The organism is Streptomyces sp. NBC_00996 (assembly GCF_045162675.1).
Taxonomy (GTDB): Bacteria; Actinomycetota; Actinomycetes; order Streptomycetales; family Streptomycetaceae; genus Streptomyces.
In genome coordinates this window covers 6986302-7043388 of the sequence record NZ_CP108723.1, presented here as the reverse complement: position 1 = coordinate 7043388, position 57087 = coordinate 6986302, and the positions used below count along the sequence as shown (strand labels likewise).

Genomic DNA, 57087 nt, shown 5'->3' with positions numbered 1-57087 from the left:
GACGTACGGAGTGCGGGAGTTGCGGAAGGAGCGTCAGCTCACGAGTGGCGAGCGACGGCTCACGAGTGGCGAGTGCGGGTTCACAAGTGACGAGCGACGGCTCACGAGTGACGTCAGCCGAGTACGGCCAGTACGTCGATCTCGATGAGGAGTCCGGCCGGCAGGCCGACATAGACCGTCGTGCGGGCCGCGGGGGGCGTGGTGAGGCCCTGCTCCTCGAAGTAGGCGTTGTAGATCTGGTTCACCTCGGCGAAGTGGTCGACCTCCGTGAGGTAGACACGGATCATCATCGCGTCGTCCCAGCTCGCACCGCCCTCTTCGAGGATCGCCCGGACGTTGGCGAGGGTCTGGAGGGTCTGCTCGCGCAGAGTCGGGCCGGCGGGCGTCGGGGGCCTGCCCTCCTCGGCCGGCAGGAAGCCGACCTGTCCGGCGACCTGGAGGACGTTCCCCTTCTTCACACCGTGCGAGAACTTGGCCGGCGGTGTGGTGTGGGTCTTGGGGGTGAGGGCGATCTTGTCTGTCATGCGGGGTCCTTAGCTGGGGTCTTTCGAGGGCTTTCCGGAGTAGTCACGGCTGATGGCGTCGGCGGTACGGCGCACCAGCGGGAGCAGCGTGAGGAGTTCGTCGGCGGTGACGACGACGTTGGGCGCGGAGACCGACATGGCGGCGGCGACGCGTCCGTCGGCGCCGCGGATGGGGGCGGCGACGCAGTTGATGGACTCCTCGTGGCCACCGAGGTCGGTGGCCCAGCCCTGTTCGCGTACCGTCGCCAGCTCCTTGAGGAAGGCGGCGGCATGGGGGATCGAACGGGCCGTGTACATGGGGTAGTCGAGCTTCTCCGCGAGGACGCGGCGCTCGGCCTCGGGAAGGTCGGCGAGCAGCAGCTTCGCGACGGCGGCGACGGTGATGGCGACCGGCTTGCCGATCCGCGAGTACATGCGCACCGGGTAGCGGCTCTCCACCTTGTCGATGTAGAGGACCTCGTTCTCCTCGTACACCGCGAGGTGCACGGTGTGCCCGCACTGCTCGTTGAGACGTACGAGGTGGGGGTGGGCGATCTCCCGGATGTCCAGGTTCTCGACGGCCTCCTGGGCGAGGGCGAAGAGGCGGGCGCCCAGGCGGTAGCGCTGGTCGGACTGGCGGTAGACCAGACCGTGCTCGTGGAGCGTGCGCAGGAGGCGGAGCGCCGTGGACTTGTGGACGCCGAGGCGGTCGGCGACCTGCCCGAGGTCGGCGGGCCCCTCGGCGAGCAGCGGCAGGATGCTCAGCGCTCGGTCGACGGTCTGGCTCATGGGGTACGTACCTCCTCCTCGGCCCGATCGACGGCTTGGTCGACGGCTTCGGTCCAGCCGGGGCCGAGTCGAAGTGTCTCCCACGCGCCGTCGTCCAGAGCGGCCAGCCGGTCGGCGTGCTCCCGGCCGGGAGGCGCGGCGAGGTCGCCGGGCACGGTGAGCGCGGCGGCGGCCATGAGGTGACCGTGCCGCAGCCGGTCCTTGGCCGGGAGTCCGCGCAGCGTGGCGGAGAGGAACCCGGCGGCGAAGGCGTCCCCGGCGCCGACGGGGGCGACGACGTCGACGTGGAGGGAGGGGACGAAGGTGACGGTGTCACGGGCGGGTACGGCGGCGGTGGGAGGCCTGCGGGTTGTCGCCCCCTCCTGTCCCGTACCCGGGGGCTCCTCCCTCGGAGCCCCGTATCGCTCTTCGCGCTCGTCCTCGAACTCCCCCGAGTTCTCGGCTTCGCTCGAACAGGGGGGATCCCCATGACGGGCTGGGAGTGACTCCTCGGCCCGCTCGAAGAGCGTTGCCCCGCGTGCCCCCTGCTTGACGACCAGGGCCCGGGGTTCGGGCAGCGCCGCACGGATCGCCGCCGCGCCGCCGGTGATGCCCCACGCGGCCTCGGCCTCGTCCTCGCCGACGAAGACGAGGTCCCCGCCGCAGGCAAGCTCCAGGAGCACGGCGGCCGGGTCCTGGCCGTTCCAGAGGGTCACCCGGTGGTTCACGTCGAACGAGACGAGAGGGCGGCCGGGGCCGGGAGCGGTCAGCGTCCGCAGCAGGGCCAGGCAGTCGTCGGACAGGGCGGCGGTGATGCCGGACAGGTGCAGCACGCGGCCCGAACGGACGGCGGCCAGGTCCACGTTCTCCACCGCCATCGCGGATGCGGCGGATCCGGCCCGGTAGTACGCGACCTCGTGGGCGTCGGTCGCCCGGTCCCCCGCCGTACGGAAGTAGATGCCCGTAGGACGTGCGGCATCCCGCTGTACGGCGCTCACGTCGACTCCGTACGAGCCGACGCGCTCGGTCAGATGCTCTCCGAAGCCGTCGGCACCCACCCGGCTGACCCATCTCGTGGTGTGCCCGGCGCGAGCCAGCACGCACGCCACGTTCGACTCCGCGCCCCCGATCCCCCGCTCGAACGACGGCACGTCGGCGAGGCGTCCCGAGCGGGTGGGCAGGAACGTGACCATGGACTCGCCGAGTGCGACAACATCGACGAGACCGACGAGGCCGACGGCATCGGCGTCGGCGTCGTGGGGCGCGGCACCTGCGGGTCCGTTGGGGGGCACGATGACTGGGGCTCCTCGCTCTGGCGGCCAAAGGCGCTCCGTGCACCGTTGACCCTGCGTTGGCTGGGATGTTAGACAGCAGTAAGCGACATACGCAATGACCGTTGCACACAGTGCAACGCGCCAGCAAGACCCCCGCACCGCACCCGCGGCGCACCGCACCTCACCTCGTCAAAGGAGGCCCCATGGGCGCCGACACCGCCGCAGCACAGCTGGCCGCACTCACGGCGGACCGCGTCGACCACCGCTTCAAGGGCCTCCCCCCGGACGCCGCCGGCCTGACGGTCGGCGAGCTGGCCGCCCAGCGCCGCAACCTCTTCACCGACGGCTTCACCACCCCTGTCCTCGCCCTCTCCGCCGAGCGCCTGACGCACAACCTCGAGCTCATGGAGACGTACGCGGCCCGTCACGGCCTCGCCTTCGCCCCGCACGGCAAGACCTCGATGGCCCCGCAACTGTTCTGGAAGCAGATCGAGCACGGCGCCTGGGGCATCACGCTCGCGGTGCCCCACCAGGTGCGCGTGGCGAGGGACTTCGGGATCGACCGGATCTTCCTCGCGAACGAGCTCGTCGACGCGGCGGCGCTGCGCTGGATCGCCGCCGAGCTGGCCGCGGACGCGGACTTCCGCTTCATCTGTTACGTCGACTCCCTGCGCGGCGTCGAGCTGATGGACGCGGCGCTGCGCGGGACGCCCCGCCCCCTCGACGTCGTCGTGGAACTCGCCGCCGGCGAGGGCGCGCGCACCGGTGTCCGTACGGAGGCGGAGTGCGCTGCGGTCGCCGACGCGGTGGCCGCGACGGGGACGCTCCGTCTGGTCGGCGTGGCGGGCTACGAGGGCGAGGTCCCGCAGGCGGACCCGGAGCACGTGCACGCCTGGCTGCACCGGCTGACCGCGCTGGCGGCGGACTTCGACAAGGCGGGCCGGTTCACGGAGCTCGACGAGATCGTGGTCAGCGCGGGCGGCAGTGCCTGGTTCGACGCGGTGGCCGACGTCTTCGCGCAGATCCCCGAGCTCTCCCTTCCCGTCCTGAAGTTGCTGCGCTCCGGCGCGTACGTCTCGCACGACGACGGGCACTACCGCAAGCTCACCCCCTTCACCCGCATCCCGCAGGAGGGCGCCCTGCACCCCGCCTTCCGCCTCTGGTCCCAGGTCGTGTCCCGTCCCTCCCCCGACCAGGCCTTCACCAACGCGGGCAAGCGGGACGCGGCGTACGACCTGGACCTCCCCTTCGCCCAGGTCGTACGCCGGGACGGCGCCGAGCGCCCCGCCACCGGCATCACGGTCACCGGCCTCTCCGACCAGCACAGCTGGCTCCGTACGACCCCGGAGGCGGACCTCCAGGTCGGCGACTGGCTCGGCCTGGGCCTCTCCCACCCCTGCACGTCCTTCGACAAGTGGCAGCTGATTCCGCTGGTGGACGCGGACGGAACGGTCGTCGACTACGTCCGCACGTTCTTCTAGGAGGCCCCGTGATGGATCTCGTCATCCGCGACGCGGAGGTCGTCGACGGCACCGGTGACCCCTCGTACCGCGCCGACGTGGGCATCGAGGCCGGCAGGATCACCACGGTGGTCAAGGAGGCCGCGGCGGCGGGCTGTCTGCGCCCTGTCGCCCGCCGCGTCCTGGACGCCGAAGGCCTGGTGCTCGCGCCCGGTTTCATCGACATGCACGCGCACAGCGACCTCGCGCTGCTCCGGGACCCGGACCACAGCGCGAAGGCGGCGCAGGGCGTGACCCTGGAGGTCATCGGCCAGGACGGCCTGTCGTACGCGCCGGTGGACGACCGCGCCCTCGCCGAGGTCCGCCGCGCGATCACCGGCTGGAACGGGTACGGCGACGACATCGACTTCGACTGGCGGTCGGTCGGCGAGTATCTGGACCGACTGGACCGCGGTATCGCGGTGAACGCGGCGTATCTCGTCCCGCAGGGCACGGTCCGTATGCTCGCCGCCGGCTGGGAGGACCGGGCGGCCACGCCCCAGGAGCTCGACCGGATGCGGCAGTTGGTCGCCGAGGGGATGGCGCAGGGCGCGGTCGGCATGTCCTCCGGGCTGACGTACACGCCCGGGATGTACGCCAAGGACGCCGAGCTCACCGAGCTGTGCCGGGTGGTCGCCGAGTACGGCGGCTACTACTGCCCGCACCACCGCTCGTACGGGGCGGGCGCCCTGGAGGCGTACGAGGAGATGGTGGCCCTCACCCGTGAGGCCGGCTGCCCGCTCCACCTGGCCCACGCCACCATGAACTTCGGCGTGAACAAGGGGAAGGCCCCGGACCTGCTCGCCCTCCTGGACAAGGCGCTGGCATCGGGCGCGGACATCAGCCTGGACACCTACCCCTACACCCCGGGCTCCACGACGCTCGTCGCCATGCTGCCGAGCTGGGCGAGCGAGGGCGGCCCGGACGCGATCCTCGAGCGACTCGCGGACGAGGACACCGCCGAACGGATCCGGCACCACGTGGAGGTCGTCGGCGCCGACGGCTGCCACGGCGTGCCCATCGAGTGGGACACGATCGAGATCTCGGGAGTGAACGACCCGGCGCTCGCCCCCTACGTCGGCAGGACGGTCCGGCAGTCCGCCGACCGGCGCGGCGAGGCCCCCTGGGTGACCGCCCGCCGTCTCCTGCTCGACGACCGGCTCGGCTCGACGATCCTTCAGCACGTCGGCCACGAGGAGAACGTCCAGGCGATCATGCGGCACCCCATGCACACGGGCGGCTCCGACGGCATCCTGCGGGGCGACAAACCCCACCCGCGCGCGTACGGCACCTTTCCGCACTATCTCGGGCGGTACGTGCGGGAGTTGGGCGTCCTCTCGCTGGAGGAGTGCGTCGCCCATCTCACCGGCCGCCCGGCCACCCGCCTGCGCCTGCCCGACCGCGGGCTGGTGCGCGAGGGATACCGCGCCGACCTGGTCCTGTTCGACCCGGCCACGGTCGCGGCGGGCTCGACCTTCGAGGAGCCCCGCACGCTGCCGACGGGCATCCCGCACGTCCTCATCGACGGCCGCTTCGTGATCGAGGACGGGCGAAGGACGGACGTACTGGCGGGACGGGCGGTCCGCCGTACTCCCCGGTGACCGCCCGCCTCCGCCTTCTTACGGCCTTACGGCCTAACGGCCTAACGGCCTTACGGCCTTACGGCTTGGGCAGGGTGCACCCGGTGCGGCTCAGGTCGAGCTTGTTGTCGAGACCGAAGCAGGGGACGATCTGGTACGTCTCCTCGGCGTAGTTGATGCCCTGGCGGACGGTCACGTTGCCGTTCGCGTCGACCTCGCACGGGTTGTTCTCGGTGCAGCGCTCGCCGTCTTCGTTGCCGGTGTTGTTGACGGCGACGACCTTGCCGGTGGCGTTGTCGATGACCGGCGAGCCCGAGGTGCCGCCGATGGTCTTGCAGGCGGAGGTGTAGCGGACCGAGTCCTTCCAGGTCCAGTCGCCTTCCTTGAGGCGGTAGACGAAGCCGTCGACGTTGCACGCGTAGGTCCGCTTCCAGTAACCGGAGACGACCGTGATGGCGGTACCGGCGACCGGGTGCGTGTCCTGCACCGTGAGCGCGCTGATGCCGTACGAGCTCTTGATCCGCGCGTAGGTGGTGGTGAGCTGGTAGATCGTGACGTCGGTGTCGGTCATCGTGGAGTACGCGACCTTGCTCGCGCGCAGCGTCCCGACCCTCGTGGCCGAGGAGTTGAGCAGACCGAAGCTACGCCTGGACGGCTGGTCGACGATGACCTCGCCGGGCTCCGGGAAGCCGGTCTCCAGGCAGTGGCCGTTGGTGAGCACCAGCGCCGGGTCGTCGTCCTGCGAGCCGGGGAAGCGGATGACGGATCCGGAGCAGTTGCTGAGCGAGACGGTGCCGGCGAAGTTGACGGCCTGGATCGCGGGGGCGGCCGTGGTCTTCGCGGGCGCGGCCGTGGTCTTCGTGGGCGCGCCGTCCGTGGTCACGGGTGCCGCGACCGCGGGTGCCACGCCTGCCCCGGCGATCACCAGGGCGAAGAGCGCGGCGACGAGAGGCTTTCTCATGTGGGGGTCCCCTCTTGCGACTTGGGCGACCGAAGGTTTTCCGGTCACCTGTTGATTTGTCATGCGCATTGTGAGGGGAGAGGGGTTGAGGGGCAAGGAGTTGTTTTTGGCCTAGCGGTCGGCTTGTTCGTATGCGGCGTCGATGTACTGGAAGAGCAGTTGACCGCTCGTGCCTACGTTCGCGCCAAGTTCCTGGGCGCAGCCTTCACGGTTCGGGGTGGTACGGCTGATGAGGAACACCGCGGCGAACTCGATCCGCTCGGGGTGGTCGTCAATCCACAGCACCTGCACTCCGGCGACGTCAGCGCCGGGACGCCCGATGTCGGCGGCCGATCCTGGCCCGGTTGCTCCTTGGGACGGGCCGCTGCGAGCGAGGGGGCGCGCTGTCGCAGCTGTGCCACCGGATCGCCCACCTCCGACAACTCGACCATCAGGACGCGGTTACGGTCGCCGCGCCAACTTCCTTAGCCCGGCGGGCAGATACTCCTCCAACTGGGCGAGTCGGCGTGGCGTCGTCGTCGCCTGAAAGATCTTCTCCTTGACGTCCTCCGCCCCCTAAGGGGGGTGGATTCCTAGCCCTTGAGGGCTGGGGTTTTCTGCTTCACTGACGACCGCCCGGCAGGAGTACTCCTTTGGGGTCTAACACCGTCTCCACAGACTGTCACCGCCCGTCCGGCGGCCAGAAGGTTCGCTGCGGCGTTCACGTCCCGGTCGTGGGTCCTGCCGCAGTCGCACGTCCAGGTGCGGACGTTCAGCGGCATGCTCTCGGTGAGTGCACCGCAGTGGGAGCACAGCTTGGAGGAGGGGAACCACCGGTCCACGACGATCACTTCACGCCCGTACCAGGTGGCCTTATACTCCAGCATGCTGCGGAACTCGCCCCATGCCGCGTCACTGATGGCGCGTGCGAGCTTGTGGTTCCTGACCATGTTGCGCACGGTCAGGTCCTCGATCACGAGCGTTTGGTTTTCGCGCACGAGTCGAGTGGTGATCTTGTGCAGGTAGTCCCGGCGCCGGTCGGCGATCCGAGCATGGATCTTGGCGACCTTGGCACGGGCCTTGGCCCGGTTCGCCCCGTCGCCCTTGGCTTTCTTGGACAGACGCCGCTGAGCTTTGCCCAGCGCAGCCCGGTCACGGCGTTCGTGCCGCGGGTTGGCGATCTTCTCTCCGGTCGACAGAGTCAGCAGGTGATCCAGCCCTGCGTCGACCCCGACCGCCGCATCCGTGACAGGGAGCGGTTTCACGCTGGGATCGTCGCACAGCATCGACACGAACCAGCGTCCCGCCGCATCCCGGGACACTGTCACCGTTGTCGGCACGATGCCGTCCGGCAAAGGACGGGACCACACGACGTCCAGCGGCTCCGCCATCTTCGCCAGGGTGAGTTGGCCCTCCCGGAACCGGAACGCGGAGGACGTGTACTCGGCGCCGACGCCGGACTTCCGCTTGGACTTGAAACGCGGGTACTTCGCCCGCTTCGCGAAGAAGCTTGTGAACGCCGTCTGCAAGTGCCGAAGCGCCTGCTGAAGCGGCACTGAGGAGACTGCGTTGAGGTAGGCCAGCTCCTCGGTCTTCTTCCACGCCGTCAGCATCGCCGAGGTGGTGTTGTAGTTCACCCGCTCCTGGCGCAGTACCCAGGCCTCAGTACGGGCGGCCAGCGCCATGTTGTAGACCTTCCGCACGCACCCGAACGTGCGCGACAGCTCGGCCGCCTGCGCATCGGTCGGGTAGAAGCGGTACTTGAACGCCCGCTTCACATGAGTGGCCATGGCTCACAAACTATCAGACCAACTTGTGACTTCCTGTGCGGAGTTGGCGGTAACTGACGATCCGCCTCGGCGGCGAATCCCCTCTACCTGCCCTGCTCCGCAGGGAATCCGATTCCTCCCCACTCTGGAAGGGCGGAGTATCCGCGGACGCATCAGGTGAACGCCGAACCGGCCGGAGACAGATCCCGCAGCAGCGTGGCCAGTTCCCCGGCTACGGGCCCCGTCCCCAGGAGATCCTCCGCCGACCCCCGCCACCGGCTCGTCGTTCAACAGCGAGAAGTCCATGCCCTGCCTTCCCCTCACGGCAGGGCCAACCTACTGGCACCGGCGGCTACTTGGGCCGCTTCGTGGCTCCTTGGCCGTGGCCGTTGGAGTTGCCCCGGCCGCCCTCGGTGGTGGAGGTGGCGGTCGCGGGAGCCGAGGACGCCGGGGCCGTCGAGGCGCGCGCGGACGGGGCCTCGCTCGGGGAGCCGGAGGCGGCGCCCGCGCTCCCGGACGCCCCGGGCGACATGGTGGACGACGGACCCGCCGCAGAGGTTCCGGCGGTCCCGGCGGAACCCTCCGTGGGTGCGGCGGCCCCCGTGGCGAGGTGCGGGGGCGAGGCCGGCTCCCGACGCGGACCGCCGGACCCCTTGGACGACCCCGAGTCGAAGGCTCCCGAGATCACGAGGGCGAGGAGAACGACGCACACCGCCCCGCCGGCCACGGACAGCCGGCGCAGCAGCCGGGCACGGCGCCGGCGCAGCAGCCGGTCGCGGCGGCCGGACGGGTCACCCGACGGATCACCGGAAACGGCGTCCTGGACGAGGGTGTCGTCCCCGTCCCCGTACGCCCCCCGGGCGACGGGTTCACCGTCACCGCCCTCTTCGTACCCCTTCTGCCAGCCGTGCGCCTCGGCCGGGTCCGTGTACGTCTCATAGGCCGGAGGCGCCTCGCCGTCGCTCTGCGGGAGGTACACCCTCGGCGCGGCTTCGGGTTCGCCGGACTGCCAGGACATGGGCGCGCATTGTAGGGATCGCAAGGGCTTACGGCGTAGCGAGCGGACAAAGATGACCAAACCGCCACGTCTCACGTGGTGAAAAACACGCCCCGCGGAGCGTTACACGGCCGTAAGCTCACGGACATGCAGGTGATCCAGTCCACGAAGCTCGCCAACGTCTGCTACGAGATCCGGGGCCCGGTTCTCGAGGAGGCGATGCGGCTCGAAGCTGCCGGTCACCGCATCCTCAAGCTCAACACGGGAAACCCGGCGGCGTTCGGTTTCGAGTGCCCGCCGGAGATTCTGGAGGACATCCTCCGCAACGTCTCGTCGGCCCACGGCTACGGTGACGCGAAGGGCCTGCTCGCGGCGCGGCGGGCGGTGGTCATGCACAACCAGACCCTCGGCATCGAGACGGACGTCGAGCACGTCTTCATCGGCAACGGCGTCTCCGAGCTGATCGTGATGGCGATGCAGGGCCTGCTGGACGACGGCGACGAGGTACTCGTACCGGCGCCGGACTACCCGCTGTGGACCGCCGCGGTCTCGCTTTCCGGCGGTACGGCCGTGCACTACCGCTGCGACGAGCAGTCCGACTGGATGCCGGACCTCGCGGACGTGGAGCGGAAGGTCACCGACCGCACCAAGGCGATCGTGATCATCAACCCGAACAACCCGACGGGTGCGGTGTACGACGAGGCGATGATCCGGGGCCTGACGGACATCGCCCGGCGCCACAACCTCCTCGTCTGCTCCGACGAGATCTACGACAAGATCCTTTACGACGGCGCCACGCACACGGCGACCGCCGCGGTCGCCCCGGACCTGCTCACGCTCACCTTCAACGGTATGTCGAAGGCGTATCGGGTGGCGGGTTACCGGGTGGGCTGGATGTCGATCTCGGGCCCGCGCGCGCACGCGGACTCGTACATCGAGGGGCTGACGATCCTCGCGAACATGCGGCTGTGCGCGAACATGCCGGGTCAGCACGGCGTGGTCGCCGCGCTGAGCGGACGCCAGACGATCAAAGACCTGGTGCTGCCCGGCGGGCGGCTGAAGGAACAGCGGGACGTCGCCTACGAGTTGCTGACGCAGATCCCGGGCGTGAGCTGTGTGAAGCCGAAGGGGGCGCTGTACCTCTTCCCGCGCCTCGACCCGAAGGTCTTCAAGATCAAGGACGACCGACAGATGGTCCTCGACCTGCTGCGTCGCGAGAAGATCATGGTCGTCCAGGGGACCGGCTTCAACTGGCCCGAGTCGGACCACTTCCGGGTGGTCACGCTGCCGACGGTCGGGGATCTGACCGACGCGGTGACCCGGATCGGGAACTTCCTGGACGGCTACAGCCAGCCGTGACGCTCACACTGCGTGCGCGGTGCGACGAGTTCTGCGACCGGGCTCAACTTTAGACGAAATCCAAGCTAGGATGGTTTCCTGTCAGAGCACAGGAGGCCGTCCCATGTACGAACCGATCCGCACCAAGTCGGTCCACACGACGGCCGGCACCACCCCCTCCGACTTCCCCCACCGGTCGCGCGAGGAGGAGCTGGACATCCAGCTCGCCGGTCACCTCGCGGCGCTGCTTGCGGTGACGGACGAGATCCGCGCCCTCGCACCGTCCGCCGACCTCGACACCGCCGCCGAGCGGCTCGCCGAGCAGGTGGCCCGGCTCCGGGGAGGATCGACGCCCGTCCGGTCCACGGTGGCCGCCGCCCCCAATGAACCCGGCGTCGTGGCGCTCCACCAGCGGGCACACGCCCTCGCCGGGCGCGCCCTCGTCGTCGCGGCATCCCGCGCCGACACCGCCGCCGCGATCCTGGCGGCCGAGCGGATGGACGCCCACGCATCCGCCGCCGACCCCCGCGAACTCGCGTCGCACTGAGCCCCCCGGCTCCCTTCGGACGGCCCCGGTCCGCGTGTACCCGCAGCGACGCGCGGACCGGGCGCCACTTTTTTGTGCACACGACGCGTACATTCGGGTGGTCTGCGCGCCCCTGGTGCCCGCCAAACGGCGGCTGCATCGCAACTGCCTCGTAACGTCGGTGGAAATGACGGTGGTTCGGACTCCGGCACGCCATCGTCCCTCACTATTCCACGAGATGTGACAAAGTGAAACGTAGGCAATTGTTGGTGGGGCTCTTCGCTGTGGCCGCAGTTACCACCGGAGTGATGTCGTGGGCGATTCATTCCTACTCGGCAGCGCCCCCGGATTCCAAGGCCCCGTCATCAGCGGACAAGAACCTGCAGGATGCCGATACGCTTTTGCAGGCGGGCATTCTGCAGCAGAGGAACCGTGACTTCGCAGGGGCCGACCGTACCTACCGGCGACTTCTGGAACTGGACCCGCAGAACAAGTTCGCCTGGTACAACCTCGGAGTCATCGCGCATGGGGACAGCAGGGTGGCCGATGCCCGTGCGGACTACGACAAGGCTCTGAAGATCGATCCGGTGTTCCCGTCGGCCCTCTTCAACGAGGCGCTGCTGCTGGAGTCGAGCGATCCCGACCGGGCGGCCGAACTCCTGAAGCGTGTCATTGCCGGCCATCCCAAGGACGCCACGGCACATCTCCACCTCGGACGAATCTGGGCGCAGAAGAACCGTGACGACAAAGCCGCGGACGAGTTCCGTCGTGCGGTCGCGGCCGATCCCTCAGTGCGTTCCCAAGTGCCGGAGGAATTCCGGTGATTCCCGACTCCTCAATCCCCCGACCGACATCGAGCCAAGCAGGGAGCAACAGATGACGTCGACGGCGACACCGAGGTTCTCCGTCTTCACCCCCAGCCACCAGCCCCGTTTCCTCGATGAGTGCCTGGCGACCCTGCAGGCGCAGACCTGTTCCGACTGGGAGTGGATCGTCCTGCTCAACAACGGCGCCCGATGGCGACCGGAGCGACCCGACGACAGGGTCCGCGTGGAGATCGCGGACGACGTCAAAGGCGTCGGAGCGGCGAAGCGCAGGGCCTGTGAACTGGCCCGCGGCGAGATCCTCGTGGAACTCGACCACGACGACCTGCTGGCGAAGGCGTGCCTGTCGGAGCTCGGCAAGGCGTTCGACGCGCACCCCGAGGCCGTCTTCGTCTACAGCAACACCGCGCAGATCACCGAGGACGGAAAGCGGGACGACAGCCGCTTCGACGAGACGTTCGGCTGGCAGTACGAGGAAGTGAGGGTCGACGGCCGCAAGCTGCTGCAGGTCGTCTCCCTGGCGCCGACGCCGCACAACGTCGCCTACATCTGGTACGCGCCCAACCACGTGCGGGCGTTCCGCAAGGGGAGCTACGAGAAGGCCGGCGGGTACGACGCCGAGCGTACGGTTCTGGACGACCAGGACCTGATGTGCCGCCTCTTCCACATCGGCGACTTCCACCACATCAACCGCTGCCTGTACCTCCAGCGGGTTCACCCCGCGAACACCCAGTGCGACCCGGAGATCAACGCACACATCCAGCGCGAGACGGTCACCCTGTACGACAAGTACATCGAGGCCAACGCCCTCGCCTGGACCTACCGGCGCGGACTGCTCGCGCTGGACCTCGGCGCGGCCCACCGGAAGCCGCCGGGCTACGTCGGCGTGGACCAGCGGCCGGGAGAGGGTGTCGACATCGTCGCGACCCTGCCCGGGAAGCTGGACCTGCCCGACGGCTCCGTCGGCCTGATGCGGGCGGTGGACTTCCTCGAGTACGTGCCAGCGAAGGTGCCGCTGATCAACGAGTTGTACCGGCTGCTGGCGCCCGGTGGCATGCTCCTCACCATGACGCCCAGCTCCGACGGCCGCGGCGCGTACCAGGACCCGACCCACGTCGCCTACTACAACGAGAACTCGTTCTGGTACTACACGGACGACCAGTACCGCGCCTTCGTGCCGGACCTCGAGGCCCGGTTCCAGTCGTCGCGGCTGGTCACCTGCTTCCCGAGCGAGTGGCACTCCAAGAACGACATCTCGTACGTGGTCGCCAACCTCATCGCGATGAAGGACGACACCGCAAGATGCGGCGGAAAGCTGCTCGTCTAGGCCGCCCGAAACAGCGGGGCGCCCGGTGGACCGTGAGGTTCCACCGGGCGCTTTTGACGTCTGCGGTCCGGACTCACACCGCTTCAGACTCCGACGCGTTGCTTCGCCCCGAGGAGTTGCTTCGAGCGCAGGTGGCGTCGTGAGAGCTCCAGATTCTGGAGCACGCGGTCACGATGTTCGGCGGGCAACTTGTTGCCTGCGAGCAGTCGTTCACAGCAGTCCTCCGATTCCTCGTACTCCCCGACCCAGTAGGCGGACACCCCTAGTTCGTCGAGTGCGCGCCACTGGTACCAGTCGGACTCGACGAACAGGTGGTCCTTCCGCGGATACGGGAGGCGCGCCGCCTGCCGCGCGAACAGGTGGGCGAGCGGCCACCGCTGCCCGTTGAGGCGGCACCAGCGCGCGAGCTCACCGAGTGCTTCGGCGCGTGTGGGGCAGCTCTCGTGCGCACCGAGGTAGCGGTCCATCACCTCGGCCGGCGGCCGCTCCAGCTTCTCGGCCACCTGTGCGGCGAACAGGCGGGAGCAGAAGACCTCCTCGTCCCAGCCGCCCATGCCCGCACGGCGGTCGTAGGCTTCGATCGCCTTCTCGAACTCACCGACGTTGCGCCAGCTCTGGGCCAGGTAGAACACATAGCGCTCGTTGCCGGGCTCCTTGATCAGGCCCTGCTGAAGGATCTCGACATCTCCCAGGTACTTCTCCTGCTGGCTTTTTCCCCTGCTGCGTCCCCCGCCGCCCACGACGACGATGGTGGCGCCTTCCAGGTTCCCGAGGCTGTACTGCGTACCGCAGTCGAGGTACTCGTGCAGGACACCGACGTACCGCCACGGCAGGCGGGTCGAGACCAGGGCGCGGCGCCGGTGCAGGTAGCGCCCGCTTCTGATGTTGAGCCGGTAGGCGTCGAGAGTCAGCTCGGGCATGCTGGAGCCGGGCGCCACCTCCATCACGTCGTCGGCGTCCATGAAGAGCAGGTAGTCCGCGCCGGTACGAGCGAGTTCGATCGCCTCGGTACGGCTGCCGTCGAACCCCTTCCAAGGCCGTTCGTAGAGTTCGCCGGGCAGATCGCTGTAGACGTCGCGGATGACGTCCTGCGTGCCGTCGGTCGAGCCGGTGTCCACGATGACCCAGGTGTCGATCAGGGGCCGTACGGATTCGAGACAACGCCGGATCACCGGAGCCTCGTCCTTGACGATCATGCTGAGACAGACCGTTGACTTCACGGGTCCCATCCAATCCAGCCGTTGAAAGCCACGCAAAGAGGCTGGGCCGCAACCATTCTCAGGACTCGTGCATTCGAGTGGTCCGAACGCCCCTCGCGCCTGCCGTACAACGGCACCATCGGGGGCGCCTCGTAACGTCGGTGCCGACGACCTGAGACAGGCGAACTCCGTCCGTCCGCCACCTTCCACGAAAAGTGACCAAGTGAAACGTACGAGATTGTGGGCAGGGCTCGCCGCGACGGCGGCGGTCGCCGCCGGGGTGACCGTCTGGGCGCTTCCATCCCCGTCGACGGTGCCGTCGGAATCCAAGCCCGCGTCCGTGACCGAGACCAAGACCAAGAAGCAGGCAAACACGCTTTTGCAGTCCGCACTTCAGAGCCAGGCGCACCAGGATTCCCTTGGGGCTGCCCAGGACTACCGGCATGTGCTGGAACTGGACCCCAAGAACAAGCAAGCCTGGTACGGCCTCGGCCTCATCGAGCAGCAGAACGGCAGGACGGCGGATGCCCGTGCAGCGTACGAGAAGGCTCTCGAGACCGATCCGAAATTCATGTCCGCGCTCTACAGCGAGGCGTTTCTGCTGAGGTCGAGCGATCCCGACCGGGCCATTGAGCTCTTGAAGCGTGCCGTTGCCGCCGATCCGAAATCCACCACGATCCAGCTGCAACTGGGTAACCTCCTCGCCGGGCAGCACCGCAAGGGCGAGGCCGAGGATGTGTTCCGTCATGCGGTCGCGGTCGACCACCGGATCCTTCCCCAAGTGCCGGAAGAGTTCCGGGTTTCCGTGAGCCGCTGAGTGCCTGGCGGCGCGGACGACACCCCGGAAAGCGCCCTGCGGACCCGTCCGGTTCCGCAGGGCGCCTCTACGTGTGGCGGGCACTCGCGCGCGCCGCGGCGGCCGGCCCGGCGAACGCGGGTTCCTTCAGGGCGGCAGCCAGCTGGTCGTCCCACGGGGGGAGGGGGGCGAGGCCGGCCCGCTGCCAGTTGCCGTGACCGAGGACACCGAAGGCCGGGCGGGTGGCCGGGCGCGGGAACTTGTCCGAGCCGACCGGACGGATCCGCTCGGGATCGAGGCCGCTGAGCCGGAAGGTCTCACGCGCCAGGCCGCACCATGTGGCGCGGCCTGCCGCCGTGCCGTGGTAGATGCCGGCCGGTGCCCGTCCGGTCAGCGCGGCACGGCCGAGGGCGGCCAGTTGTCGGGCGAGCGCCCGGGACCAGGTCGGCTGGCCGTGCTGGTCGGCCACCACGTCCAAGGTCTCGCGCCGAGCCGCGAGTTCGAGCATGGTGGCCACGAAATTCCGGCCGTGCGCGCCGTAGAGCCAGGCGGTGCGCACGATGTAGCCGGTGCGCGGCAGCAGTTCGACGACAGCCCGCTCCCCCGCCAGTTTGCTTCGCCCGTACGCGTTGACGGGCTGCGTCGGCGCGTCTTCGGAGTACGGCTGACGGGCGTCGCCCGGGAACACGTAGTCGGTGGAAATGTGGAGCAGGAGCGCTCCGCTGTCCGCGCAGGCGCGTGCGAGGTGGCGGACGCCGGTGCCGTTCACGGCTGTGGCCGCGGCCTCGGACCGCTCGGCGCCGTCGACGTCCGTCCATGCGGCACAGTTGACGACCACTCGGTGACCGGCGACGGCGGCGCGGACGGCTGCCAGGTCGGTGATGTCGAGCCTGTCCCGGCTCAGGCCCGTCACCCTGGCGTCCGGATCGCCGGCGAGCTCGGCCAGCACGTCCTGACCGAGGAGCCCGCGCACACCGGTCACCAGCCAGCTGATGGTCATCGCAGCTCAGCCCTCTCCTTCAGCGGCTCCCACCAGGAGCGGTGTGCGCGGTACCAGGCGACCGTGGCGGCCAGGCCCTCCGTGAAGGACACCTGCGGGGCGTAACCGAGGTGCTCGCGGATCTTGCTGTCGTCCAGTGAGTAGCGGAGGTCGTGGCCTTTGCGGTCGGCCACGTACTCGACCCGGTCCCAGTCCGCGCCGGCCGCGTCCAGCAGCAGGCCGGTGAGCTTGTGGTTGCTCAGCTCGGTCCCGCCGCCGATGTGATAGACCTCCCCCGCCCTGCCGCCGTGCAGGACCAGGTCGATGCCCTGGCAGTGGTCGGAGACGTGCAGCCAGTCGCGGATGTTGCGGCCGTCTCCGTACAGGGGGACCGTCTTCCCGTCGATCAGGTTGGTGATGAAGAGCGGGATGGCCTTCTCGGGGAACTGGTAAGGCCCGTAGTTGTTGGTGCATCGGGTGACCACCACGTCCAGGCCGTGGGTGCGGTGGTAGGCGAGCGCCAGCAGGTCGGAGCCGGCCTTCGACGCGGAGTACGGGGAGTTCGGCGCCAGTGGCCATCCCTCGGTCCACGAGCCTTCGGTGATCGAGCCGTACACCTCGTCGGTGGACACGTGGACGAAGCGGCCGACGCCGTGCCGGTGGGCCGCGTCCAGGAGCACCTGCGTGCCCATCACATTGGTGCGGACGAACGGACCGGCCCCGTCGATCGAGCGGTCCACGTGCGACTCGGCGGCGAAATGGACCACCGCGTCCTGGCCAGCCATCACCTGGTCGACCACGTCCGGGTCACAGATGTCGCCGTGGAGGAAGGTGTAGCCCGGATGCCCCGCGACCGGGGCCAGATTCTGCTCGACCCCCGAGTAAGTGAGTTTGTCCAGGACGGTGACCCGCGCCGACGGATCCGAGTTCAGCCGTCGGCGGACGTATTGCGAACCGATGAATCCAGCACCACCGGTTACCAGGACGCGCATAGTTCTCCAGGTGTCTTGCTGCCCGGCGTTCAGCACCGGGGCTTTCCCTTCCGATGCCGAGGTCGCGGGTGCAGGCACATGCGGACGGTGCCCGCGAGGCCGAAGCCTCGGGGCACCGTCACTAGTTCCCATGTGGAGCGGTCGACCCGCACGGTACTGCCGCTCGCGTGGGATTCACGAGGCGTTGCAGACCACGTACGCAGTGATGAAGGCGGTGCCGATGGGCGAGCCCACGGTAGCTGGGGTCCCAGCCTGCCACCCGTTGGGGATGGTTCCATCAGGGCCGGGGGGAAGGGGCCTGTTGATCGAGATGTTGGCTCCAGTGGCTTCGTATCCGCCGCCGGTGGCCACGTCGCCGGTGTCGCAGGTGACTTCCACGTGGTGGACGTTTACGTCGACAGTCCTCCACTTGTAGTACGTGTGGACGCCGCTGGCGCCCTGGGAGCCCTGAGCACCCTGAGCACCCTGGTAGCCCTGCGGACCCTGGGCACCCTGGGCACCCTGCGGGCCCTGGACACCCACACCGTTCTCACCATTGGCGCCCTGCGCGCCCTGCGCGCCCTGATAGCCCTGCGGACCCTGCGCGCCCTGGGCACCCTGATAGCCCCGCGGACCCTGCGGACCCTGCGGACCCCGCGGACCCTGCGCACCCTGCGCGCCCTGCGCACCCTGCGCGCCCCGCTTGCCATCATGGCCAGGCTTGCCCTGGGGGCCTCGGTCGCCCTTGGGGCCCCGGTCGCCCTTGGGGCCCCGGTCGCCCTTGTGGCCGCCGGCGGGCGCCGCGTGGGAGACAGCGTTGTCTACGCCCGACCTGTGGATCGCATCGGCGATGGCCACCGAGCTCGGCGCAACGTTGAGCACCACCGCGAGAGCGCCCGCCGACACCAGCGTGGCGGACCTCAGGCGTGAACTTCGAATCGTTCTACGGTTCAAGAGAACCTTCCTCAGGAACTGGGAGGGAATCAGACCGCAAGCGCGCGCACTTGGTGCGCTTTATTCGCATGCGCGTCACGTCGCCTTTGGCTACGGACAAAACCATTCTTAATCTCTCGGCAATTGAATGGTCACGGATCACGCCACGACTTGCGCGAGGATCACCCGTGCGGCCTCAATGCACCTACTTTCTCCGCGCCTTCCTCGCAGATTCCTTTGGCAAGCCCTCTGCGATACGCGGCGCAGTCCTGGAAGGAAGGCAGCAGACCATGTCGCCCGGCTTCCTCCAGCGTGGGCGCAGCGGCGTCCTTGTCGGAAAGGCGCGGGGCGAGTTCCTCGGGCCAGGCAATGGCCAATTCTGGGTCGAGCGGGTTGATCCCGTGTTCGCGCTGCGGCGCGTATCCCTCTGAACAGAGGTATACGACCGTGGAATTGTCCTCCAGCGCCATGAAGGCGTGGCCCAGCCCTTCCGAGATGTACACGCAGTGGTGCGTCGTGTCGTCGAGTCTGACCGCCTCCCACTTCCCGAAGCTCGGAGAACCGGTGCGGATGTCGACCACCACATCGAGGACGGCGCCGCTGACGCAAGTGACGTACTTGGCCTGGCCCGGTGGGACCGATGCGTAGTGGATGCCGCGGAGAGTGCCGAGAACGGAGCGGGAGCAGTTGGCCTGTTCGAGTCGGAGCCCCTGGCCGATGGAATCACGAAACCCTTCACTCTTGAACCACTCGTGGAATCTACCCCTGCTGTCCGTGAACACCTTGGGCCTGTCCACCCAGGCCCCTTCGATGCCAAGTGGCTCCATGTGAATACTCCTTTCCACCGCGCAGTCGGTTCAGGGTCGGCCCAGCGGTTCCTGGTGGCGCGATCCGCCACCTCTCTGGGGCAGAACGACATGCCGGTAGTCCTCCAGCAGCCCCAGCAGGTAGTGGCCGTATCCGCTCTTGAGCAGGGGCTGGGCCAGCTCCCGGAGCCGGTCGTCATCGATCAGGCCGGCACGCCACACCGCTTCCTCCACGCACCCGACCTTGAAGCCCTGGCGCTCCTCGATCACCCGGACGAACTCCGAAGCCTGCACCATGGAATTGAAGGTCCCGGTGTCCAGCCACGCGGTGCCGCGGTCCAGCCGCGTGACATGCAGCGCCCCGGCCTCCAGATAGACCCGGTTGAGGTCGGAGATCTCCAACTCGCCCCGGGCGCTGGGCCGCAGACCGCGGGCGATGTCCACGACGTGATGGTCGTAGAAGTAGAGGCCGGGCACGGCATAGCGGGACTTCGGCCGGGCCGGTTTCTCCTCGATGGACAGCGCCCGGCCCGACTCGTCGAACTCCACCACGCCGTAGGCAGAGGGGTTGGCGACCTGGTAGGCGAACACCCTCCCGCCCTTGAGGTCGTCGTCGTGGCGGGCCAGCCGGGTGCCGAGGCCGCTCCCGTAGAAGATGTTGTCGCCCAGGATCAGGGCCACCGACTCGCCGCCGATGAAGTCGGCCCCCAGAAGAAAGGCCTGGGCGATGCCCTCCGGGTGCTCCTGCGCCATGTACTCAAGACGCAGGCCCAGTTGACGGCCGTCGCCGAGCAAGCGGCGGAACTGGTACTGGTCTTCGGGGGTGGTGATGATCAGGATCTCGCGAACACCGGCCATCACCAGTGTGGAAAGCGGGTAGTAGATCATCGGTTTGTCGAAAACCGGCAGCAGTTGCTTCGACACCGAGCGGGTCAGTGGCCACAGTCGCGAGCCGGTGCCCCCGGCCAGGAGAATTCCGCGCATGGCAGCACCATAGGTGAATTGCCCCTTAATGCCGGTTTGTTACACGTCACTAAGGGGTGTTTCGGACATACTGACAGCCGTCGCGCCCGGATGCCGTCCGCACGGCGCGATCGAGCACGACCTGAACGGAGTCCGGAATGCCCGACACAGCCGCCGAGGCCCCCCGCCGGCACACCGCCGACTCGACGGTGCTGGCGCTGACCGCGTACATCACGGTGACGGTAGCCCTCTTGGTCCGTGTACTTCTGCTGCCCGGCGAGTCGTGGGACTACGACACCTTTCTCGAGCCCTGGTACTGGCACATCGTGAGCCACGGCGGGTTCCACGCTCTCGCCGACCCCGGCTTCTCGGACTACAACGTTCCCTACCTCTACCTGATGGCCGCGCTGACCTACCTGCCGCTGTCGTCGCTGGTGGGCATCAAGTGCGTCTCGATCCTTTTCGACCTGGCGCTGGCGTATTACACCTTCCGGATTCTGTTCCTGCTCCGGCCCGCGCACCGGTGGGCGGCCTTCGGCGCGGCCGCGGTCGTACTCTTCCTGCCCACCGTCGTCACCAACAGCGCGTGGTGGGGGCAGTGCGACGCCGTCTTCGCGGCCTTCCTGGTCGGTGGGACCTACCACGCGCTGCGCCCACGGCCGTGGTGGGCGTGCGCGTTCTTCGGGATCGCGCTGGCGTTCAAGTTCCAGGCAGTTTTCCTCTTCCCCTTCCTGCTCGTACTGGTGCTGGTGGGACGGGTGCCGTGGCGGTGCCTGCTCGCCGTTCCCGCGGCGTACCTCGTACTCGATGTCCCGGCCCTCGCGCTCGGCGCCGACCCGGGACGGCTGCTGACGGTCTACGCCCGGCAGACGGACACGTACCACCTCCTCACCATCTACGCGCCGTCCGTCTACCAGTTCCTGTCGGTGCCCGGTAACCCCGACCCCGTGCGCAGCGCGGGCGTTCTGGTCGCGGGGGTGCTTGTGTCGCTCCTGATGGGGCTGGCGGTCCGGTCCCTGCGGCGCGGCCGACGCGGCGTGCCGGACTCCGGCCTTCGCGCTCCGGGACTCACGGACACCCGGATCGTGTTGCTGGCCACCTGCTCGGCGATCGTGGTGCCGTTCCTGCTGCCCTCGATGCACGAGCGGTACTTCTACGTCGCAGACGTGTTCACCGTGATGGCCGCGTTCCTACTGCCCCGGCAGCTTTGGTACGTGCCGATGCTGGTGCAGCTCGCCTCGTTCGGCAGTTACCTGGCGTGCGTTGCCCCGCGCGTGGCTCCGTATCTGTCGATGCCCGCGCACGGTGTGCTGATGCTGCTGGCGCTGATGGCCCTGCTCCGGACGACAGTCCACGAGTTCCGCCACGGGTCCGAAGCGCCGACCGTGCCCGGCCGGCGGGTCGCCGGCAGCACCACGGCCGAGCCGGCCCGGACGTAGCAGCCGCGAAGGACCGGCAGCGGCAGCCGACGCAGTAACCCGGCCCGACGCAGTCCGGTAACGGGAGGTCCTCCCCTACCGACGGCCCGGCGCGATGACATAGCGCGCCGGGCCGTCGCGGGAGACGGACTCCTAGGAGAGGCCCTGGCCGCCGAGGGAGTCCTCTCTGGTTCCCTGGCCGCGTCGCGGGCCCGGCCAGGCGATGCCCATCGTGGGGGCGGCGGCCGTGCCGGTGTCTTCGGCGACGTAGTAGGTCGGGCGTTGACGGACGGCGGTGTAGATGCGGCCGAGGTACTCGCCGAGCACGCCCAGGCAGATGAGCTGAACGGCACCGATGAAGAGCACGGCGATGATCAGGGAGGTCCAGCCGGGGGCGGTGTCGCCCGCCGCGTACACCACCAGTGTGTACACGAGCGTGCCGAGGCAGACGAAGAAGGCGAGGGTGCCGAGCCAGATGGCCAGCCTCAGCGGGGCGACGGAGAAGCTGATGATGCTGTCGACCGCCAGCAGGATCATCTTGCGCAGGGGGTACTTGGTGTGACCAGCGACGCGTGGGTCGCGGTGGTAGGTGACCTCTCCGCTGGGGAAGCCGAACCACGGGACGAGGAGCCGGTACACCTGTGGCTGGTCGGGCAGGGCTTTCAGGGCGTCGAGGGTGTTGCGTGACAGGAGGCGGAAGTCGCCGGCCTGGGCGGGGACATGGGTGCCGACCATGCGCCGCATGAGCCAGTAGTAGGCGCCGGCGGTGCGGCGTTTGAAGCCGCTGTCGGTGGAGCGGTTGGCGCGTACGCCGTAGACGATGTCCAGGTGCTGGGAGCGGGCCAGGGCGAGCATCTCGGGGATCTTCTCCGGGGGGTCCTGGAGATCGGCGTCGAGGCTCGCGGCGTACTGCCCGAGGGCGCGGTGCAGGCCAACGGTCAGCGCGGCCTGGTGTCCACTGTTGCGTCGCAGTCGTACGACCCGCAACTGAGGCCAGATGGCCCGCAGTTCCACCAGTTGTTCGGCGGTCCTGTCCGTGGAGCCGTCGTCCACCGCGACGACCTCGTACGGCTCGCCTGTCCCGTCCAGCACCGGCCGCAGCCGCCCCACCAGCGCCGGCAACGCCTCTTCCTCGTTGAACATCGGAATCACGACCGACAACTCAACCGGTGATTCGATCCGGTCGGTCGAGTCGTGGAGCACATCAATCATTCGGAGATCCGAGCCCATTCTGGAGCGGGTGGACGCACGAAAGCGCCCCGATTTGCTCCCGTACGCTACAGTCTGGGGCTGTTTCAGCACGTTCAGACACACGTCCTCGAACCCCGGGTGCCGTAACCGATGCCGAAGCCCACCGAGCCCGTCCGGGACTCCACTGCGCCCTCCACGGAGCCCTCCACGGAGCCCTCCACGACACCAACGGCCGACATGCCCGCCGACGTGACCGAGGCCGGGGTCGCCCGGCAGCTGCCGGTGTTCGCAATCATCGGTGTGCTGTCCACCACCGCCTATCTGGGCCTGTACACGGTGCTCAGGCCGGCGCTCGACGCCCAGCCCGCCAACCTGGTCTCGCTGCTGATCACCGCTGTGGCGAACACCGCCGCCAACCGCCGATTCACCTTCCGGGTGCACGGCGTGGAGGGGGCTGCCCGCCATCAACTCCAGGGGCTGGTGGCCTTCTTCGCCGGGCTCGCGCTGAGCAGCGGCGCCCTCACCGTGGTGCACCGGACCCTGCCGGACGCGCCGCACGTGGAGGTCGGCGCACTGATCGTGGCCAATGTCGCCGCGACCGCACTTCGCTTCGTATTGCTGCGGCTGTGGGTGTTCACAGGGCCGTAGAGCGACGCTTCCCACCAGCGTGGCCTCCTCGCGGCCGCACGTAGTGGCACCCCCGGTTCCGGTTGCGTACCGGGACCCGGTGGTCACCGTGTGTTCACCACCCGAGACGGGGAATGTTGGATTCCGAGGTGCACGCTCCAGGCGTGAGACGTGCACGCTCCAGGCGTGAGACGTATCGCAGGGATCGTCCTGGCGGTACTGCTGATCGGCGGAGTGGTAGCAGCCGTCGTCGCGGGCCGCAATGGTCAGGACAAGGGCACGGCAACGAAGACCGTGCGGGGAGTGATCGGTTCGGAGAAGGCGGAGTTCTTCGCCGATCCCGACGTGGTGGCCGCGCTGCTGAACCCCGGCTGGGTCGCCGAGGTCCTCGCCCAGGACCCGGAGGGCGTGCACACACTGTCCCGTGCCGTGCGGCAGGACATTCCCGAGGCAGTCGACACCTTCGTACGGACGAGGTGGTGGACCCGGCTGACCCCCGGCAGCGAACCGCCGGAGCGCCATCTGGAGCGCCAACTCACCCTGTTGCACGAGGAGTCGGACCGGCTGGCGGCCTCGCTGCGGGAGACGGAGGCGCGGCGGCAGGAGTCGCACACGCGCTATCTGGAGGACCGGGGGCGCTCGTAGTAACGGCTCATCCCCCGTACGTGGCGATGACGACGAGGATCACCACCACCGCGATCAGCAGGGCGACCTTCAGCGCCGTGCCCCAGGCTCCGCCCGTCCGCTCCTGCTGCCCCGGCGCGTCCGGCAGCGGGACCGGCACCGGCCCGTTGAACACGTCGTGACCCGTCACCGCCGCCCGCGTGCACCACGGGCAGGACGTGAGATGGGAGCCGTACGTGTGCAGCGGGCGGTTCTGGCAGACCCGTACGAGGGAACGCTCCTTGTCCAAGGCGCGCAGCCAGGCCTCCGCCGGGGGGCGGGCCGCAGGGGCGTGCACGCCGGGGCCGAAGGCGGCGCGGGCCAGGGTGAGGAGTTCGGGGGGCAGCACGGAGGGGTCGATGGTGCCGCGCGGGATGACGACCAGCTCGGGGCGTACGACGTAGGAGCAGCTGGCGGCGATGTTGTCCTTGACGGTCGACTCGGAGGCGCTGTCGTGCGGGACGCCGCCGAAGGGGTGGTTGCCTGCGGTCAGCAGCTGGTAGACGAGGACCGCGAGGGCGAAGTCGTCGGTGGCGCGGGTGGCGGGGCCGCCCGCCTGGCGCTCGGGGGACGAGTAGTCGGTGGTGTGCATCAGACAGGGGAAGAGTTCCCCGGTCACCGGATCGTTGAAGGCGATGGAGTCGCAGTCGAGGAAGGTGACGAAGCCGTTGGCGTCGACCACCACGTTGCTGCTGGAGAAGTCGCCGATGACGAGGTTGTCGTAGTGCATGCGGGCGGTCATGAAGGCCAGGTTCCAGGCGACGCCGAGCAGAAAGCGCCAGTCGGCCCGGTCGGGGAAGAGCTTGAGGCGCTGGGCTCGGGTGAACAGGCCGATCAGCTGGACGTGTCGGGGCTCGCCGAAGCGGCGCATGGCGTAGCCGAGGAACTCGCCCCGGGGGCCGCGGGCCAGTGCGGTCGGCCAGGCCAGTTCGGGCGGCTGGGACACGTCGGTGGGGCGGGCGGCGAGCGGGGACATGGTCAGCATCCGCATCAGCCGGCGCTCCTGGTCCAGGCCCGGCGGTTCGCGGTAGAGCTTGACGACGATCCCGTCGTCGCCGACGACCGGGAAGACGGCCGCCTGGCCGCCGCCCTTGAGCGGCAGCGCCGCGAGGGTGACGGGCTTCCCGTCCAGGAACACCGTGAGGCCGCTCATGGCCGCGCCTTGAGCACGGCCCGCAGCAGGGTCTTGTCGTCGGCGTTCAGGGCGGTGAGCCGGTCCGACCTCAGCAGGGTCGCGAGACCCTCGTGGGTGTTGTCGGTCACGGTGTCGAGGGAGCGGAACACGGCGTCGACGAAGGACGTGTTCGGGGACAGCGCGCCGCCGCCGGAGCGGTTGAGCGCGGCCTGCACGAGTCCGTCGGTGGACAGCAGCACCCCGTCGACCCCGTCGTCGGACACGCAGTCGGTGTGCACCCAGCGGGCCGCGTCCGGCGAGGTGAGGAAGACCGTCTCGTTGCTGTACTCGCTGGCCGCCATCGCCTGCGGCAGCAGATGGAACTGGCGCTCCCCGTCCTCCGTGCCGGCGCGCAGGACGACGAATCCGTCGCCCACGGTGAGATGCCCCAGCCAGCCGGGCGCGAGCACCACGACGGTGAGAGTGGTCGCGAAGTCCGCGGCGTCGGCGCCGGTGGCGTCCAGGAACATCTTGCTGACGTCGTGGAAGGCGTCTTCGAGCAACTCGTGCACGGCCTCCCCGGGATGGCAGTCCGTCGCCGCGGCCGCCCGACGCGCGAACTGCTCCGCGGCCAGTTCGACGGCGAGCCGCGACCCCTCCTCGGAGCGCGGCCTGCTGCCCGCGCCGTCCGCGACCGCGAGCACCGCCACGGACGCCGACACCGTGTACGCGCACGCGTCCTGGCAGGGCAGTCCCTGGCGGCGGTGGCGGTAGCCCTCGACGCTCATGCCGTGGATCCGCCACCGCGACTCACGCTCGTCGACTCCGGTCATCGGTCAGGATTCCCCTCCGGTCGTGAGCCAGGACTCGTATCCGGTCGTGAGACTGGATTCGTACGCGGTCATCAGGATTCCCAGGCCGGGCGTTGCGTCTTGAACTGGCTGAAGATCTTCTCGAAGACCTCGTCGCCCGCGCCCTTCTGCTCGGCGTTGGCGCTGGCGGACATCATCTGGAGCAGCTCGCGGAAGGGGAATCCCTGCAGACGGGCGTTGAACTTCGGCGCGAAAGCCTGGAGCACCTGCTCGCCCATGTCGGTGATGCCGCCGACCCCTATCGCGTACAGCCGGAAGCGGCGGGCGCGCTGCTCCTCGGCCAGGACCGGGATCAACCGGTGCCAGGAGTCGGTGAGATGGCCCGTCCCGTCCGTCGGCAGTCCGTCGGTGACCAGGCAGATCTGCGGCCGGTAGTACTGGAGTCCGGAGGCGCGCAGCTCGGCCTTGCGGGCCGCGACGATGTGCATCGACAGCTCCAGCGCCTCCGTCATCAGGGTCACCCCGGCTGCGGTGAGCTGCGGCGGCCGGAACATGTGCGCGGGCACGAAGGGGCTCACCGGGGCGCGCGGGGCGAGGAGTTGGGGACCACGCCAGGCGGCGACGCCCTGGCCGCCGAAGGTGACCACGGCGACCTCGACGCTGTAGCTGAGGCTGACGTCGTCGTGCAGCTCCCGGGTCCACTCCATGAGCGCGTTGTTGAGCGTCTGGATCGGCTGTCCCGCCATGGAGCTCGAGGTGTCGAGACAGAGCACCAGGGGCAGGCGCTGCGCGTTGTTCTCGAACTCGATGTCGGCGTACTCCGCCGGCAGCGTGGGCGGGTATTCGCTGTGCATCTCTGTTTCTCCTGGTCTGGGGCCGGGTGCCGTTGTTCTCGGGTCCGGGCGCCGTTGTGCTCAGGTCCGGGCGCCGTTGTCCTCAGGGCGCCGTTGTTCTCAGGTCCGGGTGCCTTTGGCGTGCCGTCCGGTGGTCGGAGGGAACGCGTACAGGACGTCGGAGTCCCGCTCCCGCGCGTCGGTGACGTCGACGAGTCCGCCGGGAGCGGGCGGCGGCCGCCCGGGGTCGGCCCACACCGCCCGGTACAGCACGCGGTCCAGCTCGACATAGCCCTGCGGATGCAGTTCGGTGCGGACGACGGCGGACCTGGCGGGGCCCGGCACGTTTCCGCCCCGCCGCCCGTACTTGGGCGTCGGCGTGACTCGGAGGCGGGTGGTGGTCTCGTCGTGTGTCCGGGCGTGGGCGGTCGCGGGCACGGCGCCCACGCCGGGCGCGGCGAGGGCACGGCGAGGCAGCGCGCCCACCGCCTGGGAGGACCGCCGGATCAGGAACAGCAGGACGGTGAGGAGGAGGACGAGTACGACGCAGAGGACGGCGAGGATCTGGGTGGTGGTGTCCCAGCCCGAGCCGGAGGAGCCGGCGTGGGGCGGAGGCGACGGGGACTTTGTGGGAGACGGGCTCTTGGAAACGGGTGTTCGGCCGTCGGCGATGCTGTACGCGTGCTGCTTGGACAGGTCGGTCGCCTGATTCTGGGCGATCAGGTCACGACCGTTCAGCGCACCCTTGGCGAGCTGGGCGCACAGGTCCTTGGGGTTGTCGGAGTTCTTGGGGTCGCAGACCGGGAGGCTCGCCAGCTCGTTCACGGCCTCGGTCGTCAGCGGGTCGATCGTGGCGCCCGGATCGACGAGACGGGCGCCGGGCCTCGCCAGCAGGAGGAGCGCGGTTCCACCCGCTCCGGTGTGCCCGCCCTTCGGTACCTCGACCACGAGCTTGGCACGGTCGCCCCACAGGGTCTGCTCGACGTCCTTGCGCTCCTTCGCGCTGCCGTCGAACACCACTGCCTCGTCCAGGGTGACCCGGACGGTCCCCTGGCCGATCCATCGGGACCAGCACTGGAGGCGCTCCTTGAAGTCCTTGCCGCACACCTCGTCGGCCGACGCCGTCGCCCCCGCGGGAGCCAGCACGATCAGCACGCCGAAAAGCACGGTGAAGTAGAGCGAACGCCGCATCGGCAACCCCCCGTGGCCTGAAAGGCACACCCCCGTGGCCCTGAAAGGCACTCGCCCATAGTGGGGGCAACCGGCGTGCGCCCGGAAGGGGTTTGGGGCACACGACGGATTTCACTTCTACAACTTGAAAACCTGATGGCAGCGGGTGAACATCTGCCGCGCCCGTTCCACCCAATCACTGGCCAGAGCATCGAAATCCGCTTGCGTCATCCGGCAGGTCAACGGGAGATCGCAGACGCCGGCGAGGCAGGGCCGCGGCCCCCGTACGTCCCACACGGACAGCATGGGATTCAACTGTTCGGTATTCCATGCGTTCGACGCCGCCGCGGCGACGGCGAGTTGATCCTGACGCAGATAATGACCGTCGGTCGCAAAAGCGACAAGGAGCCGTTTGGTGGTCATGAATCTCACCGTGACCATCCGCCCCGTTTCCTTGAGATCGAATTGCATGGACACAGAAACGGTGTCGGTCACGATGTGGTAATTCCGCCGGGCCACCCAGTTCTGCACCAACTGCCGCCAGTGCGTGCCTATTTCGAGGATCTCGTGGCCGCGGCCGGGAAAGGACTCAGGCGTCGCCACGACCCACCGCCTCGGCGACCATCGCGTCGGTCAGCCCGGCGTCCAGCAGCGCCTGGGCATGCAGCAGCAGGCAGGAGGGCACGGACACACTCGTCCCCTGCTTGCGGCGGCCGGCCAGGTCACGGGTGCGCGCCTTGATGCTGTGGGCCACGGTGGGCGGCGGCCAGGACGCGGACTTCGGCGCCTGCTCCAGCAACTCGGCAAGCAGCTCGCCGAGTTGGGGCCGGTCCTCGGGCCGCTTGGCCAGACAGTGCGCGATCAGCTCGCGCATGGACGCGGGTACGCCGTCGAGCTCGGGCTCGGCGAGGACGACCCGGTAGCGCACCGCCTCCCCGCTGCCGTGCGGCGGGCGGCCCGTCAGGGCGTAGACCAGCACTCCGCCGAGGGAGAAGACGTCGCTGGGCGGGCCCACCGGCGCGCCCTTGATCTGCTCGGGCGACATGAAGGGCGGAGTGCCGACGACGACGCCCACCTGAGTGAGTCCGGGGGCGCCGTCGACGCGGGAGATGCCGAAGTCGATGACGCGGGGCCCGTCGGAGGCGAGGAGCACATTCGCCGGTTTCAGGTCCCGGTGCACCACGCGAGCGGCGTGGATGGCCTGAAGCGCCTCGACCAGGCCCGCGCCGAGCGGCCGCACCTGCGGCTCGGGCAGTGGTCCGTCCGTACGAACGGCCTCGGCGAGCGAGGGTCCGGGCACATACATCGTGGCCAGCCACGGCAGTTCGGCCTCGGTGTCGGCGTCGATCACGGCTGCGGTGTACGCGCCGCTCACCACCCGCGCGGCCGCGACCTCGCGCGCGAAGCGCTCTCTGAACTCGCCCTCCGCCGCGAGCTCGGGCCGCACCACCTTCACGGCGACCTCGCGCCCGGCGGGCGAACGGCCGAGATACACCCATCCCATCCCGCCGGAGCCCAGCCGCCCCACGATGCGGTACGGCCCGATCTTCATGGGGTCGCTGACCGGTGTGCGCACCCCGCTCACCTCATTTCGGGGTTCGTTGCAGGATGTCCCGAGTGTCCCGCGAAATGCCGTGCACGGCAGAGGTGATGACGGAAGTGGGGGGCAGGATTACGTTCGACGCGCGCGGCGGCAGGCCGGAGGTTTTTCGCCCCCTCCGCCCCTACCCGTCCCGTACCCGGGGGCTGCGCCCCCGGACCCCCGCCAAAAGACTGCGCGGTTCCCCGCGCCCCTGAAAGGGCGCGGGGAACTGCGCGGCAAGCCCCCACCCACCCGCAGCCGCAAGGCTGGTGCGGGATGGGCAGGGGCGGAGGGGGCGACAAAACCCGGCATCGACGTCACCGCGGCCGGTCTTGACGACGTCGCAGGTCAGGGCAGAGCCGGACCGGCCGCGGAGCTTGACGGCGGGCGTCAGCCCAGGCGCTGTACCAGCGCGCGGTACTCGTCCCACAGCTCCTTCGGCGTGTGCTCGCCGAAGGTGTTGAGGTGCTCGGGAACCAGCGCGGCTTCCTCGCGCCACACGTCCTTGTCGACGGTGAGCAGGAAGTCGAGGTCGGACTCCGAGAGGTCGAGACCGTTGGTGTCCAGGGCCCCCTTGGCCGGCAGGATGCCGATGGGCGTCTCGACACCCTCGGCCTTGCCGTCGAGGCGCTGGACGATCCACTTCAGGACACGGCTGTTCTCACCGAAGCCCGGCCACACGAACTTGCCCGCGTCGTTCTTGCGGAACCAGTTCACGTAGTAGATCTTCGGGAGCTTCGCCTGGTCCTTGTCCTTGGCGACGTCGACCCAGTGGCCCATGTAGTCGCCCATGTTGTAGCCGCAGAACGGCAGCATGGCGAACGGGTCGCGGCGCAGCTCGCCGACCTTGCCCTCGGCTGCGGCGGTTTTCTCGGAGGCGACGTTCGCACCGAGGAAGACGCCGTGGTTCCAGTCGAAGGACTCCGTCACCAGCGGCACCGCGCTGGCGCGGCGGCCGCCGAAGAGGATCGCCGAGATCGGCACGCCCTTGGGGTCCTCCCACTCGGGCGCGATGATCGGGCACTGCGAGGCGGGGACGGTGAAGCGGGCGTTGGGGTGCGCGGCGGGCGTACCGGACTCGGGGGTCCAGTCATTGCCCTTCCAGTCGGTGAGGTGCGCCGGAGTCTCCTCCGTCATGCCCTCCCACCAGATGTCGTTGTCGTCGGTCAGCGCGACGTTCGTGAAGACGGAGTTGCCCCACAGTGTCTTCATCGCGTTGGCGTTGGTGTGCTCACCGGTGCCGGGCGCGACGCCGAAGAAGCCGGCCTCGGGGTTGATCGCGTACAGCTGCCCGTCCTCGCCGAACCGCATCCACGCGATGTCGTCGCCGATCGTCTCGACCGTCCAGCCGGAGATGGTGGGCTCCAGCATGGCGAGGTTCGTCTTGCCGCAGGCGCTCGGGAAGGCGGCGGCGACGTACTTGGACTCGCCCTGCGGCGGCGTCAGCTTCAGGATGAGCATGTGCTCGGCCAGCCAGCCCTCGTCGCGCGCCATGACGGAGGCGATGCGCAGGGCGTAGCACTTCTTGCCGAGCAGCGCGTTGCCGCCGTAGCCCGAGCCGTACGACCAGATCTCGCGCGTCTCGGGGAAGTGCGAGATGTACTTCGTGGAGTTGCAGGGCCACGGCACGTCCGCCTCGCCCTCGGCCAGCGGCGCTCCGAGCGTGTGCACAGCACGCACGAAGAAGCCGTCGGTGCCGAGTTCGTCGAGGACCGGCTGTCCCATGCGCGTCATCGTGCGCATGGACACGGCGACGTAGGCGGAGTCGGTGATCTCGACGCCTATCGCGGACAGGTCCGAGCCGAGCGGGCCCATGCAGAACGGGACGACGTACATCGTCCGGCCCTTCATCGAGCCACGGAAGACGCCCTGCTCACCGGCGAAGATCTCCCGCATCTCGGCGGGGGCCTTCCAGTGGTTGGTCGGGCCCGCGTCCTCCTCCTTCTCGGAGCAGATGAACGTCCGGTCCTCGACCCGCGCGACATCGGTCGGGTCGGAAGCGGCGTAGTACGAATTGGGGCGCTTGATCGGGTCGAGCTTCTTGAAGGTGCCCTTGCGGACGAGCTCCTCGCTCAGTCGCTCGTATTCGGCCTCGGATCCGTCACACCAGACCACGCTGTCCGGCTGGGTCAGTTCTGCGATCTCGTTGACCCACGAGATCAGTTCTTTGTGATGGGTGGGGACGACCGTAGTGGGAGCCGCGATGTCGCGCGCCACGATTGCTCCTAAATGAGGGGTTTTGTTGTTGGCCCCGTGGGGGCTGCGACCCGGATGCTTCACGGTGGTGAACCTCTGGCGCTCATCCGGTGCCGACCGCACTCATTTGATCATCCGACTGAACCGCGCATATGTCCATAGGACGTCACACCTGAGCGGAGTGAGCATCGCCACTCGCCGGAAGGTTTCCCTCCACACACCCCGGGTTCACCCCGGATACCCCTGAGAAGTCCCGCCACCCGCGTGAGAGCATGGCCACTATTGGCGGCTCATCACGCCGGACCGATACGTAACTTACGGTTCCGTAGGTACGATTCGACGCATGACTGCGCCCGTCCCCGACGCGTCCACGGACCCACCGGCCGCCGGCCTCGGTTCCCTCGCGCGCTCCCTGCCGCACCCGTCCCTGCCGGACGAGATCAAGCCCAAGCTCCGCGGCTGGCTTCATCTCGGCATGTTTCCGGCCGCACTCATCTCCGGCCTGGTACTCACCGCTCTCGCGGACTCGCCACGCGGCCGCATCGCCTGCGGGATCTTCGCCCTCACGGCCTGCCTGCTGTTCGGAGTGAGCGCGCTCTACCACCGCGGCAACTGGGGCCCGCGCATGGACGGCGTGCTGCGCAGGCTCGACCACGCGAACATCTTCCTGATCATCGCGGGCACCTACACACCCCTGACGATGCTGCTGCTGCCGGGCACCAAGGGGCAGTGGCTCCTGTGGGGCATCTGGGGCGCGGCAGTGGCCGGCATCATCTTCCGCGTGTTCTGGGTCGGCGCCCCGCGCTGGCTCTACACCCCGTGTTACATCGCAATGGGCTGGGCGGCCGTCTTCTTCCTCCCGGACTTCATGCGCACGGGCGGGGTCGCCGTCCTCGTGCTGGTGATCGTCGGCGGTCTGCTCTACAGCGCGGGCGGCGTGATCTACGGGATCAAGCGCCCCAACCCGTCACCGCGCTGGTTCGGCTTCCACGAGGTCTTCCACTCCTTCACCCTCGCGGCGTTCGTCGTGCACTACGTCGGAATCTCGCTGGTGGCCTATCAGCACGGGTGACCTGCGGCCCGGCTCCCCGCCGGGTCTTTCCGACCGACTCCTCCTCAGTGGCCGTGGCGTGGAAGCCGCGGCCACTTCGCATGTCAGGACGGCGACGCCCACCAGCACCAGGCCGACGACGGCCGGCGTGCCCCCGGCGATGAATCCGGCCACACACAGCACCGCCGCCAGCAGCGCCACCACCCTCGTCACCACGACGTTCATCTCACCCTCCCCTCCAGTGATCACATTCCGTACCTCGCCCCGATCTCAGAGTGACACGGGGCACTGACAATGAACCCAACCGAATAGATTGACAGGTGCCATCTTTTGAGAGTTACTCCCATTTCATGGTGACTCTCACTCAGGACGGCGCCGAACGGCGCGACCCTCGCCGCTGGTGGGCCCTTGGCGCCCTGGTCGCGAGCATGCTCGTGCTCGGTTTCGACATGACGATCCTCAACGTGGCGCTGCCGACGATGGCCCGTGACCTGGGCGCATCCACCGGACAGCAGCAGTGGACGGCGGACGCGTACGTCGTCGTCTTCGCTTCCCTGATGCTTCCGGCGGGCCTGCTCGGCGACCGCTTCGGACGGCGCCGGATGCTCATCACCGGCCTCGGCATCTTCCTGGCCGGCTCCCTGGTCGGCGCCCTCGTCGACGATGCCACCCCGGTGATCGTCGCCCGCGCCCTGATGGGTGTCGGCGGCGCGCTCGTGATGCCGCTCGCGATGGCCGTGCTGCCCTCGCTGTTCGGACCCGACGAGCGCACCAAGGCCGTGGGCGCGGTCTCCGCCGCCTCCGCCCTCGGTCTGCCGCTCGGTCCGATCGTCGGCGGCTGGCTGCTCGACCACTTCTGGTGGGGTTCGGTCTTCCTGGTCAACGTGCCGATGGCCGCCATCGGCATCGCCGCCTGCGTCTTCCTGCTCCCCGAGACCCTCCCCCACTCTCGGCTGCGCCCGAGCGGGGGGACCCCCATCCCGGCCTCGCCCAAGGTCGACGCCGTCTCCACCGCTCTCACCGCGGCCGGCCTCAGCATCCTGATCTACGCGATCATCGAGGCCCCGCACCGAGGCTGGGGCGACCCGCTGATCCTCGGCTTCTTCACGGCCGCGATCGCCCTGGTCGCACTGCTCGTCGTCCGCGAACGCCGCAGCGTACGCCCGATGCTGGACCTCTCCCTCCTCGCCCAGCGCGGCTTTCTGCTCAACACGCTCGCCGCGACCCTCGTCATGTTCGTGCTGTCCGGGCTGATGTTCGTGCTGCCGCAGTATCTGCAGGCGGTGCTGGGGCACGACGCCCTCGCCACCGGAGTGCGGATGCTGCCGATGATGGGCGGACTGCTGATCGCCTCCCGGGGCGCCGGGCCTGTGCTGACCAAGTTCGGACCGCGCGCGGTGATCAGCGCCGGACTCGTCGCCCTCGCCTTCGCCGCGATACTCGGCAGCCGTACGTCCGTCGACGACGGCTACGGCTTCACCGCCCTGTGGCTGTCCATCGCCGGACTCGGCTTCGGCTTCGCCGTGGTCCCGGCGATGTCCGCCGCCCTCGGCGCCCTGCCCCGCGCCCGCGCCGGCTGGGGGTCCCCCCACGTCCTTAAGGCAGTGGGGGAGGCTCCGGGCTCCTCATGACGGTGCGCCAGGTGGGCAGCGCGATCGGCATCGCCCTGCTGGGCTCGCTCCTCGCGAGCGCGTACAGCGACCGGCTGGACACCTCCGGCCTGCCGCACTCGGTCGCGGGCACCGCCTCCGACTCCGTGGTCGGCGCCCATGTGGTCGCCGCGCGGCTCGGGGACCGCGCGCTCGCCGCCTCCGCGGACGCCTCGTACGTCCACGGCATGGACCTGGTCCTGCTGGTCAGCGGGATCGCGGCACTCGTCACCGCGCTGCTGGCCGCAGCGCTGCTGCCGAACCCCGAGCCGGCCCCCGACACCGCCCCCGGCCCCGAGGAGGACACCGACATGGCCCCGTCCCCCGCGGATGCCGGACAATGAGCACCATGGCCGCCACCGCACACAGCTCCACTCCCGGCGCGGTGCCCCAGCCGGGGCTCCGCGAGCGGAAGAAGATGAAGACCCGGATCGCGATCCGCGACGCGACGTATCGACTGATCCAGGAGCAGGGGTACGACGCGACGACCATCGAGCAGATCGCGGAGGCGGCCGAGGTCTCCCCGTCCACGGTGTTCCGCTACTTCCCGACCAAGGAGGACATCGTCCTCACGGACGAGCACGACCCGATCCTCGAGCAGGAGCTGCGGGCGCGGCCCGCGGACGAGCCGTGGTTCGACTCCCTGCGGTTCGTGTTGCGCAAGGCCATCGGCCTCGGGAACACCGAGGAGCCCGAGGTGACACGGCTGCGGACGCGGCTGATGGTCGAGGTCCCCGCGGTGCGCGCCCGGATGATGGAGAGCATGTCGGTCACCGGCCGCCTGCTGTGCCGGGCCATCGGGGAGCGCGTCGGCCGGGACCCGGAGAGTCTCGAAGTACGCGTCTTCGCGATGTCGCTGATCGGCGGCCTGATGGAGACCTCCCTGTACTGGGCCGAGGGCGGCCACCAGGAGGACTTCGCCGATGTCGTCGACCGCGCGGTGGACGTCCTGGAACACGGCCTGACCCCCGCGGCCCGGACTCTGCCCGCCGCCGGAAACCCGGAGGCCACGGCCACCCCCGACATGACATCCTGACCATGTGAACGGTCCGGAGATCCATGTCGAATTCGCCCCCGAACTGGGGCTGTTCGTCCCGCACGGGCGACGCGTCGGTGCCACGCAGGTCGGCACCGACGGCTCCTCCACGCTCGGCCATGTCATCGAGTCGCTGGGCGTCCCGCTGACGGAGGTCGGCGCCCTGGTCGTGGACGGCCGTGCGGTGCCGTTCGCGCACATCCCGGCGGCCGGGGAGACCGTGGAGGTCCGTGCGGTCGAGCGCCCCCAGCAGGTCCCGGGGGCCCCGCTCCGCTTCCTCCTCGACGTCCACCTCGGCACGCTCGCCCGCCGCCTGCGCCTGCTCGGCGTCGACACGGCGTACGAGTCCACGGACATCGGCGACCCGACCCTCGCCGCCCGTTCGGCGGCCGAGCGACGCGTGATGCTCAGTCGCGACCGCGGACTGCTGCGCCGCCGCGAGCTGTGGGCGGGCGCCTTCGTCTACAGCACCCGGCCCGATGACCAACTCCATGACGTACTGGCCCGGTTCGCGCCCGAGCTGAAGCCCTGGACGCGCTGCACGGCGTGCAACGGCCTGCTCAAGGAGGCCACCAAGGAGCAGGTCGCCGACCAGCTGGAAGGCGGCACGCGGCGGTCGTACGACGTCTTCGCGCGGTGCGAGGAGTGCGGGCGCGCCTACTGGAAGGGCGCGCACCACGACCGGCTGGAGACCATCGTGGAGCGCGCCCTCGCGGAGTTCGGAGCCGACGAGAAGAGCTAACGGCGCTTCTTCAGATCAGCCTTTCCGCAGGCCAGTCCGTCCTTGTTCGGGTCGAGCCCCAGCGGATCGTCCTTGCCGTTGACCTTCAGCCGCCCGTAGTCGTTCTTCTTCAGCCAGGAGCAGCGGGAGGCCGTCGTCTTCTTCACGCCGTCCGGGAAGACCGTAGGTACGCAGACGTTGATCGTGCCGTAGTGGCGGTCGCAGCCGGAGATCGTGGTGCTCACCTTCTGCGAGCTCCGCTTCTTGCCCGCCTTCGTGACCGTCCCCTCGAGGGAGTCGGCGAAGGAGTGGACGTGTGCCGAGGCGGTGTCCGTGGCCAGCGCGGACGGGCCCTGGAGGTGCACCCACTTGGCGACCGACGGCACGCCGTTGGCGTCGACCGCGAAGAGCATGTACCAGCCGGGCGGCGCCAGGTTGGGGTTGCTCGTCACGTTCAGGTCGACGTTGTTGCCGTCCACACTCAGCGGCAGGTCCACGAACCGCTGATTCGGGTCCGAGGAGTGCGTCACCGCGGCGGGGCGGATCAGCTCGGCCTTGACGATGGGCCGGTCGACGGTGATGCGCTGGGTGTCGCCGTACACCCACTCGTTGTCGATCACCGAAGTGATCGTCGGGCGGGTGCCCTTGAGCAGGTAGGGCGGGGTGTAGATGGACACGTTGTGGTTCCAGGTGCCGTTGCCCGGGTTGTCTCCGGTGGCCATCACCCGGCCGTCGGGCAGCAGGAACGCGGAGGAGTGGTAGCCGCGGGCCTGCGGGTCGGCGGCCACCGGGTCGAAGGTGGTGGTCGCCGGGTCGAAGATCGACGCCTCGTAGACGGGGTTGGCGCGGTTGTGCAGGCCGCCGCCCGTCTCCAGGACCTTGCCGTCGGGCAGGAGTACGGCGGAGACGTACATCTTGCCCTGATTGCCGGTCTCGCCCACCTTGCCGTTGCCCAGGTCCACCGTGCCTTGCGGGATCTGCGGGCCGACGGTGTACGTCGGATTGGTGGCCTTCAGGTCGATGATGTCGGTGAGCCGGTTGGCGTCCGGGTTGGAGTCGATGTTGCCGCCGCCGATCGTCAGGACCTTCTGGTCCTGGGCCGGGGGCAGCAGCACGCTCGCGGACTGGTCGCGTTCGTCCTTGTTCTGGAGCCCGGGGACCGCGGTCGTCGTGTTGGCGTCGTAGTCGTAGATCGCCGAACCCGTGCCCGGGGTGCCGTTGCCGAAGACATGGCTGCCCGAGTAGAAGAGCCGCCCGTCCTGCATCAGGATCATCGACGGGTACAGGCCCCAGAACGACCAGGTCTGGTTGACCTGCCACAACGGCAGCCACTTCTGCTCCGCGGCCGACCAGCGCTCGGCGGTCACCGAACCGGACGAGTCCTCGCGCAGACCGCCGAACGAGATGATGTCACCGTTGCCCAGTTCGGTGGCCGACGGATACCAGTGGCCGTCGTTGAGGTCGTTGGTCTTGTTGTACGTCTCGGTGACCGGGTCGAAGATGTACGAGTCCTTGTACCCCTCGTAGCCGTGCCCGCCCGCGACCGGGAACGCATTGTTGCCGCTCATCACCAGCACGCGCCCGTCGGCGAGCTGGACGTGCCCTGCGCAGAACATGTCCTTGGGCGTGGGGATCGTCTTGTACGTGCCGTTCGCCGGGTCGTAGACCGCGCTGGTGAACGTGCCCGCGTTGAACTGCTCCTCGCTGTTGCCGGAGCCCGCGATCAGCAGCACCTTGCCGTTGTTGAGGACGACGGAGTGCATGGAGCGGACCGGGTTCTGCGTGGGCAGCACCGTCCACTTGCCGTCGGCGCACTCCTCGGCGGTGCCGGTGCAGGTGGCCGACGGGATCGGGTCGGAGACCTGTTCCATCGTGTAATCGTCGGTGGTGGCGGAGCCGGTGCCGTAGACCGAGACGCCCCAGGTGATGCGGTCCGTGCCGGCCGGCACGGCAGGGGTCCGGACGGTCGCCTGGGTATAACTGCCCGCCATGTCCAGCGTCTTGAGGTCGGTCCAGTACTGCCAGCCGGCTGTCGTGTCGTGCCGGAAGAGCGTGATGGCGGCGTCGGGAGTCGTCGTCTTGTACCAGAGTCCGAGGTCGTACTGCTTGCCCGCGGTGACCACCGGCGCGCAGGTGGTGTCCTCGGTGATCAGCGCCTTGCGGTCGCCGTCGGCCCGGCGGGTCAGCGTGACCTTCATGGCCTTGGAACCGGAGTGGGAGTCGGCCACGGTGGAGAAGGTGAAGTCGTTGTCGCCCCAGCCGGACTTCTCCCAGCAGTACGGCATGCCGTCGGTGCCGTCCGTCTCGAAGCCCGGGTTCTTGACCAGGTTGGCGGCGGACGCCGGCTGCGGCGAGATCAGCAGCATCCCGGCGGCGAGGCCCGCCACGGCCAGGAGCGACGTTCTCCGCCGTGGTCGTGCCACGTGGTGCATACGTTTCATGCGGCTCTCCTTGCTGTGCGGCTCCCGCCCGCGGACTTGCTGTTGCGGCGCGGCAGATAGACCAGCGCTTCGGTCCCTGCGAAGCGCAGGACGAAGGTCGTCACCAGGGCCAGTGCGGTGGCGGAGAGTGCGCCCATCCCGAAGCGGTCGACGAAGAGCGCGATCAACGGGATGCGCAGCACCAGATCGGCGTTGGCGAGCAGCGCGAACCGGCCGACACGGTCCCACCAGTGCCGGTGCTTTCGGCGCTCACGGAAGAGAAGGTGCTCGATGAGCAGGAAGTTCCAGGCGACCCCGAGCTGGTTGGCGAGGATCTCGGCCGGTACGTAGTGCAGTCCGGCGGCGGTCAGCGCGTACAGGCCGAGCAGGTTCGGTACGAAGCCGGTGGCGCCGATCAGCCCGAAGACCACCAGGCGGGCGACCGGCGAGGCGGTGCGCAGCCCGACGAGGTGGCGCAGGAAACGGAAGCCCTCCTGCGCGGTCGACTTGGACTCGCCGGCGAACCGGTCCTGGAAGACGAAGGGCACCTCGGTCACCCCGCGGGGGCGGCTGCGCACGGCGAGTTCGAGGAGGATCTTGTAGCCGAGCGGCTGGAGGACCTCCGCGGTGACCGCGCTGCGGCGGATCGCGAAGAACCCGCTCATCGGGTCGCTGATGCCGCGCAGCCTGCGCGGGAAGAGCGTCTTGGTCAGCCAGGTCGCGCCGCGCGAGACGGCGATGCGGTAGCCGCCCGCGAGTCCGGCACGGCTGCCGCCCTTGATGTAGCGGCTGGCGACGACGAGTCCGGCGTTCGCCCGCTCACCGGTGGCGACCAGCTCCGGGACCAGCGACGGGGGATGCTGGCAGTCGCCGTCCATGACGACGATCCAGTCGGACCCTGCCGCCTTCATCCCCTCGACGACCGCGCCGCCGAGTCCGCCGACCGGCTCCTCCCGGTGCAGGACGGTGACCGGGAAGGGGCAGTCCTTCGCCGTTTCGTGGATGACCGCGGGTGTGTCGTCCGTGGAGTCGTCGACGAAGACGACCTCGCAGGGCAGTCGCGTGGGCACCGACTCGGTGATCTGCTGCAGCAGCTCCCGTACGTTCGCGGACTCGTTGAACGTCGGTACGACGATGGTGACGGCGCCCGGCTCGGGCACCTCGGCACCGCTTACGGCCGGGTCGCCCAGCTCCTCGGGAACAGTGGACTCGTAACTCATCGGGAGCCTCCCACGGTCTCGATGCGGCGGATCTCGATGCGGTCCTCGCCCTTGCCGAAGGTGGCCACCGGCGTCGAATGGTCGATCGCCGCCTTGACGTTGGGCAGGTCGACCGCGTCGCGGCGTACCGTCGGGGAGGCCACGACGTAGTCGAGGTCCCGCCAGCCGCGCGGCATCGTCTTGGTCACGGCGGGGTCGAGGTCGGCCTTGTAGAACCAGATGACGCCGAGCCCGGGCCGGTAGCCGTCGTGGACGAGGTCGAGCCAGAGGGCGTCGTCGACGAGGACACGGGTGTCCTTCGGGTCCTTCACCTCGGTCTTCAGCCATGAGGAGGCAGCCCGGTAGGGGGCGTTGGCGTCAGCGGTCACGGCGGTGTGGTCACCCTCGTACCAGCGCGGCACGACATAGGCGCCGGCTGCCACCACGAGCACGGCCGCGAGGCCCCGGCGCCCCCAGGTGACGTACGTCTTCTCCTCGTCGCTGTGCCACCTGCGCAGCACGGCGTGGGCGACGCTCGCGGTGCCCCCGGCGAGGACGAGCGCGAGGAAGGGCAGGGCCTGGATGACGTACATCGCGGGCAGGTAGCCGCTCGGACGCAGCGCCACCAGGGCGAGGATCGCCACGGTGAGCGCGGGTCCGGCCAGGGCGCGCGCGGTCACCGACCAGCGCCAGGTGATCAGGAGCAGCAGGGCGCCCGCGAGGCCGCCGAGCGGCAGCACGCGGTCGTAGTACAGCCAGGACTGCAGGACGCCGTGGGAGCCGGTGCCCCGGTCGAGGATGAAGCCGGAGCCGGGGCGGCTCATCTGGTACGTGATGCCGTCCCAGAGCGAGACGTGTCCCGAGCCGGGGAACAACTCGCCCTTGAGCAGGGCGAAGAGCGGGTAGGCCAGGCCGATCAGGGCGCAGGCGGTGACGGCGCCGGTCAGGGCGAACTTGCGGGTGTCGCGGTGGCTGTGCCGCCACATGGTGACCATCAGCGCGGGCAGGATGACGAGCATCGTCTCCTTGGTGAGCACGGCGGCCGCGGCCGCGATGCCCGCCCCGAAGTGATGCCAGAGATGGCGACTGGGGGACGCGGCCAGACAGAAGGCCAGCAGCGTCCACATCACCGCGATGTTGTCGAGGAAGATCTCGCGCTGGAGCACGACCGACAGCGGCGAGAGTCCGAAGAGCACCATGGTGAGGCCGGCGGCCCACCGCGGCAGCGAGAGGCGGCGGGCGAGGATGTACACCAGGACCGCACTGATGGCGCTGACCAGCAGCATCGCGAGGCGCATCGAGCCGACGGTCATCAGGGACGGGCTGAGGTGCGCGGGGATCCAGGTCAGCACGGCTATCTGGATCCAGCCGAGCGGCGGGTGGTCGTACCAGTACGTGTAGTGGGCCAGGCCCTTGCCCTGCTGGACGGCCCAGGCCTGGGCGAGGTAGGTGCCCTCGTCGTCGCTGAGCGTCGGATAGGCGGCGATGTTCCAGCCCTGGACGACGAGGATCGCCGCGAGGAGCACCGCACACAGGATCAGATCGGAGCGCGAGCTGCGAAAACGCAGGACCGGATGGGCGTCGGGGACGATTTTGGGCGCACGAGGCCGCTGCGCGGGGACCGTGGGTGTGGTCGCCGCGGGAAGGGTGGAGGTCACGCAGGAACGTCCTCTCGGATCACTTCGGTGAGATGCGCGCCGACGTGGCTGGTCAACTCCCAGTCGTTGCGCCCCCGTTGCTCGCGCCACACGGCACGCACGGCGGCGCCCGCCAGCAGCACCTGGTAGAAGGGACCGCCGACAACGAGCTTCAGGTAGTGGATGAAGCGGACTCGAAGCCCGTACTGCCTGCCGAAGTCATGGAGTCCGACGAGCTCGAAGACGAAGGTGACCAGAGCGGTCACGGCCGGCAGGAACGTGATGAAGGCGATGCCGACCGGCACGTCGAGGAAGAGCGCGATGGCCACGTTGAGGGGGATGACCACACCGGAGACGGCCTGCAGGTACGGCGTCATGAGTGTGTAGCGGGCGAGCAACCGCTGTCCGAAGTTCGGGAGTTGCTGCCAGTCCTTCTTCCGGTAGACCTGCAGGAAGCCCTGGTTCCACCGGGTGCGCTGCTTCATCAGCGACATCAGGCTGCCCGGGGTCTCCTCCCGGGTCACCATGTCGGAGTCGTACGCGACGACGACCTTCTTGCCGACACTGGAGAGCCGCACACCCAGGTCGCAGTCCTCGGCGAGGCAGTCGGGGTCCCATCCGTCGGCTTCCCGCAGGACCTTGGTCCGTACGAAGACGGTGTTGCCGCCGAGCGGGATGAAGCCCTTCTGCGCGTGCAGATGGAGCCGGGAGCGGAACCAGAAGAAGTACTCCAGGCAGTTGCGCAGGCTGTACCAGCTGGAGTGGAAGTTGATGAGCTGGACGCCGCCCTGGACGACGTCCGCGTCCGTCGTACGGAAGGCGTGGTCGACGTGGGCGAGCAGTTCCGGATGGACCTGGTCCTCGGCGTCGAAGACTCCGACGACGTCCCCGCGGCAGTGCGGCAGCGCCGTGTTCATGGCCTTCGGCTTGTTCTTCTTCTCGTGGGTGTCGACGACGACACGGACGCGCGGGTCGCGCTCCTCGGCGGCCCGGGCGACCGCGGTCGTCTCCGGGTCGTCGTGGCCGACGATCACGATGATCTCGAAGTCGGTGTGGCTGGACTCCAGCAGCCGCTGGATCGTGTGGTCGAGCACGGCCTGCTCGTGCCGCGCGGGCAGCAGCAGCGAGAAGGACAGGCTCTCACCGCCGTCCGGACTGCTGAACCGGGTGGAGGCCAGCACTTCGGGCGTACGCCACGCGTGCATCTGCCACCACAAGGTGAAGGCTGCCATCCAGAAGAGCGCCAGAGAAACGGCGGCGATGAAGACAGACGTGAGCAACAGATCCCCCCAGATCCCCAAAAGCCCCCACGCGCGACAATGAGTCACATCCGTCGCGTCATGGCGCAAAGGCTATGGTTGATCTGTGAAGGGCACAGGATGTTCTGGTGAAGAGCGTGTTTCATCACACTCGGTCGACTAACTGAACAATCTGAACACTGGTGGCGTTTGGGCCGGTTGGGGATCAGCCGTTTCAGCCGCTCAGCGCCGTGTGGAGCCGGTCGGGATCGGTCGTCGGAGCGTCGCAAGTGAAGTTACGGCAGACATACGCGGCCGGCCTTCCGTCCACCAGAGGTCGACCGGAAAGCAGCGGCAGCTCCTCACTCTCCGGCACTCCCACCGCGACAACGGCGCCCGGGGCGGTGCCCAGAAGCGCCGTACGGTGCAGGGCTCCGGTGGCCGGATCGTCGGCGGGCCCCACGATCGCGACCTCGCGCGGCCCGTCGAGAAGCGCCTCGGCGACCGCCAGACCCCAGCCGATGAAACGGGGCGCGCGTGGACCGAGCGCCTTCACGACACCCAACGCCCGCTCGGCGGCGGTGCGATGGGGTTCGGCACCGGTCTGGGCGGCATAGCTCAGCAGCGCCCCGGCCGCCGCGCTCCAGCCGGAGGGCGTGGCGTTGTCGGTGGGATCCTGCGGTCGGCGGATCAACTGCTCGGCGTCGGCCGCCGTGTCGTAGAGCGCGCCCGACTCGGAGTCGATGAACTGCACGATCACGTGGTCGAGCAGGAACCCGGCGAATTCCAGCCAGACGCCTTCCCCGGTGACGGACGCGAGCGCGAGGAAGCCCTCGGCGACATCCGCGTAGTCCTCCAGCACTCCCGCGTTCGCGCCGACTTGACCGTCCTTGCTGGTACGGGCGAGGCGCGCGCGATCGTCCATGTGCAGCCGCACGAGGAGGTCGGCGGCGCCGATCGCGGCATCCACGAGGTCGGGGCGCCCGAAGTAGGCGCCGGTCTCCGCGAGGGCGGCGACGGCGAGCCCGTTCCAGGCGGCGACCACCTTGTCGTCGCGGCCGGGGGCGGGTCGCCCGGCGCGCGCGGCGAGCAACCGCTCGTGGACCGAGGCGATCCGCGCGGCGTCGAACACGCCCTCGCGCTGCGGGAGTTGGAGAACGGACGCACCCTCCTCGAAGGTGCCCTCCTCGGTCACCCCGAAGTAGTGGGCGGCGAGCTCGGCGTCGTCACCGAGGACTTCACGGAGCTGCTCGGGCGTCCATACGTAGTACGCGCCCTCGACATGCCTGCCGGTCCCGTCGTCGCTGTCGGCGTCGAGGGCGGAGGCGAACCCGCCCTCGTTGGTGCGCAGTTCACGCACCATGAAGTCGGCGGTCTCGAGGGCGACGCGGCGGGCGAGTTCGGAGCCGGTGGTACGCCAGAGATGTGCGTAGACACGGCACAGCAGGGCGTTGTCGTACAGCATCTTCTCGAAGTGGGGCACGATCCAGTCACGGTCTACGGAGTAGCGGGCGAAACCGCCGCCGAGCTGGTCGTAGATGCCGCCGCGGGCCATGCGCTCGCAGGTGTCCTGCGCCATCTGCAGGGCACCGTCGGAGCCGGTCCGCGCATGGTGCCGCAGCAGGAACTCGATCACCATGGACGGCGGGAACTTGGGCGCCCCGCCGAATCCGCCGCGCGCGGCGTCGTACTCCCGGGTGAGCCCGAGGAGCGCACCGGCCAGTTCCTCCTCGCCGGGCACCCGGTCGTCGCCGAAGCTCATCTCCCGTCCGGCGAGATCCCGCACGATCTTGCCCGCGACCTCGGAGACCTCGTCCCGCCGGTGGGCCCAGGCGTTGTGCACACCCTCCAGGACCTGCTGGAAGGCGGGCATGCCGTGACGGGGCGCGGGCGGGAAGTAGGTACCGAAGTAGAAGGGCTCGGCGTCCGGAGTGAGGAACACGGTCATGGGCCAGCCGCCCTGCCCGGTCGCCGCCTGTACGGCCTCCATGTACACGGCGTCGACGTCCGGTCGCTCCTCGCGGTCGACTTTGACATTGACGAAATGCTCGTTCATGTAGGCAGCCACTGCTTCGTCCTCGAAGCTTTCCGTTGCGAGAACGTGGCACCAGTGACAGCTCGAATATCCGACGCTCAGCAGCACGGGAACGTCTCGGCGCCGCGCCTCCTCGAACGCCTCTTCCGACCAGGGCCACCAGTCGACGGGGTTGTCGGCGTGCTGGAGCAGGTACGGGGACGTCTCATGGGCCAGTCGGTTCGGCATGTCCCCATCCTGCCCGACCGCCTCCGGACAGTCGCGCGGGACGGGCACCCACTCAGGCAGTCGCTCCCGACGGTGCCACCCGATCCGCCCAACGCCATACGGGCTGCACCCGCGAGTAGTCCCAGGAGTGATCTCCCTTCACACCTGGTCGGACGTTGCAGCACGTGATGACGGAGGCGGTGATCTTTCGCTTCTCCTCGAGTCCCATCTCACCGGACCGCCAACGTCGTCGCACGGGCTCCGGCAGCCTCACGCATTCGTGAGTCTCGGTGAAGAGCAGTTGTTCCAGGGCATCGTCTGCCAGCGGCCCACTGATGCTGCATCGCCCACAGGAACGACAGGAGTAGACGTACGGGCTTCTCTTGCTTCTGCCTGCCTGGGCGCACAAAGCGCCATGACACGGCGTGCCGTCGCGGCGCTCCGCCCCACAGCGAAGAAAGCCACTGGCCAGGTGGCTGGGCGCCGCCCTCTTCCGCCCTGTGAGTCCCGGAGCACCGCTGCCTCTGTGCAAATAGAGACTGCCGGGCGAAAAAGTCGCGCACACCGCTTGCCACCGGTCCGGCGTCACGATGGGCTCCCACCGGCCCAGCACAGGCTCCCCCGTCTCCGGAACCAGCAGCAGCTGGCCCTTATTGGCCCGATAACCGCACACCCTTGGTGCGGTCATAATCTGCGTGACGGTCTGGGCATTCGGCCTGCCACCACGAGTACCGCTGACCCCGAGGTCACACCAGTCACGTGCGATGGCCCGGACCGCTGTCCCTCCGATGCGGGCGGCGATCGCCTGCTCGACGAGCCTCGCCTCATCCGGACGCAGCGCAATCCTGTCCTCCTGCCGGCCGAAGGGACGCGGCCCGCTGTGCGGTACGCCCTCGACAGCGCGGGCCCAGTGCCAATCCGACAGCCGCCGACTCCTGACCCGCGTTTCCATGACCGCGGCTTCCAGCGATCGCACGGCTTGCAGCAGGCCCTCTTGCGAGTACGGATCTCGGACACTCTGCGAGTCAACGTAAATGCGTCCTGGTCGGCTGGTCAGCGCGGCGAAGAACCGGGCGAGATCTTCCGCACGGCGGTACAGCCGATCGTCCGCGACGCAGACGATCCCTTCGATCGGCTGCCCGCCGTCGGTATGCCCTCGCACGAGGTCCGCGACCAAGCGATCGAAGCCAGGTCTCACCACTCCGTCCTTGGACGCGCTGCGGCCGTTGTCGCTGTAGGTCGCGACCACCGCGCAGCTGTGTTCATGTGCGGTCCGCTCATTGATCCGCAGCTGATGGCGGACTCCGTGCCCATCCCGCTGACGGACGTCCTCCGACGTACGCGCATACGACGCGACCGGAATCAAACCGGTCGGTTGGTGCACAGCAATGTGGTTCACGACGCCCCCCGTTCGACAGTTCGCCCGACAGTCATAAGAACGAGCGATTGATCTCGAAGTCACAGGATCTGGATCCGGTGATCGTCGGCCCCCTCGCGTTCCCGTCCCGCACGAAGGACACTCATGGGCAAAGGAGTTGCTGCCGGAGGGGGACGTGACATGCGGGACAGCCATCGGGCGGAAGCCGAGCGGCTGTTGGCCCGGGCCGTCGAGGAAGAGGTCCGGCGGTCGGGTGGGCGCGTTGACGGGGGTGTGGTGCTGTCCCGGGCGCGGGCCGCGCTCGACGCGATGGGGCAGACGGCTGCCGAGGAATACGAGGCGTATACGCGAGCCCTCGACGACACGGAGGCGGGACGGCTGACCTTCGGGCAGCGCTATGCCCAGGAGGGCACCGGAACACCCTTACTCGTGGCGGCCGTTGCGGCGATCGCGGCCGTCGTGGTGGACCTGGCGCTGGGCACGGGCGCGGGGACGGCGATCGGCGCGGGTGCCACGGTGGGGGTGGTGGGCGCGGCGGCCACCGTGCTCAAGGTGACAGCCTCGCATCTGCCGGCCGCGAGCCGCCGGGCCGGTGCCATCGGGCAGCCCGGCGGCCCCGAACAGCTGCGCCTGCAGTGGCTCACGGCCCTGGAAGTACGGGGCATCCGACCGTTCCTCGACCAACAGCGGGTACTCAGCGCCTCCACGGGCGCGAAGCAGGGTGCGCCCCAGCTGCGGCGCACCGACAAGAGCGCGGCGGCGCGACGGCGCAGTGTGCTGGAGCAGTCGTTCGGTCAACTGCCGGAGCCGGACGGGCCGTTCGCGGGACGCCGTGCCGAGCTGTCACGGGTCGCGCAGTGGGTGCACGCGGCGCGCGCGAGCACCCAGACGAAACCGACGGTCGTCGTACTGCACGGCGCGCCCGGCTCCGGCCGCAGCAGCCTCGCGATCCGGGCGGCGCACGACCTCAGGGACCAGTTCCGCGGTGCCTGCGTGGTGGACCTGCGCGGCGACAGCCCGGACGACCCCCCGCTGACCACACGCGACGCGCTGCTCCACCTTCTGAACCGGCTCGGCGCACCCCGCGAGCAGCTCCTCTTCCGCGAGCGTTCCTCACCCGACCAGCAGGTCAGGCGGCTGAGCGAGCTGTACCACCAGCACCTGACGGGCCTGCCGGTGACGATCGTCCTGGACGACGCGAGCGACGCCGAGCAGGTCCGCACCCTGATCCCCGAGCGCTCGGAGAGCCTGGTCCTGGTCACCGCCCGCAAACCGCTCGACCTGCCCGCCGACCTCCCCGCCTGGGTGCACCAACTCCCCATCGAGGCGCTGGACGCGGCAGGCGCCGAGGAGCTGTTGAACGCGGCGGCACAGGACAAGTCCGGGCCGTACGACGCCGAATCCGCCGACCACGTGCGGGAGTTGTGCGGCGGCCTGCCCCTGGCCCTGCGCATCGCGGGCTCCTCCTTCGGCCCCCGCACCCCGCGCCAACTGGCCTCCGACCTCGCGGCGTACGGCCCCGTGGAACCGGTCGAGCGGGTGCTGTGGCTGCGCTACACCGACCAGTCGGACATGGCGCGCCGGCTCCTGCGCCGCCTGGCCCTGGCCGGCCGCGCCTCGCTGGGCGCGGCCGCGGCCGCGTCCCTGCTGGCCACCGACGAGCCGGAAGCCACCCGCCACCTGACCGCGCTCTCCCAGGCGGGCCTGATCGACCACGTCCGCGGCAGCCGCTACCGCCTGCACGACCTCGTGCGGGCCTTCGCGGGGGCCCGCCTCCTGGACGAGGAGGAACCCTCCGAGCGCACGGCCGCGCAGGAACGCCTGATCGTGAACTACGCGGAGCTCGCCGACTCGGTGATCCGCCTGGTCGACGGCAAGACGTCCACGCGCGCCGATCAGTTCGGGCCGCACGGCTTCACCTCCCTCGACGCTGCCCTGCGCTGGCTGGACGACGAGTCGAGCTTCATCACGGCGGCACTGCGGCACGCGGAAGGAGTGAACCAAGCCGCTGTACTGAACCTCCTGGGCGCCCTGTGCGACTACTGCCTGCTGCGCGGCGACCTCTACCGCCTGGGCGAGATCAGCGAGTTGACCCAGGCGGTCGACCAGGGCCTGCTCGTGCGCTCGGTCCAGTGGCGCACCGGCATCGCGGCCCGCCAGCTGGGCGAACTCGACAAGGCCCGCACGACCCTGGCCTCGGTCGTGGACCTCTACTTCGAGGCCCACCACGACGCGGGCGCCGCCAGGGCGCTCTGCTCCCTCGGCATCACCCTGCACCACCAGGGAAGCCTCAGCGAGGCGGCGGCCAAGCTCCAGGAGGCCATGGACCTCCAGGCCTCCCCCGACCTCGCGGCCGACCGCGCCTGGACGATGCACGCGCTCGCGGCGGTGGAGCGCGACAGGTCCCGGCTCGCCCGGGCCCTGGACCTGCTGACCCAGGCCCTGGTCCTGCACCGCGAGGGCGAGTCCGTGCACGGCGAGGCGTGGGCCCACTTCCAGCTCGGCCAGCTCGGTCTGCGGATGGGCGACGTACCGCGCGCGGAGCGTGAACTGCGCGAGGCCCTCGACCTGTACGGCCGCACCCGCGACGCCCGCGGCGAGGCCTGGGCCCTCACCCAGCTGGCCCGCGCCCGCCTCGTCGACGGCGACCCGTCCTCCGCGGTCGCCGGCCTGCGCCAGGCGGCCTCCCGCCACCGTGAGAACGAGGACGCGCGCGGCGAGGCGTGGACGATCTACTACCTGGGCCAGGCCCTGGAGGAGACCGGCAATCTGGACCAGGCGGTCCGCGAACTGGAGCGCTCCCGCACGATGTTCTCGCGCATGCGCGATGTGTACGGCCTCGCCTGCGCCCGCCACCACTCGGCCCGCGTCACCCGGGACCAACGCGCTGCCCAGACCGGCTCCTTGCGCAACTCCGGCTTCGCCCGCCAGCTCCTGGTCGACGCACGCGCCGACTTCCAACGCATCGGCGTCGCCCACGGCGAGGCCTGGACCTGCCTGGAACTCGCGGTGGTCGACGCCGGCAACGCCCGTACGCAACAGGCCCTGGCCCTGTGCGAGGAGGCGATCGGCCTCTTCACGTCGTACGGCGACCGCCGGGGCGAGGACTGGGCCAAGTTCCTGAAGTGCACCCTGCTCCCCTACGGCGCCCCCGGCGGCTACGAGGTAGGCGCCGCGGTGGCCCAGGAGGAACTGACCCAGCTCTCCCGCACCGGGCACCCTTCCCGGGACGGAAAACTGGACGACTACATCGAGGCGTACCAGCTGCTGCTGGAGCGGGGCGTGGACCTGGACGCCGGGTGGCAGGCCTGGCGCCTGGGGATGGTGCCGGGGCGGCATGCTCGGGATGTGATGGGGGTGGCGGTGGCATCGGCTCGGTAGGGCGTCGGATTGCTCGGGGACGCGGGGGATCCGCTCGGGGACGAGGGGGATCCGGTGGCGTTGGTCGCGCCACCGGCCTCTGACATCTGCCTGCCGAGAAGCGGGCGGGCATCGGGTACGCGGGGATCGGCACCGCGCCCGCGCACGTCTCGGCCATCACGATGCGGTGCGTCGAGCAGCTGTATCCGTAGGACGTCCTCGACCACCGCTTCGTCAGTCTCGACGCGAGCGAGGTCCACGTCCGCGGGAACGGGCCGACCGGCGCGCACTCCGACCATCTGCGGCCGGAGTCCGCGCACCTGTTGCTGTGTCCCTGGCGGATCACTCCCGCGCAGGCCCGTCACCCGGAGGTGAGCCGGTCGGCCGGAAGTGCCGGCTCAGCCCTTCGCGGGCGAGGCCTTGCCGCCGGTGGAATTCTTGCCGGAGGCCGCCGCGTCCTTCTGCGAGTCCTCCTCGAAGGTGACCTTGCCCATGTGCCGGTTCATGGACTTCATCAGGCCCCACACCGCCAGGGCCATCACCGCGAAAACGATGAAGCCGAGGACGCCGGGGGTGACCTTGTTCTGGTCGACCTCCTTGGCGAGGGGGACGAGGTTCGTCAGTGCCAGGCTTGCGCTCATGTCAGGCATTGTCGCGGATGCCCGCAAAGAGGTCGTGCTCGGGGAGGGAGGTATCCACGAAGGACTTCGCGAGCTCGTACTCCTCGGTCGGCCAGACCTCCTTCTGGATCTCCATGGGGACCTTGAACCAGCCGCCGTCGGGGTCGATCTGCGTGGCGTGCGCGATCAGCGCCTTGTCCCGGATCTCGAAGAAGTCGGCGCACGGAACGTGCGTGGTCAGCGTGCGCTCGGTGCGCTCGAACTCCGACCAGCGCTTCAGCCACTCCCCGTACGGCGACTCCAGGCCGCGGTCGAGCAGGGCGTTGTGCAGAGCTTCGGTCCGCGGGCGGTTGAAGCCCTGGTTGTAGTAGAGCTTCTGCGGCTGGAAGGCCGGGCCGAACTCGGACTCCGGGTACTTCTCGGTGTCCGTCGCGCCCTCGAACGCCACCATCGAGATCTTGTGGGTCATGATGTGGTCGGGGTGCGGGTAACCACCGTTCTCGTCGTACGTGGTGATCACCTGCGGGCGGAAGGAGCGGATCTGCCTGACCAGTTCGCCGGCCGCCTTGTCGATGTCCTCCAGGGCGAAACAGCCCTCGGGGAGCGGGGGCAGCGGGTCGCCCTCGGGCAGGCCCGAGTCGACGAAGCCGAGCCACTCCTGCTTGATCCCGAGGATCTCGCGGGCCTCGTCCATCTCCTTCTTGCGTACCTCGTGGATGTGCTCCTCGATGTACTTGTCGCCCTGAAGCTTCGGATTGAGGATGGAGCCGCGCTCCCCGCCCGTGCAGGTCACGACCAGCACGTCCACCCCCTCGGACACGTACATCGCCATGGTGGCCGCGCCCTTGCTCGACTCGTCGTCGGGGTGGGCGTGGACGGCCATCAGTCGCAGCTGGTCAGTCAAGACTCAATCCTCGGTCAGTCGGCTGTCGCCTCGTAGGTCGGCTGTCGGCGCCCGGCGTGAAACAGCGCGATGGGCGGCTTCTATAGTGACGGAATCGGGGGGCCAATAATTCCAGGGGCCCGGTCTCCGGGTCCCTTCCAGGACATTGGTCCCGGCCTGCCGAGAGGACGATCATGAGTACGGCGAGCACGCAGCTGCCCGAGGGCCGGTACGGCCGCTCCGCGGACGAGCGCGCCGACCGCAAACTCAAGGTCATCGGAGCCGCACTGGGCGTCGCCCTGCTCGCCGTGGTCGGCTGGTTCGGCTTCCACTATGTCGTCGGCAACAAGATCAGCGCCGAGGTGATCACCTTCAAGGCGGTCTCGGACAGCGCCGTCGAGGTGCACCTGGAGGTGCGCAAGGACGCGGACGCCCACGGCTACTGCACCCTGCGCTCGCAGGACGCCGACGGCACCGAGGTGGGGCGCGCGGACTTCCGTTTCGACCAGGACTCCTCACGCACCGACAAGGTGGTTACCCTGCGTACGACGGCTCGTGGTTCCACGGCGGAGCTGCTCGGCTGTCACGCGGACTGAGCGGACCGGTATGGGCACGGGCACAGGCGCTGACACAGGCACCGACACAGGTCGGGGTCACTCTCACCTCCTACCCGCTGACCTGCATTGACGTAATTCTGATGCCTTATGTCCTCCCCCTTGAGCCGTTGAATTGTTAGGCTCGTGGTTTCGCCCACCCGTGAAGGAACATTCTTCTGGGTAGGGCGATGCTTTGTATTCCCAGTACCTACGAGGAGCACCTGTGACCCAGACCAGCGAGAACGTCACCTGGCTGACCCAGGAGGCGTACAACCAGCTGAAGGCCGAGCTGGAGCACCTGTCTGGTCCTGCGCGCACGGAGATCGCCGCCAAGATCGCGGCCGCGCGCGAGGAGGGCGACCTGCGCGAGAACGGCGGGTACCACGCGGCCAAGGAGGAGCAGGGCAAGCAGGAGCTCCGTGTGCGCCAGCTGACCCAGCTCCTGGAGAACGCCAAGGTCGGCGAGGCTCCCGCGGCGGACGGCGTGGTCGCGCCGGGCATGGTCGTCACCATCGCCTTCGACGGCGACGAGGACGACACCCTGGACTTCCTGCTGGCCTCGCGCGAGTACGCCAGCTCCGACATCGAGACGTACTCGCCGCAGTCCCCGCTGGGCTCCGGTGTGAACGGCAAGAAGGTCGGCGAGGACGCCCAGTACGAACTGCCGAACGGCAAGTTCGCCTCGGTGAAGATCCTCAAGGCCGAGCCGTACCAGGGCTGAGCCCAGGACCAGCGACTACGGCGATGCCCCCGGCCGCGCGGCCGGGGGCATCGTCATGTCCGGGTCACGCCGTGGCGGATCGGTACTTGCGCACCGCCAGCGTCCTGAATATCAGGATGATCAGGACCGAATAGATCACCGAGGCCCAGACCGAGTGCTGCATGGGCCAGGCGGCCGATGTCGACTGGCCGGGGTTGGCGAACAGCACACGGCAGGCCTGCACCGTGGCGCTGAACGGGTTCCAGTCCGCGATGTGCCGCAGCCAGGGCGTCATGTGGCTGGTGTCCACGAATGCGTTCGAGATGAAGGTGACCGGGAAGAGCCAGATCAGCCCGCCGGACGTGGCCGCCTCGGGCGTACGGACGGAGAGGCCGATCAGGGCCCCGATCCAGGTGAACGCGTACCCCAGCAGGAGCAGCAGCCCGAAGGCGCCGAGGACCTTGCCGACATTGGTGTCGCCGTTGGAGCCCACACGCCAGCCGACCAGCAGGGCGACGATCGCGAGGACCAGCAGGGTCAGCGCGGTCTGCACGAGGTCGGCGAGCGTACGGCCGGTGAGCACCGCGCCGCGCGCCATGGGCAGCGAGCGGAAGCGGTCGATCAGGCCCTTGTGCATGTCGTCGGCAATGCCCGCGCCGGCGCCCGCGGTGGCAAAGGTGACGGTCTGCGCGAAGATGCCGGCCATCAGGAAGTTGCGGTAGTCGGTGGCGCTGGTGCTGCCGCCGATCTGCATGGAGCCGCCGAAGACATAGCTGAACAACACCACGAACATGATCGGCTGGATCAGCCCGAAGATCACCATCTCCGGGATCCGGGACATCCTGATCAGGTTGCGCTTGGCGACGACCAGCGAGTCGCGGATGGACTGGCCGAACGGGTTCGAGGGTGCCGCGACCTGCACGGCGTCGGTGACGGCACTCACTTGCCGGCCTCCTTCTTGCGCTTGGGACCCTTGACGTCGTCCACCGCTCCGTTGACCTCGCCCCGCTCCTCGGCCATATGGCCGGTGAGTGAGAGGAAGACGTCGTCCAGGGTGGGGCGGCGCAGGCCGATGTCGTCGATCTCGATGCCGCGGGTGTCCAGCTCGCGGATGACCTCAGCGAGGAGCTTCGCGCCTCCGGTGACGGGCACGGTGAGCTTGCGGGTGTGCTCCTCGACAGTGGTCGCGCCCTTGCCGAAGCTGCGGAGCACCTCCGAGGCGGTCTCCATGTGCTCGCGCTCGTGCACGACGACCTCGACGCGCTCGCCGCCGGTCTGTGCCTTGAGCTGGTCGGCGGTGCCGCGGGCGATGACACGGCCGTGGTCGACCACGCAGATGTCGTGCGCGAGGTGGTCGGCCTCTTCCAGGTACTGGGTGGTAAGCAGCAGTGTCGTGCCACCGGAGACCAGGCCCTTGATGACGTCCCACAGCTGCTGGCGGTTGCGCGGGTCCAGGCCGGTGGTCGGCTCGTCCATGAACATCACCGGAGGTGACACGACCAGCGCGGCCGCCAGGTCGAGGCGACGGCGCATACCGCCCGAGTACGTCTTCGCGGTGCGGTCGGCGGCGTCCGCGAGGTTGAACTGCTCGAGCAGTTCGTCCGCCCGTATCTTCGCGGCCTTGGCCTTCATCTGGTAGAGCTGGCCGACCATCTGCAGATTCTCGCGGCCGGTCAGGTACTCGTCGACCGCGGCGAACTGTCCGGAGAGGCCGACCCTGCGTCGTACCGCGTCGGGGTGTTTGAGTACGTCGACGCCCGCGACGACGGCCTTGCCGCTGTCAGGACGGAGCAGGGTCGTCAGGCAGCGGACCGCGGTCGTCTTCCCCGCGCCGTTCGGCCCGAGCAGGCCCAGCACGGTGCCCTCCGGGACATCGAGATCGACGCCGTCCAGAGCCCTTACGTCACCGAAGGTCTTGACCAGGCCTTCGGCATAGATGGCGCCTGGCATGTGAGTTCTCCACGTAGTTGGGGATTTTCACGAAAAGTATGACTTTTACTGATTCGTGCCACCGGTGGGCGAACGCTTCGTCCGCCCGGCAGTTCTACGGCGGGGGACACACCGTAACGCGATGTATCGCGTTGCTCAACGGATCTTTCCAAGGGAGACGACGGTGCTCATGATCTCAATCGATGACCGTGTAACCAGCCTCACGCAGCGCCCGGTTCACCTCGGCGCAGTGCTCGTGACCCTTCGTCTCCAGGTGCAGCTCGACCTCCACCTCCGTGAGCCCGAGCCGTGGATCGGTGCGTACGTGACTCACATCGAGCACGTTAGCGTCCGCCACTGACAACACCCCGAGAAGTGTGGCCAGGGCCCCGGGACGATCGGTCAACCGCAGCGTGACCGCCAGGTAACGGCCACCCGCCGCCATGCCGTGGCGCAGGATGCGTTGCATCAGCAGCGGGTCCACGTTTCCGCCGGACAGCAGGGCCACGACCGGGCCCTCGAAGGCTCCGGGCTCGCGCAGCAGCGCCGCGACGGGGCTCGCGCCGGCCGGCTCGACGACCAGCTTGGCCCGCTCCAGGCAGAGCAGCAGAGCGCTGGAGAGATTGTTCTCCGAGACCGTGCGGACCTCGTCGACCAGTTCCTCGACCAGGCGGAACGGTACGTCGCCCGGCCGTCCGACCTTGATGCCGTCGGCCATCGTCGCCGGGTTCTCGATCGACACCGGGCGCCCGGCCGCCAGCGAGGGCGGGTACGCCGCGGCGCCCTCCGCCTGCACACCGACGACCCGTACGTCCGGACGGATGGACTTCACCGCGAGCGCGACACCCGCGGCCAGCCCGCCACCGCCGATCCCGACGACGATCGTGCGCACCTCGGGGCACTGCTCCAGGATCTCCAGGCCGACCGTGCCCTGCCCCGCGATGATGTCGGGGTGATCGAAGGGGTGGATGAACACGGCGCCCGTCTCGGCCGCGTACTCCTGCGCGGCCGCCAGCGTCTCGTCCACCACCTGTCCGTGCAGCCTCACCTCGGCGCCGTAGTCGCGCGTGGCCGCGACCTTCGGGAGCGGGGCGCCGGTCGGCATGAAGACCGTGGAACGCACGCCGAGCAGCGTGGAGGCCAGCGCGACGCCCTGGGCGTGGTTGCCCGCGCTGGCGGCGACGACACCCGCCGCACGCTCCTCGGGAAGCAGCCCCGCGATCCGCACATACGCGCCGCGCAGCTTGAACGACCCCGTGCGCTGGAGGTTCTCGCACTTGAAGTGGACCGGTGCGCCCACCAGCTGGGACAGGTACCTGCTGCCCTCCATCGCGGTCACCCGCGCCACTCCCGTGAGCATCTTCTGCGCACCACGTACGTCGTCGAGAGTCACACTGGGCAAGGAGTCAGCCGTGCTGTAGCTCATGACCACCAGTCTCGCAGTTCACGCGGGCGCACTCCCGCCGTGACCACGCTCCGAGACTGGTTTGCGCAGCGCCGGTACGGCCCGCGTCCCGGCCGCGTACCCTGTCCCCCAACCCAGCTCCCCACGCATGAATTGAGCCCCCGGCCATGCCCACAACACCTGAAATGTCGATGGACATGACGACCGTCGGTGACACCGGTCTTCTCGACACGCTGCAGCACGAGGTCGCGGTCTTCGCGCGCCGTGCCGAACAGACCCGGCTCGGCGGGGTGGGGCAGGTGCGCAACTCGATGGACCGCGCCGCGTACCTGCTGCTCAACCGCCTCGACAAGGAGGGCCCCATGGGCGTCAAGGCGCTCGCCGCGAGCATGGGCATCGACTCCTCGACGGTCACCCGGCAGGTGGCGCCGCTGGTCGACACCGGGCTCGTCAAGCGCACCTCGCACCCCGAGGACGGGCGTGCGGTGGTGCTCCAGCTGTCGCCGCGCGGGCAGTCCCGCCTCGACGAAGTGCGCTCCTCCAGGCGTCAGTTGATGGCCGAGCTGACACACGACTGGGCGCCGGACGAGCGCGAGGCGTTCTGCACGCTCCTCACGCGCTTCAACAGCGCGCTCTCCGCCCGCCAGGCGGCACAGGGCCTGCCCGGCGCGGAGTCGCAGCCGACCTCCTGACCGCCCCGGGCGCTTCACCGCGTCCCCGGTCGACGCCCGCGCGTAGGCCGTTCTCGGCTCTCCCCGCTCTCCACGCGCGCGTGCATGTGCGTCGGACTCTTGACCGGAAGGCGGCGCCTGGCCTCATATGAGACCGGGTCCTTGTCGTACGCGGTGCGGCCTGTCGTACGCGGCCGGGGCCCCGTTTCCCTCAGGGTTGCCCTCAGGCGGAGGCGTGGTGCGACAACGGCATGCGTCCCAAGGCGCCCGCCGGGCCCGGGAGTTCGAGGCGTTCGTCGCGGGCGCGGCAGGGCGGCTGCTGCATGCCGCCACGCTGCTGACGGCGGAGCCCCGGGATGCCAACCCGCGCGCCCGGCGCCTGCTGACGCTGGCACTCGCCCACACGTACGCCTCCTGGGACCGGCTGCGCGGCGAGGACCCGTACGACCGTGCGCGCCAGCAGCTGGCCGTGCGCTTCGCGCGCTCGGCCTGGCACCAGTACGGGAGCTTCGGACGGCCGCGCCCGTCCGCCGACAACGTGCTGGCCCGGCTCACGCCCCAGCAGCGGCTGATTCTGGTCCTCAGGCTGTACGAGGGGGTCGCCGAGGAACAGACGGCGGCCCTGCTCGGGCTCCCCACGGAACGCGTGCACACGATCTGCGCCCGCGCGATGGCGACGCTGCTGCACCCGCCGCGAGGCCCGGCACCGACCAGGGTGAAGGTGGCGCCGTCATGAACCTGCCCGAGCGCGAGG

At 69.2% G+C, this 57087-nt stretch carries 50 protein-coding genes and 2 pseudogenes (1 of these 52 only partly in view); 21 read left to right on the top strand and 31 right to left on the bottom strand.

Annotation, left to right across the window (positions count from 1 at the left end; translation table 11 throughout):
* Window positions 1–113: 113 nt before the first annotated feature.
* Genes OG390_RS33110 through OG390_RS33100 form a run of 3 tightly spaced genes read right to left on the bottom strand, consistent with a single transcriptional unit; the run spans window position 114 to window position 2464 of the window.
* Window positions 114–524, bottom strand: coding sequence for a RidA family protein (locus tag OG390_RS33110; RefSeq protein ID WP_406173032.1), 411 nt, complete (start codon window positions 522–524; stop codon window positions 114–116).
* A gap of 9 nt (window positions 525–533) precedes the next feature.
* Window positions 534–1292, bottom strand: coding sequence for an IclR family transcriptional regulator (locus OG390_RS33105; RefSeq protein ID WP_406173031.1), 759 nt, complete (start codon window positions 1290–1292; stop codon window positions 534–536).
* Window positions 1289–2464: a sugar kinase gene (locus tag OG390_RS33100; RefSeq protein WP_406177994.1), complete on the bottom strand. Its 1176-nt coding sequence runs from the start codon at window positions 2462–2464 to the stop codon at window positions 1289–1291. The genes OG390_RS33105 and OG390_RS33100 overlap by 4 nt, the downstream gene beginning before the upstream one ends.
* 284 nt (window positions 2465–2748) lie before the next feature.
* Here OG390_RS33100 and OG390_RS33095 point away from each other — a divergent pair, with 284 nt between their 5' ends.
* Complete coding sequence (locus OG390_RS33095; RefSeq protein WP_406173030.1) at window positions 2749–4026, top strand: amino acid deaminase; 1278 nt, start codon at window positions 2749–2751, stop codon at window positions 4024–4026.
* Window positions 4027–4037: 11 nt separating this feature from the next.
* Window positions 4038–5645, top strand: coding sequence for an amidohydrolase family protein (locus tag OG390_RS33090; protein ID WP_406173029.1), 1608 nt, complete (start codon window positions 4038–4040; stop codon window positions 5643–5645).
* Between the two features lie 58 nt (window positions 5646–5703).
* Here the strand turns inward: OG390_RS33090 and OG390_RS33085 are convergent, their stop codons facing one another.
* The 4 genes from OG390_RS33085 to OG390_RS33070 form a co-directional block, all read right to left on the bottom strand.
* Window positions 5704–6585 carry a serine protease gene (locus OG390_RS33085; RefSeq protein WP_406173028.1) on the bottom strand — a complete coding sequence of 294 codons (882 nt, stop codon included), beginning with the start codon at window positions 6583–6585 and terminating at the stop codon, window positions 5704–5706.
* Window positions 6586–6696: 111 nt separating this feature from the next.
* Window positions 6697–6870 (bottom strand): hypothetical protein, encoded by a 174-nt coding sequence (locus OG390_RS33080; protein ID WP_406173027.1) that lies wholly within the window; start codon window positions 6868–6870, stop codon window positions 6697–6699.
* 287 nt (window positions 6871–7157) lie between these two features.
* Entirely contained in the window at window positions 7158–8354 is a 1197-nt protein-coding gene (locus OG390_RS33075; RefSeq protein ID WP_406173026.1) for an RNA-guided endonuclease InsQ/TnpB family protein, read from the bottom strand.
* 331 nt (window positions 8355–8685) lie between these two features.
* Window positions 8686–9351 (bottom strand): hypothetical protein, encoded by a 666-nt coding sequence (locus OG390_RS33070; protein WP_406173025.1) that lies wholly within the window; start codon window positions 9349–9351, stop codon window positions 8686–8688.
* Between the two features lie 126 nt (window positions 9352–9477).
* On the opposite strand from OG390_RS33070, the gene OG390_RS33065 reads away from it, so the two are divergent.
* The 4 genes from OG390_RS33065 (at window position 9478) to OG390_RS33050 (ending at window position 13345) form a co-directional block, all read left to right on the top strand.
* Complete coding sequence (locus tag OG390_RS33065; RefSeq protein WP_406173024.1) at window positions 9478–10689, top strand: pyridoxal phosphate-dependent aminotransferase; 1212 nt, start codon at window positions 9478–9480, stop codon at window positions 10687–10689.
* 103 nt (window positions 10690–10792) lie between these two features.
* Window positions 10793–11215: a hypothetical protein gene (locus OG390_RS33060; protein WP_406173023.1), complete on the top strand. Its 423-nt coding sequence runs from the start codon at window positions 10793–10795 to the stop codon at window positions 11213–11215.
* A 248-nt stretch (window positions 11216–11463) separates the two neighbouring features.
* Window positions 11464–12018 (top strand): tetratricopeptide repeat protein, encoded by a 555-nt coding sequence (locus OG390_RS33055; protein ID WP_406173022.1) that lies wholly within the window; start codon window positions 11464–11466, stop codon window positions 12016–12018.
* Between the two features lie 52 nt (window positions 12019–12070).
* Window positions 12071–13345 (top strand): glycosyltransferase, encoded by a 1275-nt coding sequence (locus OG390_RS33050; RefSeq protein ID WP_406173021.1) that lies wholly within the window; start codon window positions 12071–12073, stop codon window positions 13343–13345.
* 83 nt (window positions 13346–13428) lie between these two features.
* Here OG390_RS33050 and OG390_RS33045 read toward each other — a convergent pair whose 3' ends face one another.
* Window positions 13429–14565: a glycosyltransferase gene (locus OG390_RS33045; RefSeq protein WP_406173020.1), complete on the bottom strand. Its 1137-nt coding sequence runs from the start codon at window positions 14563–14565 to the stop codon at window positions 13429–13431.
* A 319-nt stretch (window positions 14566–14884) separates the two neighbouring features.
* Here OG390_RS33045 and OG390_RS33040 point away from each other — a divergent pair, with 319 nt between their 5' ends.
* Complete coding sequence (locus OG390_RS33040; RefSeq protein ID WP_406173019.1) at window positions 14885–15361, top strand: tetratricopeptide repeat protein; 477 nt, start codon at window positions 14885–14887, stop codon at window positions 15359–15361.
* A gap of 67 nt (window positions 15362–15428) precedes the next feature.
* Here the strand turns inward: OG390_RS33040 and rfbD are convergent, their stop codons facing one another.
* Window positions 15429–16340, bottom strand: a complete 912-nt coding sequence (gene rfbD / locus OG390_RS33035) for a dTDP-4-dehydrorhamnose reductase (protein ID WP_406173018.1) — start codon at window positions 16338–16340, stop codon at window positions 15429–15431.
* Complete coding sequence (gene rfbB / locus OG390_RS33030; RefSeq protein WP_406173017.1) at window positions 16337–17311, bottom strand: dTDP-glucose 4,6-dehydratase; 975 nt, start codon at window positions 17309–17311, stop codon at window positions 16337–16339. The genes rfbD and rfbB overlap by 4 nt, the downstream gene beginning before the upstream one ends.
* A 420-nt stretch (window positions 17312–17731) precedes the next feature.
* Here rfbB and OG390_RS33025 point away from each other — a divergent pair, with 420 nt between their 5' ends.
* On the top strand, window positions 17732–18220 hold the full coding sequence (locus tag OG390_RS33025; RefSeq protein WP_406173016.1) for a hypothetical protein: 489 nt from the start codon (window positions 17732–17734) through the stop codon (window positions 18218–18220).
* Window positions 18221–18405: 185 nt separating this feature from the next.
* Here OG390_RS33025 and OG390_RS33020 read toward each other — a convergent pair whose 3' ends face one another.
* Window positions 18406–19050, bottom strand: a complete 645-nt coding sequence (locus tag OG390_RS33020; protein ID WP_406173015.1) for a dTDP-4-dehydrorhamnose 3,5-epimerase family protein — start codon at window positions 19048–19050, stop codon at window positions 18406–18408.
* Between the two features lie 30 nt (window positions 19051–19080).
* On the bottom strand, window positions 19081–20013 hold the full coding sequence (gene rfbA, locus OG390_RS33015) for a glucose-1-phosphate thymidylyltransferase RfbA (RefSeq protein WP_406173014.1): 933 nt from the start codon (window positions 20011–20013) through the stop codon (window positions 19081–19083).
* A 137-nt stretch (window positions 20014–20150) separates the two neighbouring features.
* On the opposite strand from rfbA, the gene OG390_RS33010 reads away from it, so the two are divergent.
* Window positions 20151–21431 carry a hypothetical protein gene (locus OG390_RS33010; RefSeq protein WP_406173013.1) on the top strand — a complete coding sequence of 427 codons (1281 nt, stop codon included), beginning with the start codon at window positions 20151–20153 and terminating at the stop codon, window positions 21429–21431.
* Window positions 21432–21563: 132 nt separating this feature from the next.
* Here the strand turns inward: OG390_RS33010 and OG390_RS33005 are convergent, their stop codons facing one another.
* Window positions 21564–22622: a glycosyltransferase family 2 protein gene (locus tag OG390_RS33005; RefSeq protein WP_406173012.1), complete on the bottom strand. Its 1059-nt coding sequence runs from the start codon at window positions 22620–22622 to the stop codon at window positions 21564–21566.
* 129 nt (window positions 22623–22751) lie between these two features.
* On the opposite strand from OG390_RS33005, the gene OG390_RS33000 reads away from it, so the two are divergent.
* Together OG390_RS33000 and OG390_RS32995 are read left to right on the top strand one after the other, a co-directional pair.
* A complete protein-coding gene (locus tag OG390_RS33000) occupies window positions 22752–23249 on the top strand; it encodes a GtrA family protein (protein WP_406173011.1) in 498 nt (165 codons plus the stop codon).
* 321 nt (window positions 23250–23570) lie between these two features.
* Window positions 23571–23873 (top strand): annotated as a pseudogene (locus OG390_RS32995) (hypothetical protein); the annotation flags it as partial.
* A 7-nt stretch (window positions 23874–23880) separates the two neighbouring features.
* Here the strand turns inward: OG390_RS32995 and OG390_RS32990 are convergent.
* From OG390_RS32990 to OG390_RS32960, 7 genes are all read right to left on the bottom strand, one after another.
* Complete coding sequence (locus OG390_RS32990; protein WP_406173010.1) at window positions 23881–25044, bottom strand: hypothetical protein; 1164 nt, start codon at window positions 25042–25044, stop codon at window positions 23881–23883.
* A complete protein-coding gene (locus tag OG390_RS32985; protein ID WP_406173009.1) occupies window positions 25041–25838 on the bottom strand; it encodes a PP2C family serine/threonine-protein phosphatase in 798 nt (265 codons plus the stop codon). Before OG390_RS32985 ends, OG390_RS32990 begins: the two co-directional genes overlap by 4 nt.
* Before the next feature lie 71 nt (window positions 25839–25909).
* Window positions 25910–26671, bottom strand: a complete 762-nt coding sequence (locus OG390_RS32980; RefSeq protein WP_399089077.1) for a hypothetical protein — start codon at window positions 26669–26671, stop codon at window positions 25910–25912.
* A 99-nt stretch (window positions 26672–26770) separates the two neighbouring features.
* Window positions 26771–27841, bottom strand: coding sequence for a hypothetical protein (locus tag OG390_RS32975; protein ID WP_406173008.1), 1071 nt, complete (start codon window positions 27839–27841; stop codon window positions 26771–26773).
* Between the two features lie 117 nt (window positions 27842–27958).
* On the bottom strand, window positions 27959–28423 hold the full coding sequence (locus OG390_RS32970) for a hypothetical protein (protein WP_406173007.1): 465 nt from the start codon (window positions 28421–28423) through the stop codon (window positions 27959–27961).
* Window positions 28410–29396, bottom strand: a complete 987-nt coding sequence (locus tag OG390_RS32965; protein ID WP_399089083.1) for a serine/threonine-protein kinase — start codon at window positions 29394–29396, stop codon at window positions 28410–28412. The genes OG390_RS32970 and OG390_RS32965 overlap by 14 nt, the downstream gene beginning before the upstream one ends.
* Window positions 29397–29792: 396 nt before the next feature.
* On the bottom strand, window positions 29793–31619 hold the full coding sequence (locus tag OG390_RS32960; protein ID WP_406173006.1) for a phosphoenolpyruvate carboxykinase (GTP): 1827 nt from the start codon (window positions 31617–31619) through the stop codon (window positions 29793–29795).
* 322 nt (window positions 31620–31941) lie between these two features.
* On the opposite strand from OG390_RS32960, the gene OG390_RS32955 reads away from it, so the two are divergent.
* The 4 genes and pseudogenes from OG390_RS32955 to OG390_RS32940 all read left to right on the top strand — a co-directional run bounded on the left by OG390_RS32955 (window position 31942) and on the right by OG390_RS32940 (window position 36076).
* Window positions 31942–32670 carry a hemolysin III family protein gene (locus OG390_RS32955; RefSeq protein WP_406173005.1) on the top strand — a complete coding sequence of 243 codons (729 nt, stop codon included), beginning with the start codon at window positions 31942–31944 and terminating at the stop codon, window positions 32668–32670.
* Window positions 32671–32999: 329 nt separating this feature from the next.
* Window positions 33000–34642: pseudogene (locus OG390_RS32950) on the top strand (MFS transporter).
* Entirely contained in the window at window positions 34639–35334 is a 696-nt protein-coding gene (locus OG390_RS32945) for a TetR/AcrR family transcriptional regulator (RefSeq protein ID WP_406173004.1), read from the top strand. Before OG390_RS32950 ends, OG390_RS32945 begins: the two are co-directional and overlap by 4 nt.
* Before the next feature lie 4 nt (window positions 35335–35338).
* Window positions 35339–36076: a Mut7-C RNAse domain-containing protein gene (locus tag OG390_RS32940; RefSeq protein ID WP_406173003.1), complete on the top strand. Its 738-nt coding sequence runs from the start codon at window positions 35339–35341 to the stop codon at window positions 36074–36076.
* Here the strand turns inward: OG390_RS32940 and OG390_RS32935 are convergent.
* The 6 genes from OG390_RS32935 to OG390_RS32910 all read right to left on the bottom strand — a co-directional run bounded on the left by OG390_RS32935 (window position 36073) and on the right by OG390_RS32910 (window position 46190).
* Window positions 36073–38496: a galactose oxidase-like domain-containing protein gene (locus OG390_RS32935; RefSeq protein ID WP_406173002.1), complete on the bottom strand. Its 2424-nt coding sequence runs from the start codon at window positions 38494–38496 to the stop codon at window positions 36073–36075. The genes OG390_RS32940 and OG390_RS32935 overlap by 4 nt on opposite strands.
* Window positions 38493–39695, bottom strand: a complete 1203-nt coding sequence (locus tag OG390_RS32930) for a glycosyltransferase (RefSeq protein ID WP_406173001.1) — start codon at window positions 39693–39695, stop codon at window positions 38493–38495. The genes OG390_RS32935 and OG390_RS32930 overlap by 4 nt, the downstream gene beginning before the upstream one ends.
* Window positions 39692–41332: an ArnT family glycosyltransferase gene (locus tag OG390_RS32925; RefSeq protein WP_406173000.1), complete on the bottom strand. Its 1641-nt coding sequence runs from the start codon at window positions 41330–41332 to the stop codon at window positions 39692–39694. Before OG390_RS32925 ends, OG390_RS32930 begins: the two co-directional genes overlap by 4 nt.
* On the bottom strand, window positions 41329–42591 hold the full coding sequence (locus tag OG390_RS32920; RefSeq protein WP_406172999.1) for a glycosyltransferase: 1263 nt from the start codon (window positions 42589–42591) through the stop codon (window positions 41329–41331). Before OG390_RS32920 ends, OG390_RS32925 begins: the two co-directional genes overlap by 4 nt.
* A gap of 193 nt (window positions 42592–42784) precedes the next feature.
* A complete protein-coding gene (locus OG390_RS32915) occupies window positions 42785–44812 on the bottom strand; it encodes a thioredoxin domain-containing protein (RefSeq protein ID WP_406172998.1) in 2028 nt (675 codons plus the stop codon).
* A 52-nt stretch (window positions 44813–44864) separates the two neighbouring features.
* Window positions 44865–46190 carry a recombinase family protein gene (locus OG390_RS32910; protein WP_406172997.1) on the bottom strand — a complete coding sequence of 442 codons (1326 nt, stop codon included), beginning with the start codon at window positions 46188–46190 and terminating at the stop codon, window positions 44865–44867.
* 159 nt (window positions 46191–46349) lie between these two features.
* On the opposite strand from OG390_RS32910, the gene OG390_RS32905 reads away from it, so the two are divergent.
* Complete coding sequence (locus tag OG390_RS32905) at window positions 46350–49550, top strand: tetratricopeptide repeat protein (RefSeq protein ID WP_406172996.1); 3201 nt, start codon at window positions 46350–46352, stop codon at window positions 49548–49550.
* Window positions 49551–49927: 377 nt separating this feature from the next.
* Here OG390_RS32905 and OG390_RS32900 read toward each other — a convergent pair whose 3' ends face one another.
* Both OG390_RS32900 and mca read right to left on the bottom strand, forming a co-directional pair.
* Window positions 49928–50179: a hypothetical protein gene (locus tag OG390_RS32900; RefSeq protein ID WP_406172995.1), complete on the bottom strand. Its 252-nt coding sequence runs from the start codon at window positions 50177–50179 to the stop codon at window positions 49928–49930.
* Entirely contained in the window at window positions 50172–51032 is an 861-nt protein-coding gene (gene mca / locus OG390_RS32895) for a mycothiol conjugate amidase Mca (RefSeq protein ID WP_406177992.1), read from the bottom strand. The genes OG390_RS32900 and mca overlap by 8 nt, the downstream gene beginning before the upstream one ends.
* Before the next feature lie 194 nt (window positions 51033–51226).
* Here mca and OG390_RS32890 point away from each other — a divergent pair, with 194 nt between their 5' ends.
* On the top strand, window positions 51227–51628 hold the full coding sequence (locus tag OG390_RS32890; RefSeq protein WP_406172994.1) for a DUF4307 domain-containing protein: 402 nt from the start codon (window positions 51227–51229) through the stop codon (window positions 51626–51628).
* Window positions 51629–51851: 223 nt separating this feature from the next.
* The gene (greA, locus tag OG390_RS32885; RefSeq protein WP_399089119.1) at window positions 51852–52349 is read left to right on the top strand and encodes a transcription elongation factor GreA; all 498 of its coding nucleotides are present in this window, start codon (window positions 51852–51854) and stop codon (window positions 52347–52349) included.
* A gap of 64 nt (window positions 52350–52413) precedes the next feature.
* On the opposite strand, the gene OG390_RS32880 is transcribed toward greA, so the two are convergent.
* From OG390_RS32880 to ilvA, 3 genes are all read right to left on the bottom strand, one after another.
* Window positions 52414–53271: an ABC transporter permease gene (locus tag OG390_RS32880; protein ID WP_406172993.1), complete on the bottom strand. Its 858-nt coding sequence runs from the start codon at window positions 53269–53271 to the stop codon at window positions 52414–52416.
* Window positions 53268–54278: an ATP-binding cassette domain-containing protein gene (locus OG390_RS32875; RefSeq protein WP_406172992.1), complete on the bottom strand. Its 1011-nt coding sequence runs from the start codon at window positions 54276–54278 to the stop codon at window positions 53268–53270. The genes OG390_RS32880 and OG390_RS32875 overlap by 4 nt, the downstream gene beginning before the upstream one ends.
* Window positions 54279–54453: 175 nt before the next feature.
* Window positions 54454–55683, bottom strand: coding sequence for a threonine ammonia-lyase (gene ilvA / locus OG390_RS32870; protein ID WP_399089128.1), 1230 nt, complete (start codon window positions 55681–55683; stop codon window positions 54454–54456).
* A gap of 164 nt (window positions 55684–55847) precedes the next feature.
* Here ilvA and OG390_RS32865 point away from each other — a divergent pair, with 164 nt between their 5' ends.
* From OG390_RS32865 to OG390_RS32855, 3 genes are all read left to right on the top strand, one after another.
* Complete coding sequence (locus OG390_RS32865) at window positions 55848–56354, top strand: MarR family winged helix-turn-helix transcriptional regulator (RefSeq protein WP_406177990.1); 507 nt, start codon at window positions 55848–55850, stop codon at window positions 56352–56354.
* Between the two features lie 217 nt (window positions 56355–56571).
* Window positions 56572–57069 (top strand): sigma factor-like helix-turn-helix DNA-binding protein, encoded by a 498-nt coding sequence (locus tag OG390_RS32860; RefSeq protein WP_406172991.1) that lies wholly within the window; start codon window positions 56572–56574, stop codon window positions 57067–57069.
* Window positions 57066–57087: the beginning of a hypothetical protein gene (locus OG390_RS32855; protein ID WP_399089134.1), read on the top strand. Its footprint extends 227 nt past the window's final position; only the first 22 of its 249 coding nucleotides appear in the window; it begins with the start codon at window positions 57066–57068; its stop codon lies off the right edge, out of view. Before OG390_RS32860 ends, OG390_RS32855 begins: the two co-directional genes overlap by 4 nt.

Excerpts from the sequence above, each read along its gene's own strand:
- OG390_RS33110 (WP_406173032.1), bottom strand. The coding sequence starts at position 524 with ATGACAGACAAGATCGCCCTCACCCCCAAGACCCACACCACACCGCCG.
- OG390_RS33105 (WP_406173031.1), bottom strand. The coding sequence starts at position 1,292 with ATGAGCCAGACCGTCGACCGAGCGCTGAGCATCCTGCCGCTGCTCGCC.
- OG390_RS33100 (WP_406177994.1), bottom strand. The coding sequence starts at position 2,464 with ATGGTCACGTTCCTGCCCACCCGCTCGGGACGCCTCGCCGACGTGCCG.
- OG390_RS33095 (WP_406173030.1), top strand. The coding sequence starts at position 2,749 with ATGGGCGCCGACACCGCCGCAGCACAGCTGGCCGCACTCACGGCGGAC.
- OG390_RS33090 (WP_406173029.1), top strand. The coding sequence starts at position 4,038 with ATGGATCTCGTCATCCGCGACGCGGAGGTCGTCGACGGCACCGGTGAC.
- OG390_RS33085 (WP_406173028.1), bottom strand. The coding sequence starts at position 6,585 with ATGAGAAAGCCTCTCGTCGCCGCGCTCTTCGCCCTGGTGATCGCCGGG.
- OG390_RS33075 (WP_406173026.1), bottom strand. The coding sequence starts at position 8,354 with ATGGCCACTCATGTGAAGCGGGCGTTCAAGTACCGCTTCTACCCGACC.
- OG390_RS33070 (WP_406173025.1), bottom strand. The coding sequence starts at position 9,351 with ATGTCCTGGCAGTCCGGCGAACCCGAAGCCGCGCCGAGGGTGTACCTC.
- OG390_RS33065 (WP_406173024.1), top strand. The coding sequence starts at position 9,478 with ATGCAGGTGATCCAGTCCACGAAGCTCGCCAACGTCTGCTACGAGATC.
- OG390_RS33060 (WP_406173023.1), top strand. The coding sequence starts at position 10,793 with ATGTACGAACCGATCCGCACCAAGTCGGTCCACACGACGGCCGGCACC.
- OG390_RS33050 (WP_406173021.1), top strand. The coding sequence starts at position 12,071 with ATGACGTCGACGGCGACACCGAGGTTCTCCGTCTTCACCCCCAGCCAC.
- rfbD (WP_406173018.1), bottom strand. The coding sequence starts at position 16,340 with ATGACCATCAGCTGGCTGGTGACCGGTGTGCGCGGGCTCCTCGGTCAG.
- rfbB (WP_406173017.1), bottom strand. The coding sequence starts at position 17,311 with ATGCGCGTCCTGGTAACCGGTGGTGCTGGATTCATCGGTTCGCAATAC.
- OG390_RS33020 (WP_406173015.1), bottom strand. The coding sequence starts at position 19,050 with ATGGAGCCACTTGGCATCGAAGGGGCCTGGGTGGACAGGCCCAAGGTG.
- rfbA (WP_406173014.1), bottom strand. The coding sequence starts at position 20,013 with ATGCGCGGAATTCTCCTGGCCGGGGGCACCGGCTCGCGACTGTGGCCA.
- OG390_RS33010 (WP_406173013.1), top strand. The coding sequence starts at position 20,151 with ATGCCCGACACAGCCGCCGAGGCCCCCCGCCGGCACACCGCCGACTCG.
- OG390_RS33005 (WP_406173012.1), bottom strand. The coding sequence starts at position 22,622 with ATGATTGATGTGCTCCACGACTCGACCGACCGGATCGAATCACCGGTT.
- OG390_RS33000 (WP_406173011.1), top strand. The coding sequence starts at position 22,752 with ATGCCGAAGCCCACCGAGCCCGTCCGGGACTCCACTGCGCCCTCCACG.
- OG390_RS32990 (WP_406173010.1), bottom strand. The coding sequence starts at position 25,044 with ATGAGCGGCCTCACGGTGTTCCTGGACGGGAAGCCCGTCACCCTCGCG.
- OG390_RS32985 (WP_406173009.1), bottom strand. The coding sequence starts at position 25,838 with ATGACCGGAGTCGACGAGCGTGAGTCGCGGTGGCGGATCCACGGCATG.
- OG390_RS32980 (WP_399089077.1), bottom strand. The coding sequence starts at position 26,671 with ATGCACAGCGAATACCCGCCCACGCTGCCGGCGGAGTACGCCGACATC.
- OG390_RS32975 (WP_406173008.1), bottom strand. The coding sequence starts at position 27,841 with ATGCGGCGTTCGCTCTACTTCACCGTGCTTTTCGGCGTGCTGATCGTG.
- OG390_RS32955 (WP_406173005.1), top strand. The coding sequence starts at position 31,942 with ATGACTGCGCCCGTCCCCGACGCGTCCACGGACCCACCGGCCGCCGGC.
- OG390_RS32945 (WP_406173004.1), top strand. The coding sequence starts at position 34,639 with ATGAGCACCATGGCCGCCACCGCACACAGCTCCACTCCCGGCGCGGTG.
- OG390_RS32935 (WP_406173002.1), bottom strand. The coding sequence starts at position 38,496 with ATGAAACGTATGCACCACGTGGCACGACCACGGCGGAGAACGTCGCTC.
- OG390_RS32930 (WP_406173001.1), bottom strand. The coding sequence starts at position 39,695 with ATGAGTTACGAGTCCACTGTTCCCGAGGAGCTGGGCGACCCGGCCGTA.
- OG390_RS32915 (WP_406172998.1), bottom strand. The coding sequence starts at position 44,812 with ATGCCGAACCGACTGGCCCATGAGACGTCCCCGTACCTGCTCCAGCAC.
- OG390_RS32905 (WP_406172996.1), top strand. The coding sequence starts at position 46,350 with ATGCGGGACAGCCATCGGGCGGAAGCCGAGCGGCTGTTGGCCCGGGCC.
- OG390_RS32900 (WP_406172995.1), bottom strand. The coding sequence starts at position 50,179 with ATGCCTGACATGAGCGCAAGCCTGGCACTGACGAACCTCGTCCCCCTC.
- mca (WP_406177992.1), bottom strand. The coding sequence starts at position 51,032 with ATGGCCGTCCACGCCCACCCCGACGACGAGTCGAGCAAGGGCGCGGCC.
- OG390_RS32890 (WP_406172994.1), top strand. The coding sequence starts at position 51,227 with ATGAGTACGGCGAGCACGCAGCTGCCCGAGGGCCGGTACGGCCGCTCC.
- OG390_RS32875 (WP_406172992.1), bottom strand. The coding sequence starts at position 54,278 with ATGCCAGGCGCCATCTATGCCGAAGGCCTGGTCAAGACCTTCGGTGAC.
- ilvA (WP_399089128.1), bottom strand. The coding sequence starts at position 55,683 with ATGAGCTACAGCACGGCTGACTCCTTGCCCAGTGTGACTCTCGACGAC.
- OG390_RS32865 (WP_406177990.1), top strand. The coding sequence starts at position 55,848 with ATGTCGATGGACATGACGACCGTCGGTGACACCGGTCTTCTCGACACG.